At 57.8% G+C, this 57,671-nt stretch carries 48 protein-coding genes; 28 read left to right on the top strand and 20 right to left on the bottom strand.

Annotated features, from left to right (window positions below):
• Positions 1 to 239: 239 nt before the first annotated feature.
• A complete protein-coding gene (locus WC370_03615; protein ID MFA5308559.1) occupies positions 240 to 803 on the bottom strand; it encodes a hypothetical protein in 564 nt (187 codons plus the stop codon).
• A gap of 205 nt (positions 804 to 1,008) precedes the next feature.
• Here WC370_03615 and gltX point away from each other — a divergent pair, with 205 nt between their 5' ends.
• The 4 genes from gltX to WC370_03595 all read left to right on the top strand — a co-directional run bounded on the left by gltX (position 1,009) and on the right by WC370_03595 (position 4,972).
• Complete coding sequence (gene gltX, locus WC370_03610) at positions 1,009 to 2,475, top strand: glutamate--tRNA ligase (protein ID MFA5308558.1); 1,467 nt, start codon at positions 1,009 to 1,011, stop codon at positions 2,473 to 2,475.
• Between the two features lie 106 nt (positions 2,476 to 2,581).
• Entirely contained in the window at positions 2,582 to 3,430 is an 849-nt protein-coding gene (locus WC370_03605; GenBank protein MFA5308557.1) for a CoA transferase, read from the top strand.
• Between the two features lie 127 nt (positions 3,431 to 3,557).
• Positions 3,558 to 3,965 (top strand): NfeD family protein, encoded by a 408-nt coding sequence (locus WC370_03600; protein MFA5308556.1) that lies wholly within the window; start codon positions 3,558 to 3,560, stop codon positions 3,963 to 3,965.
• A complete protein-coding gene (locus tag WC370_03595; GenBank protein ID MFA5308555.1) occupies positions 3,962 to 4,972 on the top strand; it encodes a radical SAM protein in 1,011 nt (336 codons plus the stop codon). The genes WC370_03600 and WC370_03595 overlap by 4 nt, the downstream gene beginning before the upstream one ends.
• Before the next feature lie 10 nt (positions 4,973 to 4,982).
• Here the strand turns inward: WC370_03595 and WC370_03590 are convergent, their stop codons facing one another.
• The gene (locus tag WC370_03590; GenBank protein MFA5308554.1) at positions 4,983 to 5,114 is read right to left on the bottom strand and encodes a hypothetical protein; all 132 of its coding nucleotides are present in this window, start codon (positions 5,112 to 5,114) and stop codon (positions 4,983 to 4,985) included.
• Positions 5,115 to 5,247: 133 nt separating this feature from the next.
• Between WC370_03590 and WC370_03585 the strand changes: the two genes are divergently transcribed.
• Entirely contained in the window at positions 5,248 to 6,357 is a 1,110-nt protein-coding gene (locus WC370_03585) for a CoA transferase (protein ID MFA5308553.1), read from the top strand.
• 138 nt (positions 6,358 to 6,495) lie between these two features.
• A complete protein-coding gene (locus WC370_03580) occupies positions 6,496 to 6,969 on the top strand; it encodes an HIT domain-containing protein (GenBank protein ID MFA5308552.1) in 474 nt (157 codons plus the stop codon).
• On the opposite strand, the gene WC370_03575 is transcribed toward WC370_03580, so the two are convergent.
• Positions 6,966 to 9,707, bottom strand: coding sequence for a PAS domain S-box protein (locus WC370_03575; GenBank protein MFA5308551.1), 2,742 nt, complete (start codon positions 9,705 to 9,707; stop codon positions 6,966 to 6,968). The two genes, WC370_03580 and WC370_03575, sit on opposite strands and share 4 nt — an antisense overlap.
• Before the next feature lie 334 nt (positions 9,708 to 10,041).
• Between WC370_03575 and WC370_03570 the strand changes: the two genes are divergently transcribed.
• The 4 genes from WC370_03570 to WC370_03555 all read left to right on the top strand — a co-directional run bounded on the left by WC370_03570 (position 10,042) and on the right by WC370_03555 (position 13,664).
• A complete protein-coding gene (locus tag WC370_03570) occupies positions 10,042 to 10,176 on the top strand; it encodes a hypothetical protein (protein ID MFA5308550.1) in 135 nt (44 codons plus the stop codon).
• A gap of 24 nt (positions 10,177 to 10,200) precedes the next feature.
• The gene (locus tag WC370_03565; GenBank protein ID MFA5308549.1) at positions 10,201 to 10,866 is read left to right on the top strand and encodes a nitroreductase; all 666 of its coding nucleotides are present in this window, start codon (positions 10,201 to 10,203) and stop codon (positions 10,864 to 10,866) included.
• Positions 10,867 to 11,080: 214 nt separating this feature from the next.
• Positions 11,081 to 12,061: a hypothetical protein gene (locus WC370_03560; GenBank protein MFA5308548.1), complete on the top strand. Its 981-nt coding sequence runs from the start codon at positions 11,081 to 11,083 to the stop codon at positions 12,059 to 12,061.
• Positions 12,062 to 12,374: 313 nt separating this feature from the next.
• Positions 12,375 to 13,664 carry an MFS transporter gene (locus WC370_03555; GenBank protein MFA5308547.1) on the top strand — a complete coding sequence of 430 codons (1,290 nt, stop codon included), beginning with the start codon at positions 12,375 to 12,377 and terminating at the stop codon, positions 13,662 to 13,664.
• 31 nt (positions 13,665 to 13,695) lie between these two features.
• Here the strand turns inward: WC370_03555 and WC370_03550 are convergent, their stop codons facing one another.
• From WC370_03550 to WC370_03525, 6 genes are all read right to left on the bottom strand, one after another.
• Entirely contained in the window at positions 13,696 to 14,910 is a 1,215-nt protein-coding gene (locus WC370_03550) for an ABC transporter permease (GenBank protein MFA5308546.1), read from the bottom strand.
• Entirely contained in the window at positions 14,903 to 15,799 is an 897-nt protein-coding gene (locus WC370_03545) for an ATP-binding cassette domain-containing protein (GenBank protein ID MFA5308545.1), read from the bottom strand. The genes WC370_03550 and WC370_03545 overlap by 8 nt, the downstream gene beginning before the upstream one ends.
• 257 nt (positions 15,800 to 16,056) lie before the next feature.
• On the bottom strand, positions 16,057 to 18,567 hold the full coding sequence (locus WC370_03540) for an MMPL family transporter (GenBank protein ID MFA5308544.1): 2,511 nt from the start codon (positions 18,565 to 18,567) through the stop codon (positions 16,057 to 16,059).
• A gap of 119 nt (positions 18,568 to 18,686) precedes the next feature.
• A complete protein-coding gene (locus WC370_03535; GenBank protein MFA5308543.1) occupies positions 18,687 to 19,358 on the bottom strand; it encodes a hypothetical protein in 672 nt (223 codons plus the stop codon).
• Positions 19,359 to 19,376: 18 nt separating this feature from the next.
• Entirely contained in the window at positions 19,377 to 19,814 is a 438-nt protein-coding gene (locus WC370_03530) for a hypothetical protein (protein ID MFA5308542.1), read from the bottom strand.
• A gap of 39 nt (positions 19,815 to 19,853) precedes the next feature.
• Positions 19,854 to 20,189 (bottom strand): hypothetical protein, encoded by a 336-nt coding sequence (locus WC370_03525; GenBank protein MFA5308541.1) that lies wholly within the window; start codon positions 20,187 to 20,189, stop codon positions 19,854 to 19,856.
• A 506-nt stretch (positions 20,190 to 20,695) separates the two neighbouring features.
• On the opposite strand from WC370_03525, the gene WC370_03520 reads away from it, so the two are divergent.
• The 8 genes from WC370_03520 to WC370_03485 all read left to right on the top strand — a co-directional run bounded on the left by WC370_03520 (position 20,696) and on the right by WC370_03485 (position 30,266).
• Positions 20,696 to 22,300, top strand: coding sequence for a hypothetical protein (locus tag WC370_03520; protein ID MFA5308540.1), 1,605 nt, complete (start codon positions 20,696 to 20,698; stop codon positions 22,298 to 22,300).
• 263 nt (positions 22,301 to 22,563) lie between these two features.
• Positions 22,564 to 23,646: a Zn-dependent alcohol dehydrogenase gene (locus WC370_03515; GenBank protein ID MFA5308539.1), complete on the top strand. Its 1,083-nt coding sequence runs from the start codon at positions 22,564 to 22,566 to the stop codon at positions 23,644 to 23,646.
• 23 nt (positions 23,647 to 23,669) lie between these two features.
• A complete protein-coding gene (locus WC370_03510; protein ID MFA5308538.1) occupies positions 23,670 to 24,758 on the top strand; it encodes a Zn-dependent alcohol dehydrogenase in 1,089 nt (362 codons plus the stop codon).
• Between the two features lie 147 nt (positions 24,759 to 24,905).
• The gene (locus WC370_03505) at positions 24,906 to 26,153 is read left to right on the top strand and encodes a CoA transferase (GenBank protein ID MFA5308537.1); all 1,248 of its coding nucleotides are present in this window, start codon (positions 24,906 to 24,908) and stop codon (positions 26,151 to 26,153) included.
• A gap of 1 nt (position 26,154) precedes the next feature.
• Positions 26,155 to 27,408: a CoA transferase gene (locus WC370_03500; GenBank protein MFA5308536.1), complete on the top strand. Its 1,254-nt coding sequence runs from the start codon at positions 26,155 to 26,157 to the stop codon at positions 27,406 to 27,408.
• Between the two features lie 188 nt (positions 27,409 to 27,596).
• Positions 27,597 to 28,751, top strand: coding sequence for a thiolase family protein (locus WC370_03495; protein ID MFA5308535.1), 1,155 nt, complete (start codon positions 27,597 to 27,599; stop codon positions 28,749 to 28,751).
• Between the two features lies 1 nt (position 28,752).
• The gene (locus WC370_03490) at positions 28,753 to 29,202 is read left to right on the top strand and encodes an OB-fold domain-containing protein (GenBank protein MFA5308534.1); all 450 of its coding nucleotides are present in this window, start codon (positions 28,753 to 28,755) and stop codon (positions 29,200 to 29,202) included.
• The gene (locus WC370_03485; protein ID MFA5308533.1) at positions 29,199 to 30,266 is read left to right on the top strand and encodes a MaoC family dehydratase N-terminal domain-containing protein; all 1,068 of its coding nucleotides are present in this window, start codon (positions 29,199 to 29,201) and stop codon (positions 30,264 to 30,266) included. The genes WC370_03490 and WC370_03485 overlap by 4 nt, the downstream gene beginning before the upstream one ends.
• A 160-nt stretch (positions 30,267 to 30,426) precedes the next feature.
• Here WC370_03485 and WC370_03480 read toward each other — a convergent pair whose 3' ends face one another.
• From WC370_03480 to WC370_03440, 9 genes are all read right to left on the bottom strand, one after another.
• On the bottom strand, positions 30,427 to 31,584 hold the full coding sequence (locus WC370_03480; protein ID MFA5308532.1) for a radical SAM protein: 1,158 nt from the start codon (positions 31,582 to 31,584) through the stop codon (positions 30,427 to 30,429).
• Positions 31,585 to 31,622: 38 nt separating this feature from the next.
• Positions 31,623 to 32,306 (bottom strand): DUF2807 domain-containing protein, encoded by a 684-nt coding sequence (locus WC370_03475; GenBank protein MFA5308531.1) that lies wholly within the window; start codon positions 32,304 to 32,306, stop codon positions 31,623 to 31,625.
• Positions 32,307 to 32,423: 117 nt separating this feature from the next.
• Positions 32,424 to 34,733, bottom strand: coding sequence for an MMPL family transporter (locus WC370_03470; GenBank protein MFA5308530.1), 2,310 nt, complete (start codon positions 34,731 to 34,733; stop codon positions 32,424 to 32,426).
• Between the two features lie 470 nt (positions 34,734 to 35,203).
• On the bottom strand, positions 35,204 to 35,845 hold the full coding sequence (locus WC370_03465; GenBank protein ID MFA5308529.1) for a response regulator transcription factor: 642 nt from the start codon (positions 35,843 to 35,845) through the stop codon (positions 35,204 to 35,206).
• A 4-nt stretch (positions 35,846 to 35,849) separates the two neighbouring features.
• Positions 35,850 to 37,718 (bottom strand): PAS domain S-box protein, encoded by a 1,869-nt coding sequence (locus tag WC370_03460; GenBank protein MFA5308528.1) that lies wholly within the window; start codon positions 37,716 to 37,718, stop codon positions 35,850 to 35,852.
• 174 nt (positions 37,719 to 37,892) lie between these two features.
• Positions 37,893 to 38,210, bottom strand: coding sequence for a hypothetical protein (locus WC370_03455; GenBank protein ID MFA5308527.1), 318 nt, complete (start codon positions 38,208 to 38,210; stop codon positions 37,893 to 37,895).
• 264 nt (positions 38,211 to 38,474) lie between these two features.
• Entirely contained in the window at positions 38,475 to 39,479 is a 1,005-nt protein-coding gene (locus WC370_03450; protein ID MFA5308526.1) for a hypothetical protein, read from the bottom strand.
• 273 nt (positions 39,480 to 39,752) lie between these two features.
• Positions 39,753 to 40,811, bottom strand: coding sequence for a GNAT family N-acetyltransferase (locus tag WC370_03445; GenBank protein MFA5308525.1), 1,059 nt, complete (start codon positions 40,809 to 40,811; stop codon positions 39,753 to 39,755).
• A 31-nt stretch (positions 40,812 to 40,842) separates the two neighbouring features.
• Complete coding sequence (locus WC370_03440; protein ID MFA5308524.1) at positions 40,843 to 41,400, bottom strand: hypothetical protein; 558 nt, start codon at positions 41,398 to 41,400, stop codon at positions 40,843 to 40,845.
• Positions 41,401 to 41,782: 382 nt separating this feature from the next.
• Here WC370_03440 and WC370_03435 point away from each other — a divergent pair, with 382 nt between their 5' ends.
• The 7 genes from WC370_03435 (at position 41,783) to phoU (ending at position 48,588) form a co-directional block, all read left to right on the top strand.
• Entirely contained in the window at positions 41,783 to 42,475 is a 693-nt protein-coding gene (locus WC370_03435; protein MFA5308523.1) for a response regulator transcription factor, read from the top strand.
• Positions 42,476 to 42,477: 2 nt separating this feature from the next.
• Positions 42,478 to 44,226: an ATP-binding protein gene (locus WC370_03430; GenBank protein MFA5308522.1), complete on the top strand. Its 1,749-nt coding sequence runs from the start codon at positions 42,478 to 42,480 to the stop codon at positions 44,224 to 44,226.
• 109 nt (positions 44,227 to 44,335) lie between these two features.
• Entirely contained in the window at positions 44,336 to 45,253 is a 918-nt protein-coding gene (locus tag WC370_03425) for a PstS family phosphate ABC transporter substrate-binding protein (GenBank protein MFA5308521.1), read from the top strand.
• A gap of 18 nt (positions 45,254 to 45,271) precedes the next feature.
• Complete coding sequence (gene pstC, locus WC370_03420) at positions 45,272 to 46,216, top strand: phosphate ABC transporter permease subunit PstC (protein MFA5308520.1); 945 nt, start codon at positions 45,272 to 45,274, stop codon at positions 46,214 to 46,216.
• Positions 46,217 to 46,219: 3 nt separating this feature from the next.
• Positions 46,220 to 47,077 carry a phosphate ABC transporter permease PstA gene (gene pstA / locus WC370_03415; protein ID MFA5308519.1) on the top strand — a complete coding sequence of 286 codons (858 nt, stop codon included), beginning with the start codon at positions 46,220 to 46,222 and terminating at the stop codon, positions 47,075 to 47,077.
• 4 nt (positions 47,078 to 47,081) lie between these two features.
• The gene (pstB, locus tag WC370_03410; GenBank protein MFA5308518.1) at positions 47,082 to 47,903 is read left to right on the top strand and encodes a phosphate ABC transporter ATP-binding protein PstB; all 822 of its coding nucleotides are present in this window, start codon (positions 47,082 to 47,084) and stop codon (positions 47,901 to 47,903) included.
• Positions 47,904 to 47,919: 16 nt separating this feature from the next.
• On the top strand, positions 47,920 to 48,588 hold the full coding sequence (gene phoU / locus WC370_03405) for a phosphate signaling complex protein PhoU (GenBank protein ID MFA5308517.1): 669 nt from the start codon (positions 47,920 to 47,922) through the stop codon (positions 48,586 to 48,588).
• Between the two features lie 61 nt (positions 48,589 to 48,649).
• Here phoU and WC370_03400 read toward each other — a convergent pair whose 3' ends face one another.
• Positions 48,650 to 50,149: an ATP-binding protein gene (locus tag WC370_03400; GenBank protein ID MFA5308516.1), complete on the bottom strand. Its 1,500-nt coding sequence runs from the start codon at positions 50,147 to 50,149 to the stop codon at positions 48,650 to 48,652.
• Between the two features lie 626 nt (positions 50,150 to 50,775).
• Here WC370_03400 and WC370_03395 point away from each other — a divergent pair.
• Entirely contained in the window at positions 50,776 to 52,368 is a 1,593-nt protein-coding gene (locus WC370_03395) for an FMN-binding glutamate synthase family protein (GenBank protein MFA5308515.1), read from the top strand.
• A gap of 100 nt (positions 52,369 to 52,468) precedes the next feature.
• Here the strand turns inward: WC370_03395 and WC370_03390 are convergent, their stop codons facing one another.
• Positions 52,469 to 53,764, bottom strand: a complete 1,296-nt coding sequence (locus tag WC370_03390) for an EAL domain-containing protein (protein ID MFA5308514.1) — start codon at positions 53,762 to 53,764, stop codon at positions 52,469 to 52,471.
• 380 nt (positions 53,765 to 54,144) lie between these two features.
• Between WC370_03390 and WC370_03385 the strand changes: the two genes are divergently transcribed.
• Together WC370_03385 and WC370_03380 are read left to right on the top strand one after the other, a co-directional pair.
• Positions 54,145 to 56,301 carry an ATP-binding protein gene (locus tag WC370_03385; GenBank protein MFA5308513.1) on the top strand — a complete coding sequence of 719 codons (2,157 nt, stop codon included), beginning with the start codon at positions 54,145 to 54,147 and terminating at the stop codon, positions 56,299 to 56,301.
• 192 nt (positions 56,302 to 56,493) lie between these two features.
• Complete coding sequence (locus tag WC370_03380) at positions 56,494 to 57,447, top strand: methyltransferase domain-containing protein (GenBank protein MFA5308512.1); 954 nt, start codon at positions 56,494 to 56,496, stop codon at positions 57,445 to 57,447.
• Positions 57,448 to 57,671: the final 224 nt, after the last annotated feature.

Below are 57,671 nucleotides of genomic sequence, written 5' to 3'. Positions count from 1 at the left end.
GCGGAGGTATGAGGGGATGTAACGGAACTCACCCCTCTTCCGCTTGTCCTCTCCCCGCTGGCAAGGAGAGGGACGATAGGGGATTAGAAAACCGGGTAGTGTGTTTTATGGCGGAGGTATGAGGGGATGTAACGGAACTCACCCCTCTGTGTCGCCCTCTCCGTTGACAGAGAGGGCGAGGGGGGAAGGGGAGAATGGCGGATTCTTCGCTGCATTCAGCATGACAATGAGGGTCAGGTCTATCTCTTATACAGCCACTTGCGGAAGACATAGCGGCTCAAGACCGGCATCACGGCGTAGGAGAGGATAACCACCAGCAGCCCGGCCACTAAAATACTTTCTATGTAGAAATTGATATCGAAGATCCAGCCCAGCAGCGGCACGATGATGATGGACAGCACGTAAACCGCCAGAAAGGTCACGATGGACATTTTCCAGCGGGGAGGCGTTTCCAGCTCCGGGCATTCCGGGATAGAGAACCACGTTTCCAGCCCGGTGGCCATCTGGCGCACGGAGCGGGAGAAGGCGTCCGCCTCGTGGGTGAGCTTCTGGCGCACGTAAGAGGTCTCCCAGATGTGCATGGACTTTTCGTCCGCGAACTGCATGACGAGATGGTGCAGCCCCGTTTTACCCGGCTCCGGGATAAGCAGGGTCACCCCGATATTGCCGGGGGCTTCCCGGGCCGCCGCCACCAGCTGCCGCACCCAGCTATCATAGTCGCTCTCATGTCCCGGAAATACCGTGCGGCTGACGACGATGGTAACCGATTTTTTCCCGGTGGCTACAACTGTATCGTTTTCCATGGGCTGACCTCCCGCCATAAAAATGAGCCGTACTTTCTTTTCATATTAATTATAAAGCTCCGGAGGATAAAAAATCATGATATTTGTCTCATTATGATAACTTAACATAAGCCAAAGGGCAAGTCAAAAAAGGGCGTACCAATAGAAATCACGGCGCGGGGGGTGGTAGAATGGTGGGGGAAATATACATAAAAAGAGGTTAGCCATGACCGCACCCGTCAGAGTCCGTTTCGCGCCCAGCCCCACCGGCTTCGTCCACGCCGGCAACATCCACACGGCAATCTTCGATTATCTGCTGGCCAGGCATACCGGCGGCCGGTTCATCCTCCGCATCGAGGATACGGACACGGAACGCAAGGAAGAGGGCGCCATAGAGTACATGATGGATGCGCTCAAGTGGCTGGGGCTGGACTGGGATGAGGGGCCGGACGTAGGCGGGCCTTACGGGCCCTATGTACAGAGCCAGCGGCTGCCCCTCTATAAAGAAGCCGCGGAAAAGCTGGTGGCGCAGGGCAACGCCTATTACTGCTATTGCTCCCCGGAGCGCCTGGAAGCGATGCGCAAAGACCAGGAGGCGCGCAAACAGCCGCCGGGCTACGACCGCCTTTGCCGCGAGCTGACGGCCGAAGAGCGGGCGGCCAGAGAAGCACAGGGCATCAAGCCGGTGGTGCGCTTTAAAGTGCCGGACGAGGGGCAGTCCGGATTCCACGACATTATCTACGGCGACGTGGTCTTTGAGAACAAGAACATCGACGACTTTATCATGCTGAAGTCGGACGGCTTTCCCACCTATCACCTGGCCAACGTCGTCGACGACCACGCCATGAAGATAAGTCATGTGATACGGGGGGAGGAGTGGATATCCAGCACGCCGCGGCACCTGCTGATGTACCGGGCGTTCGGATATGACCATCCGGAATACATCCATATGCCGGTAATCGTGGGGGCGGACCGGGCCAAGCTGAGCAAAAGGCGCGGCGCCATTTCCATCCTGCAATACCGGGATATGGGCTATTTGCCGGAAGCCATGTTCAATTTCCTGGTGCTGATAGGATGGTCGCTGGACGACAAGACGGAAATCATGACGCGCCAGCAGATGATAGAAAACTACTCCATCGAACGGATGGGAAAGACGGCGGCCGCTTTCAACCAGGAGAAGCTGGACTGGATGAACGGGGTGTACATGCGCGGACTGACGGCGGAGGACTTCACCAGGCGGGCGATGCCGTTCCTGGAAAAAGACCTGCCGGCCGGTATAACGCGACCGCTGGACACGGCATACCTGCGCCAAGTATTGCCGCTGGTACAGGAGCGGGCCAGGAAACTCACCGAAATCCCCGCCCTGGTGAAATTCTTTTTTATAGAAAATCTGGAGTACGACCCGGCGCTGCTGATAGCCAAGAACATGACGGCGGAAAGCACTCTGAAAGCGCTCGAAGCGGCTTTACCCCGGCTGGAAAAGCTGGAGCCCTACGATGACGCCGGGCTGGAGGCTTTGCTCCGCCCCCTGGCGGAGGAGCTGGGGATAAAGGCGGGGCAGCTTTTCAGCGCGCTGCGCACGGCGGTGAGCGGGGAGACAGCCACGCCGCCCCTTTTCCAGATGATGACGGCGATGGGGAAAGAGCGGTGCGTTAAAAGGATACGGGAAGCGATGGGGAAGCTGAGGGCGTAGCAATAACCAAATAATTATTTTTTGAATTATTGAATAATAGGATTATTTGGGGACTTGTTTCCCGGTTACCGGTTACCAGGGGGAGGTGAATACGGGAGGGGGAACCATGGGTCCACTGTCCGGCTATAAAATCCTCGATTGTACCGACGCCAAAGGCACGCTTTGCGTGAAAACGCTGGCGGGCATGGGGGCGGCGGTAAAGCGCGTAGGCCCGGAAACGCTGCGGGAAGCCGTCAAGACCGCCGATATTTTAGTAGAGACCGGCGCGCCGGGGTACCCGGGGGAAAAGGGGTTGGGCTATAAAGACCTGGAGAAAATCAATCCCGGCCTGATCATGGCGTCCATTACGCCTTTCGGGCAGGGGGGGCCGTATCAAGATTTTAAAGCGTCCGACCTTACCCTGCAAGCCATGGGCGGGTGGCTGTCCGTTACCGGGGAGGCTGACGCGCCGCTAAAGCTCTACGGCAGCCAGGCCTACTACACCGCCGGGCTGTTCGCGGCTAACGGGATTTTGCTGGCGCTGCGGCACCGCCGGGAGACGGGACGGGGGCAGCACATAGATATCTCCATCATGGAATGCGCGGCGGCCACGCTGGACCAGGTGCCGGTGCGCTATTTTTACCAGGGGATAGTGTCCGGGCGGCGGGGCAGCCGGCACTGGAATAACGCTTTCGATATCTTCCGCTGCCGGGACGGCTACATACTGCTTTCCCTCCAACTGAACTGGGAAACGCTGGCGGAATGGCTCGACGCCGAGGGCATGGCGGAAGACCTGGCGGAGGCGAGGTGGGGGGACAGGGCAGAACGCGACCGCCATATCGAACACATCGTGGAGGTGCTGGGGAAGTGGACTTTAACGCACGGGGTCAAGGAGCTGGCGGAGAAGGGGCAGCTGATGCATTTCCCCTGGGCGGAGGTGGTATCCGAAAATCATGCGGGAGCGGAGGCCGTTTAGCCGTCGCTCCTGGTGAAACTATCGCACCATAATATCAAGGCGGCATCACCTTGCGACAAGCTCAAGGCGAGCGGATGGCGAAATGATATTTACAGGCTAAACGACCTTAAAGAGACTAAATCGAACAATGAATAAAAAAGGCGAAATGTCCACCCTGAAAGCCTGGCTGATAGTGCTGGCGTCGCTAATCGACGATATCGCGGTACTGGCGCTAATATTCATGGGGCTGTGGCTCTTTCACGTTAAAGTTACCTGGCCGCTCATCCTGATAATAGCGCTGCTGATGGCCGTTTTCGTCTTCATCATGCATAAAGCGGTGATTCCGGCCCTGCGCCGCAGAAAAGTGAACGGCGCGGAGGGGATGATAGGCATGACCGGCCGGGTGACGGAGGCGCTGCATCCTGCCGGCACGGTGAAAATCAAGGACGAATACTGGCAGGCGGCCGCGGCAGAAGGGGAGATAGAAACCGGCGCGATGGTGGAGGTAACGAAAATAAACGGTCTGCGGCTGGAGGTTAAAAGGAAAGAACCATGACCGACTACGAGCCGGGGTATATAGCGTTATACCGCTCCGGGGAGCTGGAGCGGCGGGCTAAAGTGCTGGAGGCGAGGCTGGGGGCCTGCGATATCTGCCCCCGGGAGTGCCGGGCCAATCGACTGAAAGGCGGAGTGGGGCACTGCTACGCCGGGCTTTTACCCATCGTGTCCTCTGTCTGCGCCCATAACGGGGAGGAGCCGGTGCTTTCCGGCACGCACGGCTCCGGGGCGATATTCTTCGGCAACTGCAACATGCGCTGCGTTTACTGCCAGAACTACCAGATAAGCCAGGACCATAAAACGCAAAGGAAGAACCAGGTAACGGCGGCGGAACTGGCGGAGAAAATGCTCTATCTCCAGGACGAGCTGCATTGCCACAACATCAACCTGGTGACGCCGTCACACTTCGTGCCGCAGATAGTACAGGCGGTATTGGAGACCGTCCCTAAAGGGCTACGCCTGCCGCTGGTCTATAACACCAGCAGCTACGATTCGCTGAAAACTCTTAAAGAGCTGGACGGCATAGTCAGCATCTACCTGGCGGACATACGCTACGCCTCTAACGATTTGGGGCGGAAATACTCGCGGGCGCGGAACTACGCCGATCACGCCCGGGCGGCGATTAGCGAGATGCAGCGGCAGGTCGGCGATTTGGTCGTCGATGATGAGGGCATCGCGCAAAAAGGGCTTATCGTCCGCCACCTGATACTGCCCAACGACATCGCCGGGAGCGGGGAATCATTAAGGTGGCTGGTGAAAGAGGTATCGCCCCAAGTGGCGGTCAGCGTGATGTCCCAGTACTATCCCGCCCACCGCGCCGACAAATATAAAGCGCTGAACCGGAAAATAAACCCGGAGGAATACGCGGCGGTGGCCGGGCTGGTGGAGGAACTAGGCATAGAGAACGGGTGGATGCAGGAACTGGACGCGGCGGAAAATTACCGGCCGGACTTCACGGACGAAGAACCATTCGAGGGCAAGAGAAAAAGGGAGAGGAGGCGGTAAAAAGCGCCGGTTACTTTCTCTTGCGCTTGGTGAAACCGAAGGTTATCTTGAGACCGTTCAGCTTGTCTTTCTTGTTGATGTTCTCCATGAAGGTCTTGAGGTCTTTGGAGGGTTTATCAGCTTTAGCGGCTTTGGCAGTCATTTCAATATCCTTAACAGTTATCTTATTTCAGGATTTTATTATAGCATAAGCGGCAGGCATAAAGCCAGACGGGGAAAGATACCTCACCCCCTTTAGTTCCCCCCGCCGGCCAAAGCCTTGTACTGAATAGAATATGAAAACTAAATCCATTCTCCATAACGTCCGCGTCCTGGACTTTACCCGGGTGCTGGCGGGGCCTTACGCCACGCGGCTGCTGGGGGACTTCGGGGCGGAGGTGATTAAAGTACAGCGGCCGGGCACGCCCGCGGATGAGGACGCCTTTGCCCGCGGCTACTATAACACCTGGAACCGCAACAAGCGGAGCATCACGCTGGACTTAAACAAGCCGGAAGGCCTGGCGCTGGCGAAAAAGCTGGCGGGCATCAGCGACGCCGTTATCGAGAACTTTACCCCCCGCGTCATGGAAAACTGGGGGCTGGACTACACCAGCCTTAAAAAGATAAAGTCGGACATCATCATGGTTAGCATGTCCGCCATGGGGCGGCAAAGCCCGCGGCGGGACTATACCGGCTACGCGCCGACGGTCCACGCGCTTGCCGGGCTGACGGGGCGCATGGCTTTGCCCGGCGGGCCGCCGCTGGGGCCGGGGTTCTCTTACGCCGACCATATAGCCGGGCTGTACGCGTCCCTGGGGCTGCTGGGCGCGCTGGAGGAACGGACGAAAACGGGGGAGGGGCAGTACCTGGATATCTCCGAGGTTGATGTAATGCGCGGCCTGCTGACCGACGAGGAAGCGCCGTCCGCGCCGAATAATATATACCCCTGCCGGGACGGCGGCTGGTGCGCCGCGGCCGTTTTCACGGAGGAGGAGTGGCGGGGACTAAAGCGGGCGCTGGGGAGTCCGGGGTGGGCGGAGGACGCGCAATTCTCCACGGCGGAGGGACGGCGGGAAAACCGGGCGGAGCTGGACGGGCTGATAAGCGTCTGGACGCGGGAACACACCGCGAACGAAGTAATGAGCCTTTTACAGGCCAACGGAGCGGCCGCCGGCAAGGTGCAGGACGCGGCGGACCTGGCCAAAGACCCGCAACTAAAAGCGCGGGGTTTTTTTATTCAGGGGGATGTTTTGACCGATGCTTCCCCCATCAGGATGGGGAGGGGCGGGGCGGAATATGAGCGACCGGCGCCGGCGCCCGGACAGGACAACGACTACGTCTACGGCAAGCTGCTGGGCTTGAGCGCCGGGGAAATCAGCGCGCTCAAGAATAAGGGCGTAATATAGGCAGGTAAACCTCACCCCCTTTAGTTCCCTCTCTCCGTCGACGGAGAGGGGGCTAGGAGGAGAGGAAAGCACCGGCCATTGACGGCCAAGGGGGGAGACTACTAGAATAGCAGGAGCGACGGGCAAGGGGGCTTTACGATGAAATATATCTGGGCGCCATGGCGCATCGAGTATATCCGGGCGGCCAAACCGGCGGGGTGCATCCTGTGCGATAAACCCGCCGAGGACAAGGACGCGGAGAACTATATTCTCTACCGGGGCAAGCACAACTTTATCATGCTGAACGCTTATCCCTATAACCCCGGTCATTTATTGATTGCGCCTTACCGCCATACCGCCAACCTGGAAGAGCTTACGGATGCGGAAAGGAACGAGCACTACAAGCTGGTGAGCCGGGGGGTGGTGGTGATGAAAGAAGCCTTCAATCCGGCCGGTTTCAACATCGGGGCGAACCTGGGCAGAGTGGCGGGAGCCGGCATCGACGACCATTTTCACAGCCATATCGTGCCGCGGTGGCAGGGGGACAGCAACTATATCACCGTGCTGGGCGACGTACGGGTGATACCCCAGGCGCTGGCGGACACCTATAAATCACTGGCGGGCAAGTTCTAGTCCGGTAAATCCCAGGCAGCGCTATCCGGCGTGGCTTCCGCATTCAGGGGCAGGGTAAAGAAACAGCGCGTTCCCACGCCCTCTTCACTCTCAATCCATATCCGGCCGCCGTGCGCCGTAATCAAAGCCTTGCACATGGGCAGGCCCAGTCCGGCGCCGGGCACGGCGGATTTTTGCCGGCGCGGCGCGTTGAATATCCTCTCGAAAATGTGCGGCAAATCATCTTTGGGGATGCCGATACCGCAGTCGGCCACGGTGAACAGCATTTCCTCCCCGGACCTGCGGACGGACAGGGTGATTTCCACGCCGGGCCGGGAGTACTTGACGGCGTTATCCAGCACATTGTCCAGCACCTGCCGGATACGCTGGACGTCCGCGTTAACGCGAGGGAGGCGGGGAGTGATGTCCTGGACGAAAGAATAGCCGGGCGACTCTTTCCTGGCCTGGCTGAGGGCACTTTTACACAACTGGGAGACATTAACCGAAGTTTTCCGGATAGACAGCATGCCGGCGCCCATGCGGGACATTTCTATTAACTGTTCGATTAGCTCGACCAGGCGGTCGGTGTTTTTATCGATAGTCTCCAGGTACCCCCTTTTTTCCGGGGACTTAAGGCGGTTACCGTAGTCCAGCAGCATGGTGGCAAAGCCCTTGATGCTGGCCAGCGGCGTGCGCAGCTCATGGGAAACATTAGCCAGCAGCTCGGAGCGGAGACGGTCTACCTCTTTCAGGTTTTCCGCTTCCAGGACCTGCGCCCTCATGCGCTTGTAGTCGGTAATATCGTTGGTGACCACCAGCACGCAGATTTCACCTTCGTATTCTATCATCTCGGCGGAAAGAAGGTAGTTGCGCGTACCGCCGGACTTATTGCGGAAGACGTATTCCTGGTTTCTGATGCGGCCCTCTTGGCGCAGTATCTGCACGAAGTGCTCGCGGTCCTGACGGTCCAGCCAGATATTCAGTTCCAGGGAGGTCTTGCCGATGGCCTCCTCCCGGGTAAAGCCGAAAATAGCGGTGAAGCTTTCATTGACCTCCACGAAGCATCCGTCCGCGAATTTGTTGACCGAAATGGCCAGCGGACCGGCATGGAAAGCCTTGGAGAATTTTTCTTCTGATTGCCGCAGCGCCTGCTCGGCGCGCTTGCGCTCGGTAATATCAACCGAGACGCCGATAAGGCAGGGCTCCCCGCCGGTGGTGATAGGTTCAAAAGATATCAGCCAGGTGCGGATTTCCCCGGATTTGATACGGAAATCAAATTCAGCGTTTTGCACCCGGCCCTGTTTTTGCACGATTGCCATCATTCTAGCGCGGTCTTCCAGCGACGCCCAGATATTGACCGAGCGTGTGGTATGCCCGATAAGCTCTTTCCGGGAATAGCCGGTGGAAACGATATAGTTTTCATTTACGTCCACGTAGATGCCGTCTTTAAGCTTGGTGATGGCGATGGCCACCGGGCTGGTGTGAAACGCCATGGAAAACCGGTTCTCCGATTCCCGCAGCGCCTCTTTGGCCGTAACTTCCGCGGTAATATCGGTTATCACCAGAATCAGCCGGCACTGGCTGCCGATAGTGATGGTCTGAGCGGAGAACAGTCCGGTGCGGATGTCTCCGGATTTCATGCGGGACTTGATTTCCGCGTTGAACAAACCGCCGGTCTTGCGCAGGTTCGCATCCATCAGCCCGGAGTCCGCCGGGTTTACCCAGAGTTCCAGTTCCTCCGGCGTACGCCCGATAACCTCCTCCCGACTATAGCCGGTAAAGCGCAAAAAGCTGTCATTGACCTCGACGAACCTGGAGGCATCGATATCGATAAGGCCTACCGCAATCGGGCTCAGGTTAAACGCCTGGGAAAACTTTTCCTCAGATTCCCGCAGGGCCTGCTCCATTTTTTTACGGTCGGTCACGTCCAGGGACGAGGAAATCATGCACTCTTCCCCGCTGATATTGATGACCTCCGCGGAGAACAAAGTGGTCAGCAGACTGCCGGACCGGGAGCGGAAAACTATCTCTTCGTTGTAAATGCGCCCCCTTTCCGTCAGCAGGCGCAGTATTTTTTCACGGTCGTCCGGTTTTCCCCAGAGTCCCATCTCCTGGGCCGTACGGCCGATAAACTCCGCCGGTTTGTAGCCCGAGAAACGGGACTGCGTCTCATTGACGGCGACAAACTTGCCTTCCTTCAAGGTGGTGATGGCGATGGCCACCGGGCTGAAGCTGAACGCCTTGGAAAACTTTTCTTCCGATTCCCGCAGGGCCTGCTCCATTTTCTTGGATTCCGTGACATCCACGGCCACGGCAATCATACAGGCATCACCGTCAATGCTGATAATCTGCGCCGAGCACAGCCAGTGGCGGATTTCACCGGACCTGACGCGGAAAACAAACTCTTCGTTCCTAAAACTGCCGTGTTCATCCAGAATGCGGATCATTCTCTGCTGTTCTTCCGGATTGACGAAGAGGTTGCAGTCTTCCACGGTATGGCCGATCAGCTCTTCACGGCTGTAGCCGGTAATCTCCGCGAAGCTTTCATTCACCTCCAGGTATTTGCCTGTGGCGATGGAGGAGATGATAATCATATCCGGGCTGGAGAGGAAAGCCTTGTAAAACTTTTCCTCGGACTTGCTCAGCTCGTCTCCCGCCTGTTTGCGCTCCACCTCCGCGGCGGCCAGCACTTCAAGCTGACGGCGGGCTTCCTGAAGTTCATTAAGAAGCTGATTCCTGGTTTTTTGCGAATCTCTCATAGTCGTGTTTATCCGGGGGTACAACCGGGGAGGAGTCACACCAAGACATCCGGTATATATTTATCATTCGCCCGGCCGCCGGTAAACATACAAGAGCGGCGGCGAAATCATTACTGACCGCTTTTTGCCTTTAGCTGACTCCGGTTGGTACGGGGAGAGGGGGTCGAGAAGCAGGGGGTAACCGGGGATTTAAATTTAGGCGAATTTATTATAATACTTTGGCGGTGATTCCACAAATGGTAAGACGGGACGGTAAAAAACACTTGAAGTTTAGGCTTGCTGGTGACATAATGCACAGGATATACCCTAACGCCGAATACGGGGAAGGTTTTTCTTGGAAACTACCGCCCAGGTAATAGCATTTGTCGGCATTATCGTCTTTCCGGCGCACCTGTTTTCCGGTATTTTCCACCGCGCCGGGGACGCAAAAGAGAACCCGGAAATATTGCCGAAGAAAGAAAGCGGATAGCCATCAATCAAGGAGGATCCGGAAATGGACGTTATCGAGGCGATTAAGGCCAGAAAAAGCATCCGGGCATTCAAGCCCGACCCCGTGCCGCTGGACCTGCTGAAGAAAATCATGGAGGCGGCGCTGCGCGCGCCGTCCTGGGCGAATACCCAGCCCTGGGAGTTCGCCGTGGCGACGGGGAAGAAGCTCAAGATGATACAGGACGGCTTTATCAAGACAGGGATGCAGGACCCGCAATCGGAAGTCGCCCGCCCCTACGAGTTCCCCGAGCCTTACATGGGGCGTATCCGCGCTTTGCAGCCCAAAGACCGGAAGGAAATGACCCGGGAAGAGATGGAAGCCCGTTTCCTGGACAACTTCCGGCACTACGGCGCGCCGGTATGCATCTATCTATTGGTGGGCAGGAACTTCGTCTACCAGGCCAAGGGCGTCAACGTGTGGTCGCTGTACGACTGCGGTTCCGTGGTGCAGAACATCATGCTGCTGGCCACCAGCTACGGGCTGGGAACAATCGCGCAGGCGCAGGCGGTGGTCTATCCGGACATTATCCGTAAAGAGCTGGGCATACCGGCGGACAAGCTCATCGCGCTGGGGATAGCCATTGGCTACGAGGACAAGAAAAACCCGGTCAATAAAGAGCACCGGGACCGGGAGCCGCTGGACAAGATAGCCACGTTCCACGGGTTTTAGGGCGGGAAAGAGTTATTTCCGCCTGGCCCCGGCAGTAACCGCGGGTAGGTTGACATAAATAGTTGTAAACAGGCTGTTTCGTGTTGGGTTCCGCGGCGGGGGAGTTTTTTTACTTCCAGGCCGCCCTCTATAGCAAAGCCTGAACTACTTTGACACGTGCGGCGCAATGCACTATCATAAGAAAAATCCCACCGGTTTTCAGGAGGAAAGACGCATGGCTAAAGATCAGTTCGAGAAATACGTGGTAAGCAAGCCCCTTTACGAGTCCGGGGCGGGCTATAAAGGGCGGCAGAGTCCCGCCATGACTTTGCTGAGCCGCAAGCAGGTACCGGAAGCCAATACCTATGTAGAGGTAAGCTGGATAAAAGGCAAACCGGAGTCCAACCCTCATTCCGTCGAGCAGTCGCACGACTACGACGAGATTATTATTTACTGGGGGAGGGACTCGGCCAAGCCGCAGGTGCTGGGCGGGGAAATCGAGGCATACATCGGCGGGCAGCCGATAACCTTCAATACGACCACCGGCATCTTCATCCCCAAGGGCACGCCGCACGGGCCGTTTACCTGGAAGAAGTTCCAGGAGCCGCACCTGGAGATGTTCATGGTGCTGGGCACCGGCGACCCGCTGAAAGAGTGGGGCAAGGGCGGCAAAGCGGCTACCAAGCCGGCGCAAAAAGCGCCGTACGACTACGAGCAGTACGTGATACGCAGCCCGATGCGGGAATCCCCGGGGGCGATATCCGGGCAGGGGCGGCAGAGCCCCACCATGACCTACATGAGCGAGACCCAGATATCCGGCGTCAAGACCTACATCGAGTTCGGCTGGATATGGAAAATCACGGACACCATCCAGGAGATGAAGCACGATAACTTCGATGAAATCGTGATGCACATCGGCAACGACCCGGATAACCCGGAAGACCTGGGGGCGGATATGACCTTCGGGCTGGGCGGCGGGGAAAAGCGTTTCAATACCAACTACGCGATGTTCATCCCGCGGGGCATGGCCCACGGCCCGCTTATCTGGCACGAGGTACGGCGCCACCATATAGAGATGGCGATAATGCTGGGGGCGGGGACACTGAAAGAGGGGTGGGGGTTCGACCTGGGGGACATGACCCGGGCGCGGGCGGCCATAGCGCGGGGGGAAAAGGTACCGCTAATAAAGCGGCCGCCGGAACCGCCCAAGCCGTAGCGCGACCCGCTAAAAACATAGAGAAAGATTAACGGTAGGGCTGCCTGAAAAACGCCGGGCAGTCCTATTGTTTTTTCTTAACATTTGGTATATGATAGTTAATTGTCGTCCGGTTGATGACCGGGCGCGGAAAAATAACCAAGAATCAGAAAGATGAATTGATGATGCGGCAAAAAAATAGCGGGAGGCAGGCTGTATAAGGAAAAACCGGAGGCGGTTGTTTTTCTATCGATTATTGCCGTTGTGCCTTAGCGCGTTAACCGCCTGAGGCTTTTTTTTGCGCATTTTTCGTGTTTATAAAAGGGACATCACTTTGGATACGGTACAACGTAAAGAACAGGTCAGAAAGAGCTTAAAATACAGCGTCCTGGACGGCAGCGCCTGGGCCGCGATGATGGGGCTGACGCAGAGCTATGTCACGCCGCTGGCGCTGGAGATGAAAGCCACCACCAGCCAGGTGGGGCTGCTTTCCAGCATGCCGTCCCTGATGATGGCGCTCTCCCAGCTGCTGACGCCGGACCTATCCGAGCGGGCGGGGAGCCGCAAGGGCTTTATTTTGCCGGTGCTCTTCGGGCATGCCATCATGTTCATCCCCATCCTGCTGGTGCATTATATTTTCCATGATTCACCGGTATGGTGGCTTATCGGGTTCGTGACCATAAGCTCGGTGCTGGGGGCGGTCATCAATCCGGCCTGGGGCAGCATGATGGCGGACCTGGTGCCGGAGCAGCTGCGGGGCAGGTATTTCGCCTTCCGCGGCCGGATAACCGGCTTCATCACTCTGGTGTTCTTCTTCCTGGCGGGGGTGATACTGCAAGCATTTACGGACAGCGATATCTTCACCGGCTATGCCATACTCTTCGGGGGGGCGACGTTTTTCCGGCTGCTATCGCTCTACTTTTTGTCCCGCCAGTACGAGCCGGCGCAGGCGCAGGAGAAAGCGGACAGCCCCGGCCTGGTACAGCTCATCAAGGGCCTGGGTAATTCCACCCTGGGCAAGTTCACGCTGTACATCGCGCTCATCGACCTGTGCACCAACGTCTCGGCGCCGTTTTTCGCCGTTTTCATGCTGCGGGACCTGAACTTCAGCTATTTGCAGTTCGTGATGGTAAGCTCGACCGGCACCATAGCCAACCTGGTGTTCCTGCCCTTCTGGGGAAGCCGGGCGGACCGGGCGGGCAATATCCGGATTATCCAGATTACATCCATACTGCTGCCTTTCGTCCCGCTGCTCTGGCTGGTGAACACCAACGCCTATTACCTGATGGCCGCCAACGCCTTCAGCGGCTTCGTCTGGTCCGGCTACGGGCTTTCCGCGGTCAACTTCGTCTATGACGCTTCGCTGCCGGAAATCCGCACCAAGCAAATCGCCGTGTTCAACGCCGTGGACATGATTGCCTGCTGCATCGGGGCGCTGGCGGGCGGGTACATCACGCCCCACCTGCCGGTGCTGCTCGACTACCGCCTGCGCACCCTGTTCACGCTGTCCGGCCTGCTGCGGGCGGCGGTGGTGATTTTGCTGCTGCGCCGGATAAACGAGGTGCGGCAGGTGCCCAGGATGACGGCGCGGGAGCTGCTAATAGGGCGCAACGGGAAGCACTAGAGGGAAGCGGAGCGTTTAACGGCGGCGGCCTTTAGCCGGTGCGGAGGTTGCGGAAGATTTCACCCAGGGACGGCCGCTTGCCGTACATCAGCAGGTAGGTGCGGACTATCTTGGCGGTCAGCACCAGACCGCCGGCGATGCACCCCACCAGCACCACCATACTGGCGACTATCTGCCAGGCGGGCACGGCGGTGGAGCCCAGCCGCAGCATCAGGGTGACGGGGGCGGTGAGGGGGAAAATGGTCAGCGCTACCCAGGCCGGGCTGTTGGGGAAGAGCATGATGGTGGAGGAAAACCACAGAGGGCAGACGGCGCTGAGGGTGAAGATGGTGGCGATTTGCTGACCCTCACGGGCGGAGGGGCTGATAGCGCCGATAGCCGTGGAAATCATGGCGAACAGGAGATACCCCAGGATAAAGTAGATGATAAACAGGACGAAGAGGCTGGGGGGGATGCTCAGCGTGCTGAGGAACCCGCCGATGGACGAGGACGCCAGCCCCAGGATAAGCGGCGTAGAAATCATCCAGACCACCACCTGCAAAAGCCCGGCGGCGCCCAGGCCTAAAACCTTACCGATTATCAGCTGCCGCGCCGATACGGAGGAAAGCAGCACCTCGATGAGGCGGTTTTCTTTCTCGTCGCCCATGCCCTGAATCAGGTAGCTGGAAGAAAAGATAATGGAAAGGTCCAGCAGGATGCTGAAAATGGCCGGTATCATAAAGTTGCCGTAGCCGCCCTGCTCCGTTGACACATCACCGGTTTCCGTCAGCCTGATGCTGGCCATGCCCAGGGGGGCTTTCACCAAATCTATGGTGGCCGGCGGGACCTTGCCGGTCAGCAGGTTGCTGGTAAGGAAGCTCTTGACGGCAGAGACGGTGTCCGGCGGCAGCTCGAGCTGTTTTTCCAGCGTGTAATAATTGACAAAGCTGGTGGTGAGGTAGTCCGGCGTAATGACAAAATACCCCTTGATGTCCCCGAAGCCCATGGCTTTATTGGCGTCGGCAGGGGCGTCAAAAGGCACCAGGTCGATTTTTCCCTGGGTGGTAAACTGGTCGAACCCGCCCACGCCGTCCACGTAGCCGATGCGGGTAATTTCCTCCGAAGGCGTGACCGAGCGGGAGACTATCTGGTAGCCGACGATGCCCAGCAGAGCGATAAGGGGCACGATAAAGGTCATGATGATAAAGCCCTTGCGCATCAGCATGGCACGGAACTCGTGCTTGAAGATGAGCAGCGCTTTATTCACGGTCGTCCCCCACTACCTTGAGGAAGATTTCATTGAGGGGAGGGGTGGCAATTTCAAAGCGGTTGATGGTGATGCCGCTGGCCACCAGACGCTCCAGGAGCTGATTGGGGGTGGCGCTGTTATCCAGGACCAGCTCGATATAGCCCTTGTGCTGGCGTTTTTCCGTCACGCCCGGCAGCTCTCCCAGCTCACCCTCATAGTCCAGCAGGACGGCGTTGGCGCGGTAGCGGGACTTGATTTCCGCCAGGTCGCCGTAAAGCACGGCCTTGCCCTTGTTCACCATGAGAATGCGGTCGCTCATCTCTTCCACCTGGTTCATCTGGTGCAGGCTCAAGATCACCGCCTTGCCCCGGTTCCGCAGGTCTATGAGCATGGTCTTGATTAGTTCCGTGTTAATGGGGTCGAGGCCGGAGAACGGCTCGTCCAGGATTATCAGCGGCGGGTCATGGAGAATGGTCACGATGAACTGGATAATCTGGCTCATGCCCTTGCTCAGCTCATCAATTTTCTTGCGCTGGTTGACCAGCATATCCATCTGCGCCAGCAGTTTGGAGGCTTTGGCCGCGGCATCAGCGGGGTCCATGCCCTTGAGCGAGGCAAGGTAAACGATGGAGTCCATCACCCGCTGTTTTTTATAAAGCCCTCTTTCCTCCGGCAGATAGCCCAGGCTGTTCTTGGCGGCCTCGTCCAGCTGTTTGCCCAGGATTTTCACCTCGCCGGAGTCCGGCTTGATGATGTCCATCATCATTCTGATGGTGGTGGTCTTGCCGGCGCCGTTAGGACCGATTAAGCCGAAAATTTCACCCTGGCCGACGGAAAAGGAAAGGTCTGAAACGGCAACTTTGTCCGCGTAGGACTTGGAGACGTGATTGACTTCAACAGCGTTCATGTTAGTTGGAGATATTATAGCATTTACACGTGGGAATGGCTAGATGAGGGAGTAAAGAGAAGGGGAAAGGGGAAAGGGGAAAGGGGAAAGGGGAATAACCTCTCTCCCCGACCCTCTCTCCGCTGGCAGAGAGAGGGCGCTGGTGGGTAATAGTTTAGCGTTAATAGCAGGGAAGAGGGTGAGAAGGGATATGACCTCTCTCCCCGGCACTATCTCCGTTGGCAGAGAGAGGGCGCTGGTGGGGGAAAAGGGGGGTATCAGTCCTTCTTAAGCTTTTTGAACAGCGGGGAAGGCCACCAGCTCCAGCGTCCCAATAGCGCTACCAGCGAGGGCACCAGCAGCGCCCGCACCACGAAGGTATCCAGCAGCACGCCGATGGCGATGGCCGTGCCGATTTCCAGCACCATGGGGAAGGAGGAAATCATCAGGGTGGCGAAGGTGCCGGTCAGAATAACGCCGCAGGAGGTGATAACGCCGCCGGTATGGGCCACCGCCTCGTGGACGGCTTCCTTGATAGGCTTGGTCTCCGCTTCTTCGCGGATACGCGATACCAGGAAAATATTATAGTCCGCCCCCACCGCCGCCAGCAAGACGAAGACAATCACCGGCAGCATGTTGATGAGGTTGGCGTAATGAAAGATGTCCTGCAAAATCCAGGAGGTAATGCCCAGCGCGGCGCCGTAGTTAAAGAGCACCGTGGCCACCATGTAAAGCGGCGCCAGGATGCTGCGCAGCAGGATAATGATAACCAGCAGGATGCCGATGGTGGTGACTACAATCACAAGGGTAAAGTCCGTCTCGCTGGTCTGGAGCATATCCGCGTAAACGGCGGTGTCTCCGCCCACGTAGTAATTAACGTTTTCCAGGGTGGAGGCGGCCACGGCGGCGGCCACCGATTCCCTTATGGACGGCACCATTTCAGAGGCGGCGTCCGAATAGGGGTCGATATTGAGGACCAGACCGATTTTGGCCACCGTGCCGTCGGCGGAGAAATAGGCGGCTTTCAGCCAATCGACAAACGGGCCGCTGCCCTGGAGCTCGAACTCGCCGCCCAGGGTTGTTAGAGAGTCGGCGAGGTCATAGACCACCCCCTGGAGCTGGGAAAGCAGGGCGGGAACTTCCGCGGGCGCGGCGGCGCCTACCTGGTTGAGGAGGGGGGTAACGGTGGCCAGGTCCGTCATGGCGGCGGTAAAGGCGGGGCTCCGGGTGATGCCCTGGTACTGCAAGGCCAGCGCCTGCAAAGAATCGGAGATGGATGTCAGCGAGCTAAAGCCGCCGGCGTCAAACTGCGCCGGGGTGATCGTATCCCCCAGGGCGCGCACCTGGCCCCCGGAAGCGTTGAGCCGGGCGGCCGGGGCGGAGAAAGTGTCCACCCGGGCGAGGTCCTGGTTACCGCTCAAGGCACCGGCCATGCCCTCGATGCCCCGGAGGGAGGCATCGTCGAGTAAAGTGCCGTCCTTCGACTCTATCAGCAGCGTCAGCGGGGACAGCTCGCCCATGGCAAAGTGCTCCCGTATGGTATTCAGCCCTTTAGTGGCCTCGGCGTCCTTGGGCAGCTGGGTCAGGATGTTGGCGGACAGGGTGAAGTCCGGCATGGCGATATAGGGCAGGACCAGCAGCACGATAATGGGAATGCTTATCCATAGCGGGTGGCGGGAGATCCAGCCGCCTATCTGCGCCCAGCCGTATTTTCTTTGCTTGGTGGGGGCGGGCGGTTTCATCGAAGGCCAGAAGAGGTAGCGTCCGAAGATGGACATCAAAGCGGGCACCAGCGTCAGCCCGGCGATTAAGGTAATGGTGATGCCGATGGCCAGCGCCCAGCCGCTGGAGCGGGTCATGCCCAGGCGCGAGATGCTCAGACAGAGGAAAGCGATAATCACGGTAACGGCGCTGGCGAAGATAATAGGCCCGATGCGCTGCATGGTAGATACGATGCGCTTGGACCGGTCCTGTTCACCCAGGTTTTCCCGGAAGCGGGACATGATAAAGAGACAGTAATCCGTGCCTACCCCGAACATGGTGACCACCATGAAGACATCCGTCACCGTGGAGACGGATACGCCGGCATCCGCGATAAAGCCGATAATGCCGCGGGAAACCAGATAGCTTGCCCCGATAGCCAGCAGCGGCACGAAAGCCGCGATGGGGGAGCGGTAGACGATAAGCAGCAAGATAATGACCAGGATAATGGTGACCTGGGTGGTGCGGGCGATGGTCTTGTTCACGGACTCGAAGAGGTCCTGCAAAAAGCCGACGCTGCCGGTAAGGTAGAAACGGGTGCCGTCCTGCGGGGTAAACTGCTGGCGGATTTCTTTGACGGCCTGCTTGGCGGAGTCGTCCAGGGCGGTGGTGTTAAAGCCGACGTACAGCATCATGGTGGTGTTATCGGCGCTGACCAGCGAGGTACGCAGGGCGGCATTATCGTACACGGAGACAACGCTTTCCACCGCCGCGGGCTTCTGCGCCGAAATAAGCCAGTCCCGCAAATCTTTCGCCCGCGCTTCATCCGCCTGGCCGAGGCCGTTTTCGTTATAGACCACGATAATGGCGGTGCTGGAAGATGTCTCCGAGTAAGCGGGGAACTTGGCAGTCAGCAGGTCGCGCACGTGGGCGGACTCGGTCTTTTCCGGCAGGAACTGGCTCTGGTCGGTAACGCCGACCTCCTCCAGGCTGGGGGCGAAGAAAAAAAACAGCGCGGCGAGGATAACCCAGCCGGCCAGAATATAATACTTGTATTTGTGAGCGAAAAGGCTAAATCTGGAAAACATCGTTAATTAATATTATATTTCCCGTTAGTTACGATTGTCCATACCTTGAGCCGCTATGTGAATCTCAAAATTATCACAAGGTGAACGGTTTGAACGGAATGTACAAAGCGGCGCGCCCGTTACTTTTTTAAGGGCTTTTTGCGTGGGGCGGGGGCCGGTTTTTTCAGCAGTTCCCTGGCTTTCTTTTCCGCTTCCCGGATAATGGCATCCGCTTTCTCACGGGCATCACTGAGCATCCTGGCCGTGGTGATGGCGGCCTCTTTTACCACCGTTTCCCCGGCCACCATTTCCCGGGCGGCCTGCTCCGCGGCTTCCATTATCTCCAGAGATTTGCGGCGGGCTTCACTGACATAGGCGGCGGCCTGGTCTTCCGCTTCCGCCCGGACTTTCTTGAGCAGCGCCGCCACCTGATGCTCCGCGTTGCGGATAATCTGGGCCGCTTTCTGCTGGGAGGCCTGCATCAGCTTGCGCGACCGGATATCGGCCTCATATTGGGCCCGGGCGGCGATATCGCGGACGGACGGGGCGGTGCGCTGGCGGGCATCGGTCAGCAGCACGATGCCGGGGTCGGACTTATCCTCGCTCTTTTCCGGGGGAGGAGGCGCTTCGCGGGGCAGACGCGCCAGGCGGTCGATGGCCTGGAACGGCGGCAGCGGCGCATCTTTCTTTTCAGGTTCCTTTTTTTCTGTCGGCTCCGGAGCGGCGGCGGAAGGCAGCGGCTGGCGGCACCAGCGGCACACCGCGCCGAAGGCTTCCTGCCCGCAGTTGGGGCACCTGGGACGCGTTTTCATCTTTACCTCGTACTAAAATCAGGCTTTGGTATTGGCCGGCTTGCGGCGGTAGTCCGGTTTGGGGCCGAGCACGATATCCACGAAGAGGAACGGCCTGGTGACGCGGGTGATTTTGAGCGGCCCGTGCACCAGCCCCTTGGGCACCCAGACGAAGGTGGTGCAATTGATGATGTTTTTCGTGCCCTCGTCGCCCATGTACAGCTCAATTTCGGCATCGAACTCTTTCATGTCGTTCAGGTCGCCCCCCACGAAGCCGATATACTGCTCGTAGTCGTGGAAGTGCGGCTCGTCCACCATCAGGAAAGGCTCGGTGACATAGGACCAGCCCATGGAAAAGTAGGCCCCCTCAAAGTTGGTATCGCCCAGCATCAGAATCTGCGGGGCGGTAATTTCCTTAAACATGGACCTGGCCATGGGTTCCTTGAGGAAATATTTATCATAGTTTTTACCGGCCATCTTTTTCTCCTTTAAAATATTCCCGCCGGGGGCGGGGAATCACCTTTCCCAGGACCGGATAAGCTCATAGACGCCGGCCCACTTCATGGTGAAGCCGACCTCTTCCTTAACGTTTTCATAGTCCGCGACGGCGGCGGCGAAGGCGGGGCTTTTGGGGAAATCCGCCAGGGCTTTTTCACTCTCGAACTCATAGATGGTCAGGTAGCGGGAGCATGAATCCCCGCCGTCCTTGAGCCGGTAGCGGCTGGCCTGCTTGACGCCCGCGAAGCCGAAGAGCATGGGGACATGCTTCTCCGTGTACCATTTATCGAAAGCCGCATCCTTTTCCGGCGTGCTTTGCGCCGCCACGATTTGCATCAGCTTGTTGCCCGGCATGGCCGTTTCTCCTTCCGTCGCGGTTTTGCATAATACAGCCGTTGGGCTAACGGCAGGACTTCAAGGAGCAGGTAAAAGTATCATACCGTATCTGCTCATTGAAGGCAAGACAAAAACCGGGCGGCCGGGCGGAGACTTTACAGATACCGGCAGGCGCGACTTACCAGTAACGCTCCAGGAAATATAGGTGTTTACCCTAATAAAATTCGGTGAAACCTTACTGTCAGACCGGCGGGCAAACACCTATCATAAGCATAAACCCATATCACGCCATGTCAAGTTATGGCAAACGGTATCATTTGTCCCGCATACGGGGGAGTAGTCAAATGCCGGTAAGCATTAATGACAAAACATATTACCGCACCAGCGCCTCGCACCCGCTTTTCCCGTGATACCTGCGGGCAGAGTACACCGGTGAGACCTATACCTGCAACGCCAGCGGCAACGTTTTCCAGACCGCGAGGTAACATTATTCACCGGGCAGGTGAGACAAGAGTGGTTAGCCTATGACAATAGATGCAACGGCCAAACAAAACGGTAATAACTTCAGCGGGACGCCGGGAGACCAGACCGCCCGCGAGCGCCCGGAGACCGCCTATATAAGCGACTCGCAGCAGCTGCTGCTGCGGGCCCAGCAGAACGCGGTGGACGCTAAGGAGGCGGCCATGGGGGCCATCAGCCGGTTTTACCGGGAAAGCCAGGTCTCCGAAAAAAAGGCGGAGAAGATGGTCAAGGACCTGGACGACGCCATCCAGACCGCCCTGGACGCCACCAGGAAATCCAGGGTAAAGGACAAAAAGGAAAGCGGCCAGGACAGCCTTTTCGCGGACGGGAAAATGAAGAAGTCCGTATCTGAAAAAGTGCTGAATAACGACAGCTTTCCGCTGGGGGTGGCTGGCCTGGGCAAGTCAATCTTCGGCTCCGGCGAGTACGACACGGAGACCCGTGAAGAGTTTTACCGGGTGGTGATGCGTCAAAGCCCGCAGCTGCGCCAGCTTATCGATGATTTGACCGAGGACAAATCCAGGCTCAAGACGGAAAAAATCATAGCGGAGGCCAAATCGGAGATAGTGGCGGCGCGGGTGACGGTCAACCACGCCCAGGAAGAGATGAACGAGGTCAAGGAAGCGGCCAGGAAATCGCTGGCCGAGGCGGAGATAGCGCGGCGGACGGCGGAATTAACCGTCAGCCAGGTAAAGCAGGCCGCGCTCAGCCAGGTGGCGGCGGAAATCACCAGGGCCCGGGAAGAAGTAGAGACGATTAAAGACTCCGCCGATACCGTCGTCCGGAAGGCGGAGGAAGAGGTGAGGAAAAGCCGGGAGCAGACGACCGCGGCCAACAGCCACGCCCAGGTAGCCATCTCCCTGACCCAGGAAAAACTCCGCAAAGACGCGGAAGAGCTTAAAGTGGCCAAATTGCAGGTGCAGATGGCGGTCAGGCAGGTGCAGGAAGAAGCCAAAGCCGTTAATGAACAGGCGGCGGCCGTCCGTCGCCAGGGCCAGGGGGCCATCGACCGCGCCGCGCTGGAGACCAAACAGGCGCAGGAGGCCACGGAGATGGCGCGCAAGAAGATGCAGGAAGCCATGGTGGTGGCGGAAAAGCAGGCCTACGACCTGTTCTTCGGGGAGGTGAGGAAGATAAGGGAGGACGTGGAAGCGGTAAAGAAGTCGGCCTATGAGGCCATCGCCAAAGCGCGTGAAGAAAGCACTTTGGCCAAACAGGAAGCGGAAACGATGAAAATAGCCAGCCAGCAGGCCATGTTCCTGGCGCAGGAAGAGACCCGCCGGGCGCAGGAGGAAGCGGAAAGGGCCAGGCAGTCCGTGCTGGAGGTCATCAGCCGGGCGCAGGAAGAAAGCCGCAAGGTAAGCGAAGAGGCGGAAGCCAGCATCCTCCAGGCCAATGACGCCATGATGCAGGCCAAGCAGGACATTATAGAAATGACCCGGCGGGAAATCAGCCAGACCAGGCAGGACCTGGAAACCGTCGGCAATATCAATGACAAAGCGCCGGAAGCAGTGGGCGAGGCGGGCGAATCGGACAAGCTCGACCCCAATTACGTGGCTACGGTGCTGCATGAGATGAGGACACCGCCGCCGGCGTCTCTTTCCTGATTGTCATCGAGCGGTAGCCGGTACGGATTGTATCAAACTTATTCAGACAAACCGGGAGATATTGTATTTCCCGCCCGCCGCCGTGTTCATCAGCCTCAAACAAAGTTGACTTATACCGCCGCATTGTTATAGCCTCTAACAAGGGAAAACTCTAAACTTTAAACTCTAAATCCTGAACGTTTTTTACTACAGTTGCTCATCAGGCCGGGACCTGTTTAGTGTTTAGATATTAGAGCTTGGAAATTCATTTTGAAGGAGTGAACATGAAAGCTGCGCTGTGTTATGAATTCGGGAAACCGCTGGTAGTGGAGGATGTGGAAATAGCCGAACCGGGCGCCAGGGACGTGAAAATCCGCGTGGCGGCCACGGCCATCTGCCACAGCGATGTCCATGATTGGAAGGGCGAAATGCCCGGCCGGGTGCCTTTTATAGGGGGGCACGAAACGGCCGGCTACGTGGAAAAAGTGGGGGCGGAAGTCACCTCGGTCAAGGCCGGCGACCCGGTAGTCATTTCGCTGCTGGCATCCTGCGGCAAGTGCTATTACTGCGTCACCGGGCTGCCGCACCTCTGCGAGCACCGCTTCGACCCGCCGGCGCAGCCGCGGGTGAAAGACAAGAAGGGACAGGCGCCGGACCTCAAGGGCAATATCGGCGGCTTCGCGGAATACGTGGTAGTCAACGAGTCCATGGTGGTGAAAGTCCCCAAAGAGATGCCTCTGGACCGGGCGGCCCTGCTGGCCTGCGGCGTTATCACCGGCTTCGGCGGGGTGGTCAACCGCGCCAAGGTGCGGCCTTTCCAGAGCGTGGTGGTCATGGGCGCGGGCGGGGTGGGCATTAACGCCGTCCAGGGCGCCGCTTACGTGGGGGCTTACCCCATCATCGCCGTGGACGTGCTGGAAAACAAGCTGAAAATGGCTATGGACTTCGGCGCGACGCACATGGTCAGCGCTAAAAACGAAAAGGCGGCGGAAGAGATCAGGAAGCTGACGGCGGGGAGGGGAGCGGAATGGGTTTTCGTCACCGTGGGCAGCGTCGCCGCCATCAAGCAGGGCATGTCCTTCACCGGGCAGCGCGGCACCACCGTGCTTATCGGCCTGCCCAACTTCCGCGACCAGCTCAGCTTTTCCCCGCTGGAAATGATACCTTCGGAAAAGAACCTCATCGGCGGCTTCATGGGCGCCACCAATCTGAAAATAGACATCCCCAACCTGGTAGCCATGTACCAGTCCGGCAAGCTCAAACTGGACGAGCTTATCACCGGGCGCTATCCCCTCTCCAAAATTAACGAAGCCATGGCGCTGACGGAAAAGGGCGAGGGACTGCGCAACGTTATCATGTTCGAATAAATATTAGGAAGAGGGACTTAAAGATGAAAGCGGCAATCCTTTACGAAGCGAACAAGCCCCTGGTTATTGAAGACGGTGTGACCCTGGACGCCCCCGGCAAGGGGGAGGTCAAGGTTAAGGTGGCCTGTACCGCGGTGTGCCACAGCGACCTTCATTTTATCAGCGGGGAAATACCGTCCCCGCTGCCCGGCCTGGCCGGACACGAGACCTCCGGCTACGTTGATGAAATCGGCGAGGGCGTGACCAAGTGTAAGCCCGGCGATACGGTAGTCATCGGCACGGTGACCTCCGGCTGCGGGCATTGCTATTACTGCACCATCGGCAAGCCCCACTTCTGCACGGAACGGGGCGCTTTTAACCGACCCAAGCACAAGAACGCCAAGGGGCAGCCCCTGGCGCTGATGGCCGGGCCGGTGGGCGGCTTCGCGGAATACACCACCGTGCCCCAGGAACTGGTGACCAAAATCCCCAAAGATATGCCCCTGGACCGCGCCTGCCTGATTGCCTGCGGCGTGACGTCCGGGTTCGGGGCGGTGGTCAACCGCGCCAAGGTCCCGGCCATGAGCAGCGCGGCGGTCATCGGCACCGGCGGGGTGGGACTCAACTCCATCCAGGGCGCGGCTTTTTGCGGCGCTTACCCCGTTATCGCGGTGGATGTACTGGACAGCAAGCTGGAAACGGCTAAGGCTTTCGGGGCGACGCACACGGTCAACCTGCTAAAAGAAAAAGACCCGGTCAAGGCCGTACAGGGGATGACCGGCGGGCGGGGCGCGGACTACGTTTTCGTGACCGTGGGCAAGATGGAGGCCATCCGCACCGGCTTTTCCATGTGCGGGGCGATGGGCATGACGGTGCTGGTGGGGCTGGCGCAGGGCAACATGAAAGACTTTATGCCGCTGGAGTTCATCTTCACGGAAAAATGTCTCACCGGCAGCGGCGGCGGCTCGATACGCCCCAGCATCGATATTCCCTTCCTGGTTTCTCTGTACCAGGCGGGCAAGCTCAAGCTGGACGAGCTTATTACCGCTCACTACCCGCTGGCCCGCATCAACGAGGCGGTGGCGTCACTGCAAAAGGGCGATGCCCTGCGCAATATCATCATGTTTGAGTAACAGGTAGAGAAAGGCGCTTTTTTCCTGGCCTTTTTTACGCTTACCATGAGCTTGTCGAAGGGTAAAGTAAGTGTTTACCGCTATGGTTCGGCAAGCTCACCACGAGCGGTCTATAAATCTGAAAACGGGAAAAAGTGAGGACTGCCGATGCTCAGCGGCTACCGCGTGCTCGACCTTACCAATGAGAAAGGCTTTCTCTGCGGCAAGGCCTTGGGCGACTTTGGGGCGGATGTCATCAAGATAGAGAAGCCGGGCGGCGAGCCGGACCGCAATAAGGCGCCCTTTTTTCACGATACCGCCGACCCGGAAAAAAGCCTGTACTGGTTCGCTTTTAATGCCAACAAGCGCAGCATCACGCTGGATATCGAGACCGCGGACGGGCGGGAAATCTTTAAGGAACTGGTGAAGACGGCGGACGTGGTGGTGGAGTCGTTCCCGCCCGGCCATATGGACAAAATCGGCCTGGGCTATGGCGTCCTGAGCGGGGTCAATCCCAGAGTAATCCTGACGTCCATCAGCGGCTTCGGGCAGAAGGGGCCTTACCGCGATTACAACGACCGCGACCTGGCGGTGTGGGCTTTATCCGGCTACATGTATATCACCGGGGAGCCGGACCGGCCGCCTTTAGCCCCCAGCTACCCCCACGCCCACCTGATAGGCGCGATGAACGGGGCCATCGGCACGATGGTGGCTTTAGCCCAGCGCCGCCTCACCGGACGGGGACAGACGGTGGACGCATCCACCCACCAGGGGCTTTGCTTCGCCATTTCCATAGAGACCAAGCTGCCCTGGGCGTTCCAGAAAATCAACGCCTCCCGCGAGGGCCGCGAACGCCTCAAGATATTCTGCAAGGACGGGCAGGTAAAAATCCCGCTACTATGGCAGTGTAAGGACGGCAGCATCGCGTTCTTCTTCTGGGTAGGCCCCAACTTCGTCAAGCACAACGAGTCGCTGGTCGCCTGGATAAAGTCGTCCGGCGCCGACCCCGGCCTGCTCGGCACCTGGGACTGGGCCAAAGAAGGCTGGAACAAGTACACCATGGAGGAAGTGCGGCAGATACGCGCCACGCTGGAAACGTTCTTCATGAAGCACACCAAGATGGAGCTGCATGACGGCGCCATGGAATACCGTATCCAGCTTACCCCCGTCCTCGCCCCCAAAGACCTGCTGGAGTTTCCCCTCTTTAAGGAGCGAAATTTCTGGCGGGAGATAGACCACCCGGAGCTGGGCACTAAAATCACCTATCCGGGGGGCTTCGTCAAACCGGGCATCGGGGACTGCGGCGTGCGCTTCCGCGCCCCGCTCATCGGGGAGCATAATGAAGACATCTATAAAAAAGATTTAAAAATGTCCGCTCAGGATATGGTCAATCTGAAAGAGCGGCGGGTGATTTGATATGGCGGAGCCAAGACCTTTTGCCGGACTGAAAGTGCTGGACTTCACCTGGGGTGGGGTGGGGCCTTTCCAGGGGAATTTCCTGGGCTACTACGGCGCCATGATTGTGCGCATTGAAAGCGCTTTGCGGCCGGACGTGACCCGGCAGGGCGGCAACGTCAATCCCACGGACAAAAAGCTGGCCGAGGTCTTTAAAGACCCCCGCAAACGCCTGGAGTTCGGCGGGGCTTTCGCGGTGACCCACCCGGTGAAAAAGTACGGCATGGGCCTCAATCTAAATCACCCCAAAGCGGTTGAGGTATTCAAGCAGTTAGCCGGCTGGGCGGACGTGCTCATCGAAAGCTTCACCACCGGCACGCTGGAAAAGCGCGGCTTGGGCTGGGAAGATTTACATAAGATCAATCCGCGGCTTATCATGCACCGCACCTGCGGCTACGGGCATACCGGCTCCATGGCCAGCCAGCCGGGCTACGGCCAGACGGTCACCAGCCTCACCGGGTTTTATACCATCGCCGGGTGGCCGGACAGACTGCCGGTGCCGATATCGTCGTATTACACCGACCACCTTTCGCCGCTGTTCGGTGGGCTGGCGCTGATGGCGGCCATAGATTACCAGCAGCGCATCGGAGAGGGGCAGTGCATCGACCAATCGCAAATAGAGTCCGGCATCAACTACCTTGCGCCGCTGGTGCTGGACTACGCCGCCAACCACAGGGAGCTGGCTTTAAGGGGCAACAGCAGCCCCTGTGCCGCCCCGCACGGGGCTTACCGCTGCCGGGGCGAGGATAGATGGGTGGCCATCACCGTGCAGACGGACCAGGAATGGGAAAGCTTCTGCCAAGTAGTGGGCAGCCCGGACTGGACGCGGGAGGAGAGATTCCGCACGCTGGACAGGCGGATAAAGAACCGCGCCGTCCTCGACGATTATTTGAATAGCTGGACCAAGGAACGTACCGCCGAGCAGGTCATGACCATAATGCAGTCGACTGGCGTGGCGGCGGGGGTGGTGGCGACGGCCCAGGACTCGGAAAGCGACCCCCAGCTGGCGGCCTACGACTTCTTTCACGAAATCGAGCACCCGTACCTGGGCAAGCAGAAGTTTTTCCACCCGCCCGCCTTTACCCTGTCCGACGCCGAGGCGGAACTGCACCGGCCGGTACAGCTCGGGGAGCACACGGAATACATCTGTAAAGAGGTGCTCGGCATGAGCGGCGAAGAATACGAAAACCTGAAAAAAGAGGGAGTCTTCGACTAAGCGCTAACCCCTCTCCCTTGATGGGAGAGGGAAGGGTGAGGGTGAAAACCCATTAAGAGCTTGATTTAGTAGTGTTAGAATAGGAATATGCGACGAACTGTTATCAAGTTTATACCAGCCATCGCTTCCAAAAAACAATTTCACTGTGGCGTTAAAAGATAGGTTTGAAAAATTAGTAAAGAAATAATATGACCATCAAAGATAAATACGCCTTCGCGGGGGTGGGGCTGACGGCGCTGGGGAAAATACCGGACCTTACCCCGGACGAGCTGGCGGCGCAGGCCATCAGCCTGGCCCTGGCGGACGCCGGCCTGAAGCCGTCTGAAATCGACGGCTATATCTACCAGCCGGGCATGGGCGGCGGCCTGGGCGATACGGCTCCCCTGCAAATGACGGGCATTGCCGCTTCCATGGTCTGGCAGGCGGCCAGCCTGGGATCTTACGCCAACGTCATGGTGGCCATGGCTATCGGGGCCATGGAAAGCGGGCTTTGCCATACCTGCGTCCTGGTGCACGCCGCCAGCGCGGCCAGCCGGCGGGGCGGGGGCATGATGCCGATGGGCCAGTACAGCACGCCGGGGGCTTACGGCTGGTACGGCCCGGGGGCGACGGCCGCCTGCATGGCGCAGCGCTACAGTCACCTTTACGGACTCAAACGCGAGCAGCTGGGCGCCATCGCCTTAACGCTAAGGGAAAACGCCAATAAAAGGCCGGACGCCATCATGCACGGTAAAAAGATAACGATGGACGACTACCTTAACGCCCGCCCGGTGGTGGAGCCGCTCTGTCTGCTGGACTTCTGCCTGGTCAACGACGGCGCCGTCGCCCTGATAATAACCTCAAAAGAGCGGGCGCAAAACTGTAAAAAGAAGCCGGTCTATGTCATGGGCTACGGCATCGACCACTCCCTGCGGGAAATGAACCGGTCGCCGGAAGCCATCCACCACTTCGACGGCTTCGTGGTAGCAAAAGCCAAAGAGGAAGCCTTCGGCATGGCGGGCATAACTTTGAAAGACATCGACGTGGCCCAGCTGTATGACGCTTTCACCATCTTTTTACTCTCCCAGCTGGAGGGCTACGGCATCTGTAAAAAAGGGGAGGCGGGGGACTTCGCGGCGGCGGGGAATTTAAAGCCGGCCGGGAGCTTTCCCTGTAATACGTCCGGCACCGGGCTTTCCTGGGGCTATTTGATGGGCTTTACCCAGCTCACGGAGGGGATAAGGCAGATGCGGGGAGAAGGCGGCGCCACCCAGGTAAAAGACGCGGAGACCTGCCTGGTAACCGGGCTGGGCGGCATGGTGGACAACGGCAGCGCCGCCACCTGCTGTATCCTGAGGAGATAAGATGCCGGAGATAAAAAAACAGCTCCCGCTGGTCACGGAGTCCAATAAAGCTTTCTGGGAAGCCGCGCGGCGGCACGAGCTGGCGGCGTATAAATGCCGTAGCTGCGGCGCGCTTTGCACGCGGGAGGCCGCCTGTGCCGCCTGCGGGGCGGACGGGGGGGAATGGGTAAAGGTGAGCGGGCGGGGGGAGGTCTTTACTTTCTGTGTTTACCGGCAGTCCTTCCACCCGGCCTGGCGGGACGATGTCCCCTACAACGCGGCCTACGTGAAGCTGGCGGAAGGCCCGCTATTGATGACCAATATCGTGGGATGCGAAAATAAAGATATTTACATCGGCATGGCGGTGGAAGTAACCTTCGATGACATAACGCCGGAGGTAACGCTGCCCAGGTTCAGGCCGGCGGGAATAAATAAATCTGAATACCAGAATAGTAATGAAGGACGGAAATGACTGAAAAACCGACGCCACTTGATCAATTTGAAGTCGACTTTAAAGCCGGTATCGGCAGGGAGTATGACATTACCGGCCAGTGCTTCCTCACCGAGGCCACCCGGGACAATATCAAAAACTTCGCCGAGGCGGTGGGGGACGCCAACCCGCTGTGGCTGGACGAGGAATACGCCGGGAAGAGCCGCTTTAAGGGGATTACGGCGCCGCCCACTTTTTTATATAACATCAACCACGGCAGCGCGCCGGCTTTAGCCCCGCCCCGCCAGCTGCCGCCGCTGAATTTAAGCCTGCTCTACGCGGGGGCGGAACTGGAGTTTTTCCGGCCCATCCGCCTGGGCGATGCCTTTTCCGCCGTCAAGGCCAAAAGCGTGGGCATCGAGAGGAAGGAAAGCAAGTCCCTGGGCCCCATGCTCTTCGCCACCGGCGAGGCGTATTACTACAACCAGCGGCAGGAGCTTATCGGCACTATCCGCACCACCACCTGCCGCTTCGAACCGCCCCAGAAACAGGCCGTCCATTTCGACAGGGAATCGAAGCCCGGCTTCGAGGTAAAATCGCCCGACCTGCTGGCCTTCGAGCATAAAAGACGCGGGGCCGCGCCGCGCTACTGGGAGAACGTGGCGGTGGGTGAGGAGATGGCGCCGGCGCTGGAAAAAGGGCTGCTCACCATGATGGAGATTGTCCGCTTCGGGCTCTTCGTGTCCGGCGTGCCGCGGCGCATCGAACGCAGACGGGAGCAGGTGGAAATCGGCTTTTCACGGGAGGAAATGCAGAAGCGCGCCGGACTGGAAAACGCCTCCGACTACGGCCCGCAGCGGGTATGCTGGCTGGGACAGTTCGTGACGGACTGGATGGGCGATGACGGCACGCTGAAAAAGTACTCCTGCCAGGTACGGCACCCCAGCATCATGGGGGACAGCAACTTCGTGAAGGGAAAGGTGACGGCCAAGCGCATCGCCAGCGGCGAGCACCTGGTGGACTGTGAAGTGTGGGTGGAAAACCAGGCGGGGTTGGTAACCGCTCCCGGCCTGGCCACGATAGCCCTGCCCAGCAAGGATTATTAGTTGAACCATGCCGGCGAAAGTAGTATACCCCGTATGCCAATCGGGGCCGGCATCCGGTCGGTAAATTATAGCGGGGTTTACCGGGAATAACGCAACTGAAACTCGCCGGATTCCGCTTTTCACCGGAACGGCCGGTTATTGTAAATTATGCCAGTAAACCCTATCGTTTGAGGCCTGCCGCAGAATCTTTTGCGGGTTCTTTCACCGTCTCTTTGTCCGTTTGCTTTTGCTCGTTCAGCACGGACTGGAGCCATTCCTTTTCCCGCCAGAGCGCGCAGCCGCCGGAGCTTTCGTGGAGCTGGTCCGAGTTGTCCCGCACCGTCGCCAGGAAGCGCGAACGCAGGGACTCTTTCAAAGACGTATCCCGCACGTTGGTGTCTGAGTACGGGGCGAAGGGGCAGGGCTCCACGTTGCCCTGGGCGCTGATATGGACGAAACCGCGCCCGGAGGACAGGCACCCGCCGAAGTCCTTCTCGTCGTCGGGGAGGTTGACGAAAAGGGCGGGGAAGTCCTTGCGGAAAGCGGCCACCTTTTGCACCATGGTTTCCCGCTGCGCGGCGGTGACTTCCCAGGACTCGGTGCCGGCGTCTATGGGCGTGTATTCGATGAAGAAGAATAGGCGGCAGCCGGACCGGTGCAGGTCCCGCACCAGGCTGCTTTCCGTCACCGTATTGAAATTGCTCTGCGTCAGGGTAATGGAAGTGCCGAAGAAGATGTGCCGCTGCTTCAGCCTGCGGATAACCGCGGTAAGGTTCTGAAAGACCCCGCTGCCCCGCCGCAGGTCGGTCTCGGCGCGGTTGCCCTCCAGGCTGAGGATGGGCACCAGGTTGGGAATATGCTTCATATGGTCGGCCAGGGCGACGTCAATCAGAGTCCCGTTGGTAAACACGAAGAAAATCACGTCCCGGAACTCCCTGATGATATCCAGGATTTCCCGGCGCACCAGCGGCTCGCCGCCGGCCAGCACCATGAAGGAAACCCCCAGCTCCCGCGCCTCCCGGATGGTCTCCCGCATCTTGGCCGCGCTCATTTCCGGCTGAACGGCGTCATGGAGCGCCTGGGCGTAGCACCCCTTGCAGTGGAGGTTGCAGCGTTCCGTAATGCTGTAGATGATGATGGGCGGCACGTGCACGCCCTGACCGTCCAGCCCGCCGCGGACTTTAGCGGCCCGGCGCTGCCACCGCACGGTGCGGAAGAAGAACCAGGCCTGAGAGGGGCGGCGCAGGGTAATGTGCCAGGCGGTGCTGAAAAATATCCCCAGTGATTTATTTAGGAGGCCGGTATAGCCTTTTTTCTCTTTTGGTGCCGTGGTGTTCATTTTCAACTCCCTCTACCGGGTGAAATTCAGGTTTGACGCTATCTTTGCTTGATGACGGAAGCCCCGGCAATCTGTATTTTCCCCAAAGCGGGCCGGCCGGCATATTCCAGGCGGGAGGCGCCGCTCAAATTGATATCCAGGTTTTCTTTGACGTTCAGCTGGACGCTGCTGGCGCCGGAGGTATTCAGGCTGGCTTTTTGCAGCGTCAGGTTGGCCAGCCTGGCCTGGCTGGCGCCGGAAAGCTCGATAAAGGCGCTGGCGGCGGAGCCGGAAAGCTCCATGCGGCTGGCGCCGGAGACGTTAAACCGGATTTCCCCGCTGATGCTGATATCCCCGGTAAGGTCGGAAGCGCCGGAGATATTCATCTTGACGCCGCCCGCGGCCAGGCGGTTGATTTCCAGGTGGCTGGCCCCGCTCAGCTTGAGGCTGAACTCGCGGTCGGAGTGGAAACCTATCACCTTGCCTTGGCAGGAGCCGGACATTTCCAGCGCTTCCAGCTCCGGCATGGTGACGACGACGTGGGGGCGGGGGTGGAAGAGCGCTGCCCAGTCCAGGCCGCGGCGGCCTATTACCAGGGTTTCGCCCACCTTTTCCACCCGGATGCGACTGAAATCATCGCCGATGGTCAGGCTGTAGGTATCTTCTCTCAGGATATCCACGGAGAGCGCCCGCTCGATTCTAAGTCGGGTGAAATCTGTGAAGTCGAACCGCTGCGTATTCATTTTTGCCCTCCTTTCAATATTCGGACTATTTTAGCATCATCCGTATAGCTACCGCAAAACCTGGAAAAGTCCCGGGCCGGCCCTGCGTGAGGCCAGCCCGGGATTGAGGAGGCATATTTACTTCATGCGCCAGTCTCGCATCGGTTCTACCGGCGGTATCACGTTGTCTTCCGCCGCTACCGGAATGGGATTGAGGACCGGCCGGAAGGCGGGTGATGGCCTGGCGGCGGACGGCTCCCGGCGGCTTTCCATGTCCTCGCCGATGCTGATGTTCGGCAGCCAGTTGAGCCATTTAGGCAGGTACCAGTTGGCCTTGCCCAGCAGTTTCATCGTGGCCGGGACGAGCACGCAGCGCACCAGGGTGGAGTCGATGAGGACGGCGATGGCCAGGCCGAAGCCCATCTGCTGCATTGTTACCATATCGCCCAGGGCGAACCCGGCGAACACCGCCACCATGATGAGCGCGGCCCCGGTTATCAAACGCCCGGTGGAGCGCAGCCCGAAGGACACCGCCGCGGTATTATCGCCATGATGCAGGTAGTGTTCGCGGACGCGGCTGAGCAGGAACACATGGTAGTCCATGGACAGCCCGAAGAGCACGGCGAACAGGAAGAGCGGCAGCCAGGTCTCGATGGAGTCCACCTGCGTGAAGCCCAGGATGCCGGCCCCGATGCCTTTCTGGAACACCAGCACCATCAGCCCGTAACAGGCGCCCACGGAGAACAGGTTCATGATGATGGCCGTGGCCGGTATGACGATGGAGCGGAAGGCCAGCAGCAGCACCACGAAACTCAGCGCCAGCACGAAGGTGAAGATAACCGGCGTATAGTCATTGGTGATTTTGTTGTAGTCTACCATGAAAGCGGACTCGCCGGTGACCATCACTTTGGCGGTGGTATCAGTAAACGTGGCCGGGATGTAGTCCGCACGTATCCGCGTCACGCTGGCCAGGGCTTCCTGGCTCATGGTATCACCGGCCACCCTGGCGTAAATCACCGCCATGTTCAGGTCCGGGTAAGGCGCCACGACGGCGGAAGAGAATACGGCGTCACCGGCCAGCTTTTCCTGTAGTCCGGCGATGGCCGTCCGGGTGGCGGGGGCACTAACGTTGCCGTCAACCACTATCATGGTGGGAGTGTCCAGCCCTATGTGGAAATCACGCAGCAGCACCATGTAGCCCTGCTTGGAGGGCAGATAGTCCGGCGTGGAAGAGATGCCGGACATGCCGGACTTCTTGTCAAAGAAGGGCACGATGGCGGCGACCAGGATGACCACGGTGAGCAGCAGGCTGACCACCGGCGCGCGGGTCACGGTGCGGGTAATCCAGGCCCAGACGCCCTTGTTGTCTTCATAGGACGGCGCTTTCTTCGACTGTATGAACGGTATTCTCAGGGAATTGACCTTGTCCCCGAAGATGCTGATTAAAGCGGGCAGCAGTGTCATGGAAGCCAGGATAGCGGTGAACACCACCAGCAGCGACCCGATGCCCATGGAGATGAAGATTGAGAGCGGGAAGACCACCAGCCCCACCAGCGCCAGCAGCACGGTGATGCCGCTGAAGAAGACCGCTTTGGAGGCGGTGGCGCCGGCCTTGCCGATAGCGTCCATTTTCTCCAGGCCGTGCGCCCGCTCCTCGCGGAAACGCGTGAGGATGAACAGGGAGTAGTCTATACCCACCGCCAGGCCCATCATGGTAATCATGGAGGTTATCATGAAGGTCAGGTCCATCGCCTGGCCCACCAGGGCGGTAAAGCCCAGGGCCACCACGATGGAAGCGATGCCCAGGAACACCGGCAGCAGGGCGGCGGTAATGGCGCCGAAAACAATCGCCAGAACGATGAGCGCCACCGCGATGCCCACCGTTTCCCCGGTGCGCATGGTGCTTTCCGCCAGTGTCATGGAGTCGTCCATGAAGGCGGCGGAACCGGTGTGATAGAGCTGAAAATCACCGGTTTTGTATTTATCGCTCACGGCATAGACTTCCGATATTCTGGCGTAATTGTCCGCGGGGACTTCAAAGGGGATAAAAGTGGCGTGGCGGTCGGCGGAGACCATGGAGGGGTCCTGTACCATGTAATAGGTCACGCCGTTCTGGACTACATCCGGCCCCAGCGCCATCAGTTCGCCGTAGAGGCTGTTCACCTGCGCGGCGAAAGCGGGGTCGTCCACGGTTAAGGTATCCGACCGGACGATAACCATTTCGTCCAGCATGGTGTCATCGGTGCCGAGCCGGTCCTGCATCAGGTTGTAGGCCGTCACGGATTCCGGGTTATTGGTGAACTCGGCGTCGGTGACCAGGGCACCGCCCAGCCAGCTGACCACGGCGATAACCGCCAGGACGATGGCGAGGCCCCAGATGCCCACGGTCCACCAGCGCCTTTTAGCGCAGGCTCGGGCGAGTGATTCTGTCCAGGTTCTCTTACGCATTGTCTTAGTCCTCCTCAATGGAACTCATCTCCACTATAAGACATGCGTAAGCCGGTTTTATCCGGCGGACGGGGGGACTTTAGGCTGGCGGTAAGGGGGGTTGAATACTGGCCGGATGGACAGGGTGGGGGAGGGGTAAAGGGGAAGACAAGAATGAAAAATCAAATCTTAAAGGCGGGGGACGAAAAGGAGCTGTCATTCCAGCGAAGGCTGGAATCCATTTGTTGACTTAAATGATACCTAATAACTAAAAGTGGATTCTGGCCTGCGCCAGAATGACAGATGATAAAGGCTTTATTGGGAGTTGTCATTCCAGCGAAAGCTGGAATCCACCTATGGCAGCCAGGCAATTACAGGTATTCAAAATGGATTCTGGCCTGTGCCAGAATGACACGGGTATAAGGGAGGCAGGGAGATTGCTTCGTCACCGCGTTCCTCGCCATGACAGAACCCCCTAATCTCTTCCCCCTCTACCTCACCAGCTTGTGCTTCAGGGCCGTGGCCACCGCTTCCGTCCGGGTGGCGACGCCCAGCTTGGAAAGGACATTGCTCACGTGGAACTTGACGGTGGACTGGCTGACTACCAGCCGCGCCGCGATATCGTGGTTGGCCAGGCCTTCCACCATCAGCGCCAGTATTTCCCGCTCCCGCTCGGTAAGGTCGGCGGCTTCCGTCGGCGGTTTTTTAAGGTTCTGCACCAGCACCTGGGCGGCTTCCGGGGAGAGGCTGGTCTTGCCCGCCATCGTTCCCTTGATAGCGGTGATAAGCTCGGCGGCGGAAACGGTCTTGAGAAGGTAGCCGGCGGCCCCGGCTTTCAAAGCGCCTTCCACCCACTCCCGGTCCCCGAAGCTGGTCAGCGCGATAATGCGGATATCCGGCTGGCTTTCATGGATGATACGGGTGGCGGTGACGCCGTCCATGACGGGCATCATCAGGTCCATCAGCACTATGTCCGGCTTCAGCGATTTGCACAGGTGCACCGCTTCCTCGCCGTTGTTGGCCTCCCCCACCAGGTCCATTTCCTCATAGGTCGTGATTACCGCGCCCAGGCCGCTGCGCACCACCGCGTGCTCGTCCACCAGCAGGATACGGATACGATTTTCATCACTCATTTTGCTACTCCCCAGATTCGTTCTTCCAGACCGCTCTGACGGTGGTGCCTTCACCCGGCCGGCTTTTCACCGCCAGTAAAGCCCCGATGTCCCGGGCGCGCTCTCTCATGATGTTCAGCCCCAGGCTGTTGGGCGGCGTATTTTTTGTATTGAATCCCTTGCCGTCATCGCTAACCTGCAAGGTCACGCCGCCGGTGCGGCAGAGCAGTTTGACCCTGGCCTCTTTGGCGGCGGCGTGCTTGGCGATGTTGTTCAGGGCTTCCTGGGCGATGCGGTAAAGCCCTATCTTGACCTCCACCGGCACATTACAGCGCCCGGTCACGGACACGCTTACCGGCACGCGGGAGCGCCCGGTGATGGACTCCGCCAGCTGGTTGAGCAGGAAATCTATATCCGCTTCCGCCAGGGAGTCCGGGCGCAGCTCTAAAAGCAGCGTCCTCATTTCCGTTAAAGCGCTGCGGGTGAGCTGGCGCACCTCTTCCAGCCGCTTCTGCCCCTCTTTTTCATCGCGCTGCCAGACGCGGGGTAATACCTCGGATATCAGGCTGGCGGAAAAGAGCGTCTGGCTGACGGCGTCATGCAGGTCACGGGCCAGACGGGTACGCTCTTCCGTGGCGGCCTGCCGCCGCACCTGCTGGGTCTGCCGCGCCTCGTTCAGCTTCTGCTCGGTGTGGTCGATGCCCACGCAAAGGATTTCCCGTAAATTGCCGGCGTCATCGAAGAAAGGCTGGTTGGTCCAGACTATCCACACCCGCTCCCCGCCGCGGCGCATGTTTTCATTCTCGTTGTGGAGGTAGTGGCGCGGATGGGTAATGATATCCGCCATCATCTCCTGGAGGTCTTTATCCGCGGAGTCTTTTTCCGGCACAATCGTCCCCAGGACGCTCTTGCCCAGTATTTCCGACTCCGTGTAGCCGAAGAACTGCTGGGCGAAGTCGTTAAAAAAGGTGATTTTTCCTTCATTGTCCATCTGCAAAATGATGGTATTGGTGCTCTGCACCAGGTGGCGGTAGCGCAGCTCGCTGCGGCGCAGGGACTCTTCCGCCAGGGCGCGCTGGGCAATCTCGTTCTTGAGGCGGAGATTGGTATCGCTCAGCTCGCTGGTGCGCTGCTGCACGCGGGACTCCAGCTCTTCATGGGCGGTGCGCAGGTCTTCTTCCGCCTGCTTGCGCTCGGTGATATCCAGCACCTGCCCCACCGTGCGCAGGTGCCCGGCGGCGGTGCGGAAGATGGTGGCGCTGATTTCCACCCGCCGCTTGCTGCCGTTGCTCTGGACGATGTTGAACTCGTAGCGGGTGGGGGTATCTTCCCCCATCTGCCGCTGGAGATACCGTTCCGCCACGATGATTTTGCTTTCCTCGTCCAGGAAATCACGGAAATTACGGCCGATGATGGCCTCGTTGGGATAGAGCAGCATCCGGCTGACCATGTCATTGGCGTAGGTGATATTAAAGGTCTCGTCGATGGTGAAAATGCCGGCGTGGGAGTTTTCCACGATAGCGCGGAACATCTGCTCCGTTTCCAGGCGCGCCTCGTCCTCTTTTTTCCGTTCCGTGATGTCACGGATGACAGCCAGTAAAACGGGTTTGCCTTCGACATCGACCGCGTTCAGGCTGACCTCGGCATCGAAAAGCGTGCCGTCCGGTTTGCGTACCTGCCATTCGAAGAGCTGGGACTGGCCGGCGTAAGCCGCCTGTATCAGCTCCCGGGCTTTCTCCTTGGAATCGGCGCCGTCCGGCTGCTTATCCGGGGCAAACTGGTAGGGTATTTTATGGAGCAGATCATCAAACGATACGCCGAACATTTTTTCGGCTTCCCGGTTGCTGTTGATGAGCCCCGTCTCGTCGAAGAGGAAAATAACGTCGTTTAGCATAGCCTCTCCGGAAAAAGCATGTATAGGCATTATACAATAACAAAGGGGTAAGGATACAGGGGAAAGGGATGAGGGGGAATATGAAAATACAGCGGGGCGATGCCCATCCCCGGAGAGATGGAGGACCGCCCCGTAAAGCTTTAGCGGGGGATAGGGAGGATATTGCGGCGTCGGCTATTTGCCGGAAAGCAGGGTAATCCTGGCGGAAACATAATCGGCAGACCTTACGCGGTCGGTAAGGTTGGCCAGGTAGTCGGCCAGCAGCTCATCGCCGATAACGTCCCGGACCCAGTTGCTGAAGTCGCGTTTTTCCAGGTTGGAGTGATAGGCGAAGGTCTCATCGGACATGGCGGCCAGTCCTTCCGCCAGCTCCGCCAGGTCAGCGAATATTTTGCCGTCGTGGCTCCAGAAGACGTACTCGGACGGCACTTTGGCCAGGCGCTTGTCCGGCTGCTTTTTGGCTTTTACCGGCGTTTTAGCTGTTCTAACCATTTCAGTCACCTCTTACGCTTGTAATAGTTTATATCTTTATTATGGGGGAGGACTCATAAAATAGTTATATCCGGAGGGGGGAATTAGTTACAATTCTATAACATCGGTGTTTGGACTATGTTAAGACAGACGCGCCGGGGGCAAAGAGAGGAGAATGGTTGACATAAATACTGCTTAGACTAATGAATAAGCCTCTCTCCGGTGTTTGACGCTTCCGCTTCACGCCGGAGAGAGGCTATATCTCAGGTTTTATTCAGGCAGCCGCTATTTGCCGCCGCGGTACTTGGTGATGCCCAGTCCCACGGGGTAGGAAATCATGAAGAATATCTGTTTCTGGATATTGCGGATAATCATGGGGCCGGCCTTGATGTCCGGGGGAATGTAAGCCCCGAAGTTCTTGGTGATGATATGCTTTTCCCCGCCGATCCACAGCTCCACCTCGGCGCGGAGGTCGGTGATGTCATCATAGTTCATGGCATTGAAAACGATGGACGTGCCGTGGGAAACGGTGCGCTCCTTCATCATCGGGAAGCCGGCCTTGGTCTTATCGCCGGGGAGCAGCCACAGCGTTTCGCAGCCGAACTCGCAGCCCGGCACTACCGTATCGTCCACCATGGCCATGGGCTTGACGTACTTGGTATCATAAGGCAGCATGTAGTATTTCCGGGCCTGTCCCGGCCTGGTGCCGTAGACCATGTACTTGGCGTTTTTCAGCTCGCCGGTCTCCTTGAGCTTGGGCGGCTCTTTGGCGGCGGTCTTCTCTTCCGCGTGGTCCTTTTCCCGGGTATAGACGCCGGGGCCGGAAGTCCAGTGGCAAACGGGCAGCTTGGTGGTCTTGCCCCCCTTGCCCATGGTAGGCATATGCAGCATGCCGGCCGGGATGTAGGCCACCCAGCTTTTATCCAGGGGAATCAGCTCGTCGCCCATAATCATGCCCATGGAGCCGGTCTCTTCCGGGTGTTCGGGGTTGGTTCCCCACCAGGAAAGCAGCTCCGGGAAGTCATGGCCGTGGGGGAACATCGGCTTATCATTGGTGGGCAGCTTCATCTGCTCCTCGCGGGTTATCTGCCCGGGGTAAGAAGACGGCCAGATGAAGGTGGTCTCCCCGTAATAGGAACCGGGGATGACCTCGCTGTCAACCCAGAGGATATGCTCCATGCTGATGCGCTTGCCCGCGGCCGCCAGTTTGTCCCTTTCCGCCGGGGTGGGGCCGGGCAGCATATCCCTTTTCTGGAGCGTGGTACAGATGTATTTATCGTATTTACCCATTCTTTCAATCCTTCCTGTTATTATTAACGCGCTTTTTCAAGCTGCGGCGGGATACCAAGTAAGCGGGCGGCTTTATCTCTAGATAGATATTTTATTACTGAACCAGCTTTAAGTCAATTTTGTTGATGAGTACAGGAAGGATGGGTCATGGCAGGATTTTACAGAAACGTTAAAGAAAATATTTGGACAAACAAACGGGTAAGCTGCTCTGACGAACAGCATTAAGGAAAAGGAGGAGGAAACAGATAACCGGAGAGAGCGATGATATACCGGCTAGCCGATGTACCGGTAAAAACGGTTGCCCAGGATGCGGCAGACAAATATGGGGGAGTGCTCGATAATGGTATGGGCGACGGTTTCCGCTAAACGGCGGGCAGAATGACGGGGCGGCGCGGCGGAAAAGACGGAGTAAGTCAGGGGACTTTCTTGCGCTCCCCACCCCCGCTTGTACCGCTTCAGGCCGGTGTGTTCGGTGGCCGACCGTCCCATGTCAAATACCGTTACCCCGTTCTGGCAGCCCCACTTGATGGCGTGCATAAACAGCAGGTTGTTGGGGCGCAGTTTAAGGCTGTCCACGCGGGACGCCGCGTATTTGGCGACCAGGGAGTTTTTCCAGTGCAGCAGGACCAGTCCCGCCAGGCATTTATCGTCTTTATAGGCCAGCAGCACGAAGCCGAGCCCCTGCTTGAATATTTTTTCCCCGAACAGGTCGAAAAACCGCTCGGGCTGGGCCGGGGCGCCGTGGCGCAGGCGGGTCTTGAGCTGCATATCGTAAAAAAGGCGGAGGTGTTCCTGTTCCGTGCCCAGCACGACGCGCACGCCCTTTTCTTCCGCGGCGCGGGCGTTCTGCCGGTGCACGCGGTCGAACCGCTTGATGACTTTCGCCGCGTCCGGCTCGAGGGGGACGGTTTGCAGCACGAAGTCCGAGTAGGTGTACATATGCGGCTGCGGGGGTAAGTCCCAGCGCAGCTCGATGGTGCGGGCGGCGCCGGCGCGGTAGAAGGACGCGATGCCGGCGGTCAGGCGTTCCAGGGACGCCGCGTCCGTATACAGCGGATTGCAGTAATCGGTAAACGGCAGGGAAATCCAGTGGCGACGCCGGAATACGGTGCTGGCATCCATCATGGGAACCCCGGCTGTAATATTCCCGGCGGCATCACATACGGTAATCACGAAAGACTGGTAGTCGTAACAGGTGGCGATGACGTCCATCCAGACCGGATGATGGAAGATATTGGCATCCGGATGGGCGGTAATGAAAGACAGCCAGCGTTCATCGCCGGGACTCATGACCACGCAGTCCGGCGCATCCTGCCGAGAAGGAATCGGCATTGGAAACGCAATTTTTGTTTTTACCGCACCATTAGTCCCACTGGCTGATTTTTTCAAGCCACTCATTCCTCCAGAAATAGTAGCAGGCACGGTCGCAGCGACCGTAACTCGGGGTGCCGTGACAGATAAGCCCTTCGATAAGGACTACACCTTTGGCTTTCTTGACCAGGTAGTCGCGCTCATCCACGAACCTCTCTACCGGATGGAGCACCCGCTGGGTGGTCCCGCAGAACTCGGCCATGGCATCCATGAACATGCAGCCCCGGTACTCGTTCCACACATCCAGGGTTGCCTTTATTTCCTCGAGCGTCTTTACCCTTACCATATCCCCCGGCTTAAATGTAACATTAGCGGCTAAAGCTCCGGCGGCCGTTTTTCCGCCGGGCGTCATTACCTTCATGTTATCCTGTCTCTTCAGCAGGCACATGATGGTGTTGAGACGTTGTTTGACTTGTTTTTTATTCTTGGATGGCAGATATCTTTTCAGTAAGAGCTTTATCCGGGTAAAAATCGATATTTTTTCTGTTTTGGCTTTTCCTTCAGAGATTTGCGGTAGGCAATGGTTCTGGCATTTTTCGGTCTCAATCATGTTCCTCGCTTTATTGGGTGTCCCGCTTCCATTACCCAATGCGGGAGCAGTCCACTCTTATTCTCAATTTACCTTGAGCAAGTTGGATACCGGTTAAAGGCAAGTCAGAATAAAGTAAGAACCGGCAGTAATTGCCGGTCGCATTTTGCCGGTTGGCTGTAGGCTAAACACGCCGTATTTCACCACCGCATACGGGAAAAATAAACGGTAAAAAACACTGTATCATTGAATTGCCCCCTTGTTATAGGTTACAATTCCTTCATGGCGTATGAAGCGGTTGCTCTCTCCCCGCCGCCCTCCCCCGTCTTGAAAACGGCCGGTATTTACGGATATCAGACCGGCGCCCGGGCGTTGCCGCACGTTATAACCATCGAGCGTTAAAATGGCTGACAAGATACTTATTGTAGAAGACGACATCAACCTGCTGGACACCATCAAGTACAACCTCCGCAAGGAGGGCTATGACGTGGTCACCGCCGCCGACGGCGAGCAGGCGGTGGAAAACGCCCGCCGGGAAAAACCTGACCTCATTATACTGGATATCATGCTGCCGCGCATCAGCGGCTTCGAGGTCTGCCGCATCCTGCGTAAAGAAATGACCGTTCCCATCCTGATGCTCACCGCCCGGGCGGATGAAACCGACAAGATAGTGGGACTGGAAATAGGCGCCGATGACTACATGACCAAGCCTTTCAGCATGCGGGAGCTGCTGGCCCGCGTCCGCGCCATGTTCCGGCGCACCAAAATCACCGCAACGCCGGAAGCCGCCGGGCTGACCTCGCTGAAAATAGGGGAGCTGGAAATAGATGCCGCCCGCCACCACGCCTCCCTGGCCGGAGCGGCGCTGGAGCTGTCCCCCAAGGAGTTCGACCTGCTGGCTTTCCTGGCGGCCAACAAAGGGCTGGTGTTCAGCCGGGAACAACTGCTGGAAAAGGTCTGGGGCTATGACTTCGCCGGCGATACGCGCACGGTGGATGTGCATGTGCGGTGGCTGCGGCAGAAAATAGAAGCGGATGCCGGGCACCCCAGGTTACTGATGACCGTCCGCGGCACCGGCTATAAACTGGAGGGTTAGGATTGCGCAGTTTCCAGTGGCGAATCACCATTCCCCTTATCATCCTCATTATAGTAAGCATGACGGCGCTGGGGGCGTACCTGACCACCACCGTCCGCCACTCACAGCTGGACAACCTGCGCTTTTACCTGGAGCAGGAAGCCAGGATTACCGCCGAAGCCTCCCTGCCGTCCCTGCTGGGGCAGGGCGAATCTGCGGACGCCCTGGCTAAAACGCTGGGACAGGAAATAGAGAGCCGGGTAACCATTATCGCCCCGGACGGCGTAGTCCTGGGCGACTCCATGGAAAACCCCGCCGCCATGGAAAACCACGCCGCCCGCCCGGAGGTCAAAGACGCGCTGGCCGGCGGCACGGGTTCCAGCACACGCTACAGTACCACCCTGCAGGAGCAGATGATGTACGTGGCGGTAACTGTCTCCAGCCAGGGTGAAGTGGTGGGCATAGCCCGGGTGGCGCTGCCCCTCACCACCGTGGAGAGTACCATCAGCCACCTGACGCGCACCATTGTCCTGGCCACGGTGATTATCGCCGTGCTGGCCATACTGGCCGCCTGGCTTATCGCCCGCACCACCACCCGGCCGATACGTCAGCTGACAAGTATAACGCGGCAAATCGCCGAAGGGGAGCTGGGACAGAAGATAACCGTGTCCGCCAGGGGGGAAATCGGGCAGCTGGCGCAGGCCTTCAACGAGATGTCCTCCCGGCTCAAGGAAACGGTGGACGCCATCTCCACGGAAAAGACCAAGCTGACCAACGTCCTCGGCAATATGGCTGACGGCGTTATCATGACGGACGCGGAGGGCTATATCCTCCTGGCCAACCGGGCGGCGGGTAAAATCTTCGGTTTCCGGGAAGAAGACGCCGCCGGTAAATACGTCATAGAGGTCGTCCACGACCACGAGGTGGACGAGATGCTGAAGCTTTGCCTCAAGGGGGGCAGGGAGCAGAACATCCAGTTCGAGTCCGGCGTTACCCGGCGCTTTATCCGCGCCCTGGCCGTGCCGCTGTATAACCAGAAACACCTGGAAGGCGTCGTTATTTTGCTCCAGGACCTCACCGAGCTCAGGGACTTGCAAACGATGCGGCGGGAAATGGTGGGCAATATCTCCCACGAGCTGCGCACGCCTATCGCCGGCATCAAGGCCATGGTGGAAACTTTGCAGGACGGGGCGATGAACGATAAGAAAGTGGCCGCCGATTTCCTGTCCAGGATAGAGAGCGAGATAGACCGCCTGGCGCAGATGGTGGCCGAGCTTACCCAGCTTTCCCGCATCGAGAGCGGGCAGGCGGAGCTGAAGCTGGCGCTTATCGACCTTAATACCCTGGTGGAGGAAACGGTGGCGGAGATAAGCCCGCTGGCGGAAAGGCAGCACATCCGGCTGCTCAAGCAATTAACGCCGGACCTGCCCGCGGTGCCGGCGGACCGGGACAGGATAAAGCAGACCATCGTCAACCTGGTGCATAACGGCATCAAGTTCAACAAGCCGGGCGGCCGGGTAACCGTCTCCACTGGCTATGACGGCGAGGCGGCGGCGGTGAGCGTGGCGGATACCGGCATCGGCATTTCCCGGGACGATTTGCCCCACGTCTTCGAGCGCTTTTATAAAGTGGACAAGGCACGGAGCGGCGGCGGCAGCGGGCTGGGACTGGCTATCGCCAAGCATACCGTGCAGGCGCATGGAGGTGCCATCAGCGTCCACAGTGAAGAAGGCAAAGGCTCCACCTTTATTTTCACCCTTCCCCGCCGCTAATCCCCCTATATTTAACAAAACCTTAACATTCCCTTAAATTGCCTTTAAACTCCCGCGCTTACAATTAATCATGAAGGATAAGATTAAGTAAGTGAAAAAGGAGAAAAAATTGTTTAAATCGGTCAAGAAATTGCTCTTGCCCCTGGCGCTGGTGCTGGTTGCGGCACTGGTACTGACGGGCTGCGGCAGCACGGATAAGACCACCACCCCGGCCACCGGCACCCCCGCGCTTACCGGCTCGTTCAAGATTATCGGCTCCAACACCATCACGCCCTTAAGCGCGGTATGGGCGGAGAACTTCATGAAGGTCAACTCCAAGGTCAGTATCGCCGTCAGCGGCCCGGGCTCCGGCGTGGGCATCGCCGCCCTGATAGACGGCACCACGGATATCTGCCAGGCCTCCCGCGCCATCAAAGCCTCGGAAATAACCCAGGCCCAGGAAAAGGGCGTCGACCCCTATGAAATACAGGTAGCCACGGATGCCCTTTCCGTCATCGTCAACCCGGCCAACCCGGTCAGCGAACTGACTTTCGCCCAGCTTTCCGCCATCTACACCAACCAGATAACCAACTGGCAAGAGGTGGGCGGCAACGATGCGCCGATACTCGTCCTCTCCCGCGATAACAACTCCGGCACCTTTGCCTACTTCCTGGAAGATGTGGTGCAGATGGCCGGCATGACCACCGCGGACAAGACGCTCCAGTACGGCGGTAAAGTGCTGCTCCTCCCCTCCACCGAGGAAGGCATCTCCCAGGTCGCCGGCAACGCCAACGCCATCTTCTACTCCGGCCTGGGCTACCTGAATGACACGGTTAAGGCCGTCGCTATCAAGAAGACCGCCAGTGACGCGGCCGTCCTGCCCAGCGTGGCAACATCCCTGAACGGCACCTATCCCATCTCCCGCCCGCTGTTCTACTACACCAACGGCGCGCCCACCGGCGCAATCAAGGTTTACATCGATTACTGTCTCTCCGATGAAGGACAGCAGGAAGTGCTGGTTGCCGGCTTCGTGCCGCTGCCGAAATAGTGTAAAATATAGTTAATCATGAAGCAGGAAACAGGTTCCTCCTCTCCCACCGCCGCCGCGGACCCCACCCGGGGGCTCCAGCGGCGGCTGCGGTTGGGGGAGAGAGTCATCGAGGGCTGGATATTACTGGCGGGACTGCTGGCGATAGTAGTCCTGCTGGGCATTATATTTATTTTACTCAGAGAGGGACTGCCCATATTCGCCCACACCCCTCCCTGGGAGTTCCTCTTCGGTACCAAGTGGTACCCCCTGGCCGACCCGCCGGTATTCGGCATCTCGGCCTTTTTCGTCTCCACCCTGATGATTACGGTTATCTCCACGGTGGTGGCTGTGCCTATCGGGGTGGCCTGCGCCGCCTACCTGTCCGAGGTGGCTCCCCATAAAGTCGCCGAGACCATAAAGCCCATCATCGAAATACTGGCGGGCATCCCCTCGGTGATGATGGGGTTCATCGGCCTGGCTTTGCTGTCGCCCCTGGTGCAGAGCCTGTTCAACCTGAACACCGGCCTCTGCGGGCTGACCGCCGCCATCATGCTGTCTTTAATGAGCCTGCCTATCATCGTCAGCGTGTCCGAGGACGCCCTGCACGCCGTGCCTAAAGAGTTCAAGGAAGCGTCCTACGCCCTGGGGGCCACCAAGTGGGAGACGATATGGCACGTCTGTATCCCCTCCGCCCTGTCCGGCATCGCCGCGGCGATAATGCTGGGGGTGGGCCGGGCTATCGGGGAGACGATGACGGTGCTGATGGTGGCCGGCGGCGCACTGGCCGTGCCGGTCTCCCCCACCGACCCCATGACCACCATGACCTCCGCCATCGCCTCCGGCATCGGCAACGCGGTGCGCGGCGGCGTGCAGTACCAGGCGCTTTTTGCCGTGGGCCTGATACTGTTTATTCTCACCCTGGCCGTGAACATCATCGCCGAGCGGGTGCTGGAGCGGCAGAAAAGGAAATTTTCGAGGTAGCTGATGTCAAAGCCGGTTCTGGGCTCACGCAACATAACGCAGCGCACCGCTTTTATTTTCCTGGGGCTGGCCACGGCCATCACCGTGGCGCCGGTATTATTTATTATCATTTACACCATCGTCAAGGGGGGCGGGGCTTTAACGTGGGACTTTATCTCCCAGTTCCCCTCCCAGGCGGGCAAGGCCGGGGGCATTCTGCCGGCCATTATCGGCACTTTTTACCTGATGCTGGGCACCCTCGTTTTCGCGCTGCCGGTGGGGGTGCTGGCCGGCATTTACCTCACGGAATACGCCCGTGACAACTGGCTGACCCGCCTCATTAATTTAGCTATCGTCAACCTGGCCGGCGTCCCCAGCATCGTCTTCGGGCTTTTCGGTCTGAGCGTTTTCGTCATGGCCATGAACGCCGGGCTTTCCCTGCTGGCCGCCAGCCTTACCCTGGCCTGCCAGGCCCTGGCCACGGTCATTACAACGTCGCGGGAGGCCATCCTGTCCGTGCCACGGGAGTACCGGGAGGGCAGCCTGGCTATCGGTATCACGCAATGGCAGACGGTGCGGCATATCGTTTTGCCGCAGGCTTTTCCCGGCATCATCACCGGGGCGGTACTGGCTATCAGCCGCGCCGCCGGGGAAACCGCGCCGATACTGGTGGTGGGCGCCGCGTTTTTACTGCCCAAGCTGCCCCAATCGCCCCTGGACCAGTTCATGGCCCTGCCTTACCACCTTTACACGGTGGCCGCCCACGTGCCCAACATGCCCAAGGAAACGGTCTGGGGCGTGGCGCTGGTGCTGCTCATCGTGGTGCTTTCCTTTGACATTCTGGCGGCGGCCATCAGGATTAAAACGAGACAGAGGAAATAGTGTCATGAATATCAATATCAATGTGCCGGAAGTTAGTTCCAGACCCGCAGATAAATGCGTCACCAAGCTCAAGGGGGAGCAGGTCAACCTCTTCTACGGCTCCTTCCAGTGCCTGCGCAACGTCACGCTGGACATCCCGTCCTGCGCCATTACCGCCATTATCGGGCCGTCCGGCTGCGGCAAGTCCTCTCTATTGCGTCTTTTCAACCGCATGAACGACCTTATTCACGGGGTGCGGGTGGAAGGAAATGTGGAGCTGGACGGCATCAGGATTTACGACCCCAAGATTGACGTGGTGGAGCTGAGGAAGCGGGTGGGGATGGTCTTTCAAAAGCCCAACCCCTTCCCCATGTCCGTGTTCGAGAATGTGGCTTTCGGCCCCAAGCGGCACGGCACCAAGGGCCGCGGCGAGCTGGAAGTAATCGTGGAGAAAAGCCTGCGGCAGGCCGCTCTCTGGGACGATGTGAAGGACAAGCTGGGGCAAAGCGGCCTGGCGCTTTCCGGCGGCCAGCAGCAGCGGCTCTGCATCGCGCGGGTGCTGGCGGTAGAGCCGGAGGTGATTTTAATGGATGAGCCGTGCAGCGCCCTCGACCCCATCGCCACCCTGAAAATAGAGGACTTGATGCGCAGCCTGGCCACGGACTACACTATCATCATCGTTACCCATAATATGCAGCAGGCGGCCCGCGTATCGGATACCGCCGCTTTCATGATGATGGAGCCGGACCGCGCCGGCGTGCTGGTGGAGTACGGCCCCACCGCCCAGCTTTTCACCAACCCTAAAGATAAACGCACCGAGGACTACATCACCGGGCGTTTCGGCTAAATTTGAGGAGGCTTCCATGGAAACGAGGACCGCTTTTCACAAGAAAATCAGGGAAATCCAGGATGACGTCCTGGCCATGGGCAGCATGGTCACCAAAGCCATCTCGCGTTCCGTCGAGGCGCTCAAGAACCGCGACCTGGACCTGGCCAACCAGGTTATCGACGACGATAAGAAGGTGGACCGGAAGCGGTATGAGATAGAGGAAAAGTGCGTGGAGCTTATCGCCACCCAGCAGCCGATGGCCAGCGATTTGCGTATTATCCTGGCGGTGCTGAACATCGTTTCCGAGGTGGAACGCATCGGCGATTACGGTGAGGGCATCGCCAAAATCGCTATTATGATCGGGGACGAGCCCCCGCTCAAGCCCCTGATTGATATACCCCGCATGGCGGATCTGACGGTGGATATGCTGCGCCGCAGCCTGGACGCCTTCGTCAGCCGCGATGCTGAAACGGCCCGGAAAATCAGCACGGAAGATGATACCATCGACCAGCTTTACGACCAGGTTTTCCGCGAGCTGCTCACCTTCATGGCGGAGGACCCCAAGACCATCACCCGGGCCACGCGGCTGATTTGGGTGGCCCATAACCTGGAGCGCAGCGCCGATAGGGTCACCAATATCTGCGAGCGGGTGGTGTTTGTGGCTACCGGCAAGATGGAAGAGATAGGGGCGTCCAAGTACTAGCGCGTCTGCGCCTGACCAGAAGCAACGCTGCGCTTTACAGTTCCGGAATGCCGGTCCCGGTCTAGTTCGGGTTGACCTGAACCGGCAGTTCGATGACGAAGGTAGTGCCCTTCTCCGGCTCGCTGTCCGCGTAAAGTTTCCCGCCGTGCTCGTTAACTATGCCCAGGCAGATGCTCAGGCCCAGCCCGGCGCCTTTGCCGGCTTCCTTGGTGGTAAAAAACGGCGTGAAAAGCTGGCTCATGTTCTCCTGTGAAATGCCCGGGCCGTCATCGGTAAACAAAGCCCGGATGGAGTTGCCCGCTTTTTCCGTGGTGATATTCAGCGTGCCCCGGCGGTGGGCCTCCCGCATGAAAAACTCCGCGTTCATGACGATGTGGAAGAATACCTGTTCCAGCTGGGAGCCGTTGCCTATAATCTGGGGCAGGGCGGGGTCGAAATTCACGTTTACCTGGATATTGTTCACCTTCTGCTCGTAGACATGCATTTCCAGGACTTTCCGGATGCAGTCGTTAATATCGGTCGGCCGTTTTTCCTGCGGCTGCTGGCGGGAGAAAGCCAGCAGGTTCTTGATGATGGCGGCGATACGCTGCCCTTCGTCATTGATTATTTGTATGTCCTGTCTGGTCTCCGGGGCGTATTTCCTCTGGAGCAGGAGGGATGAAAGGCTGATGATGCTGGTGAGCGGGTTATTTATTTCATGCGCCAGTCCGGAAGTCAGTTGCCCGATGGACGCCAGCCGGTCGTGCATGATAAGCTGCTCTTCAATTTTCTTGCGCTCGGTAACATCGCGGGCCACGCCGACTATTTCCTCCGGCTCGCCCTTCTCGTTATAGACGAAGTTGGCGTGGACTTCAAAAGGAACGAGGTGCCCGTCTTTGTGTTTCAAATCCAGCTGGAAAGTACGGGAGGACGCGCTGTTGCGCGTGTCTGCCAGCAGTAAGTTATGCTGCTTCTTGTAAGATTCGGGGGTAAGTATGTCCGTCAGCTTCAGCGCCAGCCCTTCCTGTATGGTGTAACCCAGTAACCGCTGGGCGGAGGGGCTGATAAAGGTGAAAATTTCATCCTTGATGGTTGTTTTATAGATAATATCCGCAGAATGGTCCGCGATAATCCGGTACTGCTCTTCCGCCCGCTGCCGTTCGCCAACTTCCGTCATCAGCGCCCTGGACTGCTCTTTAAGCTCGGCGGTGGTCTCTTCCAGACGCTGTTTCAAGGTGCCCTGCTGGCCGATAAACCAGCTTAACAGGAAGCCAAGAGCAATATCGGCGAAGTCCACCCAGGCGTAGGGCAGCCGGGAGTTGACCAGGACACCGGACAATATGACCGGTCCGGTAATCAGACAGACTATCAGCCCCCCTTTTACCCGGTAGCGCCAGGCGGCGAGACCGGCGGCGATGGGGAACAGCAGTCGGTAGGCGGCCTGATAGTAGGCGATAGCCCAGTCCGTCCGGATGGAGAGTCCGGTCAGCTGGGGCGCGTAGGAGGCGATGCCGGCCAGCACAGCGGCGACTGCTACATACCAGAAGTAACGGGTCCTCAGAAGTTTTCCTAATTTACTCATTTTGCCCTCTACGAATAGAATTTTAGTGGGTTCGGCTACGAGGTTACATTTAAGTAATTAAGCAGCATAATGCTGTGGCTTGTAGCAGTCGATTGTTGCTGTTCGCGGCGGTCTTACGACCTTGGTACACCTCCGGGTGAATTCACCCTTGTTTTCTAGCTATTGGTTAATTAGCCTAATAATAGTAGACTGACAGCTTAAACGCAAGTATGTTTCATGTATTAATGTGATAAAATTTTAAGGAAAAAGTGTAAAATGTCGAATATGCACACATTGTCGTAAACGTTTTTGCGGCCAAAAAAGAATAAGAAGCAGTAATAGATAATAATATTTTATACTTGTACTTTTTTGCAGCGGGCGTTAGTCTGTTTATTCCATCCGTTCCCGGACTATTGTTCATTATAAACAAATAAATACCTGCCCCAAATTATGGCCTGTTGTATTTATAATTGGAAAAAGAGTACAATAGGAAACGGTTGCCGTATGCCGCGTCTTGTATAAACTGCACAATTTATTATTCACGCACAACCGGGGTGCAACAGCCGGAAAAATCCGGAGCGGGCTAACGCCGTTATCTGCATTTTATCAAGCGGAAACGGGTAATAAATAAAAGGAGAGTCAGGAAAATGAATTTGCAAAGACCCAACAGCAATGATGCCACCAGGACCGCCAACCGTTCCCGGAACGTCGTGCCGCAAAGCGGCATCTGCTCCCGGTGTATCGATGGGTGCACCGGCAACTGCGAGGTGTTCAAGGCTACCTTCCGCAGTCGGGAACTGATTTACCCGGGACCTTTCGGTGACATCACTGCCGGCGGGGACAAGGACTACCCCATAGATTACTCTCATCTCAATATCCAGGGGTACGCGCTGGGCGCCAACGGGCTGCCCAAGGGCGTTACCGGGGACTCCGATTCCGCTATCTTCCCGGCGGTCAACACGGAAACGTCTTACGGCTGGGACAAGAAAGTGAAGATGAGAGTGCCCATCTTTACCGGCGCGCTGGGCTCCACGGAAATAGCCCGCAAGAACTGGGAGCATTTCGCCATCGGCGCGGCCATCAGCGGCGTGACCCTGGTCTGCGGCGAGAACGTCTGCGGCATCGACCCGCAGCTTAAACTGGACAACAACGGCAAGATAACCTCCGCCCCGGACATGGACCGCCGTATCGAGGTGTACAAGCGCTACCACAAGGGCTACGGGGAAATCCTGGTGCAGATGAACGTGGAAGACACCCGCCTGGGCGTGGCGGAATACGTCAGCAAGAAACACGGCCTGGACACCATCGAGCTCAAATGGGGACAGGGCGCCAAGTGCATCGGCGGGGAAATCAAGGTCAACAGCCTGGAGCGCGCCCTGGAGCTGCAAAAACGCGGCTATATCGTCACGCCCGACCCCTCCAGCCCCGTCAGCCAGGCGGCTTTCAAAGACGGCTCGCTGAAAGAGTTCGAACGGCACAGCCGGCTCGGCTTTATCGACGAAGCGGGCTTTTACGCGGAGGTCCAACGGCTGCGCAAGCTGGGCTTCAAACGCATCACCTTAAAGACCGGCGCCTACGGCCTGCGCGAGCTGGCCATGGCGATTAAATGGAGCTCCAAGGCTAAAATCGACCTGCTCACCATCGACGGCGCCAGCGGCGGCACCGGCATGAGCCCGTGGCGCATGATGGAGGAGTGGGGCATGCCCAGTCTCTACCTGCACGCCGCCGCCTACGAGTTCTGCAAAAAACTGGCGGACAAAGGGGAGCGGGTGCCGGATATCGCCTTCGCGGGCAGCTTCAGCAGCGAGGACGGCGTTTTCAAGGCGCTGGCGCTGGGCGCGCCCTTCGCCAAAGCGGTGTGCATGGGCCGGGCTTTGATGATTCCGGGCATGGTGGGCAAGAACATCGCCGTGTGGCTAAAGGAAGGCAAACTGCCCAATACGGTCAGCCAGTTCGGTTCCACGCCGGAAGAAATCTTCGTCTGCTACGAAGAAGTCAAAGCCATGGTCGGCGCTAACGAAATCAAGACGCTGCCGCTGGGCGCGCTGGGTATTTACAGCTACGCGGAAAAGATAAGGGTAGGGCTCCAGCAGCTCATGGCAGGCGCCCGCTGTTTCAGCGTGCCGGTCATCAGCCGCAAAGAGCTTATGTCCCTGACCGAGGAATGCGCCAAGGTCACCGGTATTCCTTACCTGATGGACGCTTACCGGGATGAGGCCATGGCTATCCTCAACGGATAATTGACATAACACTAAACACGGGCCAGGAAATAATGACGGGGCGCCGGCAGCGGTGCCCTGTCTTTTTGTAAGTGGGTGGGGGGAAAAGGGGCGGTGCCGCCTAGCATTCCGTGCCGTTGATTTTAAAGTCGATGCACAGAATATGCGGCTCGTCCCGCCGGTCCAGGAAAGTCCGGGTAAAGGTGCGGCAGAGATTGCCGCTGGCCAGCGAGGCGTAAGGCTCGGTGAGGTATCTTTGCAGTCCGGCGTTTTTCAGATTGCGGTAATAGACTTTCAGTGAATGGTCCGCGCCGCTGGCCGCCGGTGAAAAGAGCCGGCTCTTTTTGATGCCGGTAACGGCATTGGAAAACACGGTGGCGCTGGCCTGGACGCCTCTTTCATCCAGGACGTAGGCGCACTCGATGCCCTCGTATCCGTTAATGCTATTCGCCAGCTCCTCATCGAAGCGGTCACGGGATACCGTCGATAGCCGGGCGGCGATTTTGGTCGTGGCTAAATTCAGCGTACTATACTTTTCCTTGTTCAGGACGGTCTTGTATTTCTCCATTATTTTAAGGCGTTCGACTACATCACCGAGTTTGTCTCCGAGGTCGCCGGAAAGGGTGTCTTCTATTTTCTGCGGCCTGGATATGTAGTATCCCTGAATCATATGCGCGCCCAGTCCCAGGATTTGCACCGCCTCGTCCTCCGTCTCCACGCCCTCGGCCACCACCAGCGCCCCTATCTTGTTGGAAAGCTTGACCAGGGCGCGGAACACCTCCTGCACGTAAAAGTCGGTACAGATATTCCGGGTCAGGGACATATCCGTTTTCACGATATCCGGTTTCACCAGGGAAATCCGGCTCAGGTTGGAAAAACCGCAGCCTACATCATCCATGGCTATAAGAAACCCGTACTGGCGGTAGGTATCCACGAACTTCTTCAGCAGGGCCATATCCTCAACCGCGGACTCGTTAAATTCAATAACGATATCGCACGGGTTGATGCGGTATTCCTGCACCATGTCCAGCAGGTGATTCGAACCTGCTACTTTGTCCAGTATGGAGGAGTGCAGGTTGATGAACAGCAGGGTGTCTTTCCGGCACCGGTAAACCGGCTCAAAAGTCCGCACGATGGTATCGCGGCAGGCCCGGTCCAGCTCTACCTGGAGTCCCTGGTTCATGGCGGTGTGGAAAAGTTCCAGCGGAGAAATCAGGTCCGCGGAATCAGGATTAACGCCCCTTATCAGCCCCTCCACCCCGCAAATGCTTCTCTGGGCTACGGAAACAATCGGCTGAAACCGGGCGGTCAGCCTCCCGTCCCGGATAATAGCCTCGATATCGATTTCTGTTTGCGGCGGTCTGTCCCGCGCCGCTAAAGGCAGTATTGCCTGATGTTTGCCGGTGTCAAGGACCATCTGTGTCTCTCTGCTTTCCAGTTCAAATACCCATATATAGCATGGTATAAACGGGATAAAAAATTGATAACATTTTTCACGTTACCTGTAAACAAACCGTAAATACTGAAGCTGAATGTCCGGTATGCCGGACGGGAAGAGCACGGTCCGCAAGATGAAAAGCGCGGTTTTCAGGTGCGTGGCGCGGCGGGGAGATATGGCGCCTGAATTGGCCGCCGATAGCCGGGTGAGGTAGGCGTTTCATGGTGACATAAGGCGTAATTGAGACATAATATTAGACAGAGGTGTTATAATGAATTATGGGACTTGATAAGAAAGCACGTCATAATGTGCCGGGCGGGACCGTAAAAAAGCGTCGGCCTCCCATTGAATGGCGGATTTTGGCCCGCAATTTCGCCGTTGTATTTTTACCGACCCTGGTACTGCTGGTCGTTATTTTCGGTGTACGTTATTACAACAACTTCAATTCCGAGATTGACGTCATCAAGGCGGAGGCGGCGCTTAATCTGGACTTCGATAGCGGTGTCATCTTTCATCAATTGAATGCCATGCTCGGCGACCTCACCTATCTTGTCACTAATAACGAGATACACGAGCACCTGGAAAATCTCGATGATGCTTCTAAAGCGGAGCTGGCGAGCGAGTTCCTGGCGTTCTCTACCGCCGAGCAAATGTATGACCAGATACGTTTGATTGATGAAAACGGCCGGGAGCTCATCCGGGTTAATTACAATAAGGGAGAGCCGTATATCGTACCTGAAAGCGAGCTTCAGAACAAGGAAAGCAGATATTACTTCCAGGATACTATAAAGCTGGCGCCGGGGCAGGCATATGTATCTGCCTTCGACCTTAACATCGAAAATGAAGAGATTGAGTATCCGCTAAAACCGATGATCCGCGCCGGCGCCCCCGTTTTTGATGAAAACGGTAACGCTCGCGGTATTATCGTACTCAATTATCTCGGCGGTGACCTGATTGGATCGCTGCAAAACCAGCCCGGCGCTATCTATAAAGTCCTCTTGCTTAACCCTGAAGGATATTTTTTAATCGGTTTGAATCCAGAGGACGAGTGGGGATTCATGTATGAAGACGGTCAGGACCGTACGTTCGGCAACACCTTTCCGGAGGCCTGGCAGGCAATAAACTCGCATGAGTCGGATGTATTCCGTAATGCTGACGGCATATTTACATTTAAAAAAATAAACTTATATATTGGCGATGATGAATATTCGGCGCTTAAATCAGTTGTTTCATACAAAGAGTATTACTGGACGCTTATTACCTACGTTTCACAGGACAGCATCGGAGCTATCAGGGCCGGCCTGATATCGAAGTATGCGGTGATGTTCGGCGGCGGCGTGGCGGTTCTCGGCGTAGCTGCCGGGGTAGCCGCTTACGCCATGTACCGCCGGCGCCTGGCGGATATCGCCCTTAAGCGGAGCGAGGCGAAGTACCGGGATATGGCCAATCTCCTGCCGCAAATCGTTTTTGAAGTTGATGATAAGGACTACCTGATATTTCTTAATAAGGCCGGTTTCAATGTCCTCAAATACAACCAGGATGAACTGGAGCGCGGATTATCGTTTCCAGATATAATATTGCCCGGAGAGAGGGAGCGGCTGCAGTCAGACATACAGAAATTGCGCGCCGGCCAATCTGTGGAAGCCGTCGAGTATTCGATACTGGATAAAGACGGCAGCACTTTCCCGGTAATGGCCTATTTTTCTGCCCCGGCATATGGGGTCAGGAATGCAGGTTTCCGGGGCATGGTGGTGGATATTTCCGAGCTGAAAAGAATAGACCGCATGAAAACGGAGTTTATCTCTGTCGCCTCCCACGAGCTGAAATCCCCGCTGGCTTCTATCTACGGCTTTATTAAATTGCTCCAGGATGAAAAGACCGGGAAAATCAATGCCACGCAGAAGGAGTTCCTGGATATCATTGAAACACAGACCAACCTGCTGAACAGCCTGGTCGGCGATTTGCTGGATGTGGCGCGTATCGAGTCCGGCAAGCTTACGCTGACCATCACCGAGGTGAATCTGGCGGAAATCATTAAAGAGGCCGTCGCCGGCGTCAAGCCCCAGGCGGAAGAGCACCATATTAAAATAACCACTGATATGAACTTTAAAGAGGCCGCCATTATGGCGGACCGCAACCGGATGATGCAGATATTTTTCAACCTGTTGTCCAACGCCATCAAATATAACCGGGACAGCGGCTGGGTGAAGATTACCGGACGCACCGTGGGAGACATGGCGCAGATAGACGTGGCGGATAACGGCCTTGGCATACCGGCGGCGGACATACCGTCCCTTTTCACCAAATTCTTCCGGGCGCAGAACGTATACAAAAGCAAGGCCGGAGGCACGGGGCTGGGGCTGAGCATTGCCAGGTCAATTATCGAGCTGCACGGCGGGAAAATCTGGGTGGAGAGTGAAGAAGACAAAGGCAGCACCTTCAGCTTTACCCTGCCCCGCGCCCGGAAAAAAGACGTACCGGCGGCGCCGGCTAAAAGCCGCGGCAAGGGCAAATAGCGGAAATTATCACCGGGCGCGGTTTCAAGCCCTGCCAAATAGAATCACACCTACCTGATGTTTACCATTGTTACCATTCCGGCGTATCATGCCGCCCATTCTTACCTGTTTATTACCTTAACATAACATTATTCTAATTTCCGCGGACTAGCATCCCTAACAACACTCTATCCTCTACAGAGGAGAATATCCATGTGTAACGGTGAGGTAAACATATATCATCACAAACACCATAGTCCCGATGAGGTCCTGGCCGATGAACAGACGCAGGGGCCATGGATATTCCTGTTAAAAAAGTACGTCGGCTCTCTGGCCGGCCAATCGGTCCTGGATGTGGGGTGCGGTTTCGGCGGACTGATGATGGCGTGCCATAGACTCGGCGCCCGCGCCGTAGGCGTAGAGCCGTCCCATATCATCCAGGTTACGCGTGAAGGCATTACCCAGACGCTCGGCGCTCCCTTGCCCCTCGTCCGCGCCGACGGGCGCTCCCTTCCCTTTAAAACGGGCTCTTTCGATGTAGTGGCCAGCATCGGCGTGCTGGAGCATATCACGCAGGCGGACGCCCTGGTGGAGGAAATGGCCCGGGTCCTCAAGCCGAAGGGAACGATGCTGCTGTACTTCGGCCCCAGCCGGGGTTGGCGCTATGCCCAGAGCCCGCGCCACCGGAAAACGGTGTACACTTACTGGACGACGCGCTACGCGGAAAAGAAAATGCGCAAGCAGGACCTTTCCGGCATCAAAAGAGTCTGGACGGATGTCATCGATTACCGCTTCCGCAACGACTCGTTTACCAATGGCAGCGCCACCCTGTACGGCAAGCTCGCCGGATTTCTGGAGAAATGGTCTAAAAAACTGCCGGTACGCCGGACGGTGGTCCTGACCTGCAAGACCCTGGAGAAGGCTGCTTTCCCGCGTAATATCGGGCTGGTTGCCTGCCGCGGTTCCCTGCCGCCGGGGGTTAGCTGTCCGGAGATAGATTATTCAGATACCCACAGCTTTATGGATAACCTGGTGTGTCCCCTCTGCAAGAGCGAGCTGAAGTCCGGCGGGGTGGGGGATACGATTGACGGTTGGCTAACCTGCCCCAACTGCCGCCGTGATTACCCGATTGTCTCCGGCGTGCCCGAGTTTTTAAAGGCGGAATAACGGGGAGAAGATACGCGTTCAATTTGCCACCTGTTACTTTTTACTTGGGGTGGGGAAAAGGGGCGGGACTGTAGATATCTCTAGCTGGTGCTCCCTGTGTTGTGGGTCTACGATTAGGTCAGTAGACAATTGTTCAGGGATAATGTCAGTTAATGGAAGGACTGACATTGACTACAAAGGAACAGAATAGATTACAGATTCTCAACGGGGTACTAGAAAAGTAT

Source organism: Dehalococcoidales bacterium (genome assembly GCA_041652735.1).
GTDB lineage: Bacteria > Chloroflexota > Dehalococcoidia > Dehalococcoidales > RBG-16-60-22 > RBG-13-51-18.
This window is presented reverse-complemented; position numbering and strand designations above follow the sequence as displayed.

Coding starts and splice junctions, on each gene's coding strand:
- WC370_03465 (MFA5308529.1), bottom strand. CDS start 35,845: ATGAGTGATGAAAATCGTATCCGTATCCTGCTGGTGGACGAGCACGCG.
- WC370_03565 (MFA5308549.1), top strand. CDS start 10,201: ATGGACGTTATCGAGGCGATTAAGGCCAGAAAAAGCATCCGGGCATTC.
- WC370_03505 (MFA5308537.1), top strand. CDS start 24,906: ATGCTCAGCGGCTACCGCGTGCTCGACCTTACCAATGAGAAAGGCTTT.
- gltX (MFA5308558.1), top strand. CDS start 1,009: ATGACCGCACCCGTCAGAGTCCGTTTCGCGCCCAGCCCCACCGGCTTC.
- WC370_03435 (MFA5308523.1), top strand. CDS start 41,783: ATGGCTGACAAGATACTTATTGTAGAAGACGACATCAACCTGCTGGAC.
- WC370_03470 (MFA5308530.1), bottom strand. CDS start 34,733: ATGCGTAAGAGAACCTGGACAGAATCACTCGCCCGAGCCTGCGCTAAA.
- WC370_03380 (MFA5308512.1), top strand. CDS start 56,494: ATGTGTAACGGTGAGGTAAACATATATCATCACAAACACCATAGTCCC.
- WC370_03400 (MFA5308516.1), bottom strand. CDS start 50,149: ATGAGTAAATTAGGAAAACTTCTGAGGACCCGTTACTTCTGGTATGTA.
- pstC (MFA5308520.1), top strand. CDS start 45,272: ATGAAGCAGGAAACAGGTTCCTCCTCTCCCACCGCCGCCGCGGACCCC.
- WC370_03445 (MFA5308525.1), bottom strand. CDS start 40,811: ATGCCGATTCCTTCTCGGCAGGATGCGCCGGACTGCGTGGTCATGAGT.
- WC370_03530 (MFA5308542.1), bottom strand. CDS start 19,814: ATGGCCGGTAAAAACTATGATAAATATTTCCTCAAGGAACCCATGGCC.
- WC370_03490 (MFA5308534.1), top strand. CDS start 28,753: ATGCCGGAGATAAAAAAACAGCTCCCGCTGGTCACGGAGTCCAATAAA.
- WC370_03440 (MFA5308524.1), bottom strand. CDS start 41,400: ATGATTGAGACCGAAAAATGCCAGAACCATTGCCTACCGCAAATCTCT.
- WC370_03540 (MFA5308544.1), bottom strand. CDS start 18,567: ATGTTTTCCAGATTTAGCCTTTTCGCTCACAAATACAAGTATTATATT.
- WC370_03510 (MFA5308538.1), top strand. CDS start 23,670: ATGAAAGCGGCAATCCTTTACGAAGCGAACAAGCCCCTGGTTATTGAA.
- WC370_03595 (MFA5308555.1), top strand. CDS start 3,962: ATGACCGACTACGAGCCGGGGTATATAGCGTTATACCGCTCCGGGGAG.
- WC370_03395 (MFA5308515.1), top strand. CDS start 50,776: ATGAATTTGCAAAGACCCAACAGCAATGATGCCACCAGGACCGCCAAC.
- phoU (MFA5308517.1), top strand. CDS start 47,920: ATGGAAACGAGGACCGCTTTTCACAAGAAAATCAGGGAAATCCAGGAT.
- WC370_03520 (MFA5308540.1), top strand. CDS start 20,696: ATGACAATAGATGCAACGGCCAAACAAAACGGTAATAACTTCAGCGGG.
- pstB (MFA5308518.1), top strand. CDS start 47,082: ATGAATATCAATATCAATGTGCCGGAAGTTAGTTCCAGACCCGCAGAT.
- WC370_03475 (MFA5308531.1), bottom strand. CDS start 32,306: ATGAATACGCAGCGGTTCGACTTCACAGATTTCACCCGACTTAGAATC.
- WC370_03580 (MFA5308552.1), top strand. CDS start 6,496: ATGAAATATATCTGGGCGCCATGGCGCATCGAGTATATCCGGGCGGCC.
- WC370_03460 (MFA5308528.1), bottom strand. CDS start 37,718: ATGCTAAACGACGTTATTTTCCTCTTCGACGAGACGGGGCTCATCAAC.
- WC370_03545 (MFA5308545.1), bottom strand. CDS start 15,799: ATGAACGCTGTTGAAGTCAATCACGTCTCCAAGTCCTACGCGGACAAA.
- WC370_03585 (MFA5308553.1), top strand. CDS start 5,248: ATGAAAACTAAATCCATTCTCCATAACGTCCGCGTCCTGGACTTTACC.
- WC370_03450 (MFA5308526.1), bottom strand. CDS start 39,479: ATGGGTAAATACGATAAATACATCTGTACCACGCTCCAGAAAAGGGAT.
- WC370_03590 (MFA5308554.1), bottom strand. CDS start 5,114: ATGACTGCCAAAGCCGCTAAAGCTGATAAACCCTCCAAAGACCTCAAG.
- WC370_03495 (MFA5308535.1), top strand. CDS start 27,597: ATGACCATCAAAGATAAATACGCCTTCGCGGGGGTGGGGCTGACGGCG.
- WC370_03605 (MFA5308557.1), top strand. CDS start 2,582: ATGGGTCCACTGTCCGGCTATAAAATCCTCGATTGTACCGACGCCAAA.
- WC370_03480 (MFA5308532.1), bottom strand. CDS start 31,584: ATGAACACCACGGCACCAAAAGAGAAAAAAGGCTATACCGGCCTCCTA.
- WC370_03485 (MFA5308533.1), top strand. CDS start 29,199: ATGACTGAAAAACCGACGCCACTTGATCAATTTGAAGTCGACTTTAAA.
- WC370_03535 (MFA5308543.1), bottom strand. CDS start 19,358: ATGAAAACGCGTCCCAGGTGCCCCAACTGCGGGCAGGAAGCCTTCGGC.
- WC370_03390 (MFA5308514.1), bottom strand. CDS start 53,764: ATGGTCCTTGACACCGGCAAACATCAGGCAATACTGCCTTTAGCGGCG.
- WC370_03575 (MFA5308551.1), bottom strand. CDS start 9,707: ATGAGAGATTCGCAAAAAACCAGGAATCAGCTTCTTAATGAACTTCAG.
- WC370_03560 (MFA5308548.1), top strand. CDS start 11,081: ATGGCTAAAGATCAGTTCGAGAAATACGTGGTAAGCAAGCCCCTTTAC.
- WC370_03525 (MFA5308541.1), bottom strand. CDS start 20,189: ATGCCGGGCAACAAGCTGATGCAAATCGTGGCGGCGCAAAGCACGCCG.
- WC370_03600 (MFA5308556.1), top strand. CDS start 3,558: ATGAATAAAAAAGGCGAAATGTCCACCCTGAAAGCCTGGCTGATAGTG.
- WC370_03615 (MFA5308559.1), bottom strand. CDS start 803: ATGGAAAACGATACAGTTGTAGCCACCGGGAAAAAATCGGTTACCATC.
- WC370_03455 (MFA5308527.1), bottom strand. CDS start 38,210: ATGGTTAGAACAGCTAAAACGCCGGTAAAAGCCAAAAAGCAGCCGGAC.
- WC370_03515 (MFA5308539.1), top strand. CDS start 22,564: ATGAAAGCTGCGCTGTGTTATGAATTCGGGAAACCGCTGGTAGTGGAG.
- pstA (MFA5308519.1), top strand. CDS start 46,220: ATGTCAAAGCCGGTTCTGGGCTCACGCAACATAACGCAGCGCACCGCT.
- WC370_03500 (MFA5308536.1), top strand. CDS start 26,155: ATGGCGGAGCCAAGACCTTTTGCCGGACTGAAAGTGCTGGACTTCACC.